Here is a 41420-nt window from a genome sequence, read left to right on the forward strand (position 1 = left end):
TTTTCTCAGAATATATCTACCTATGTTTAGGTGACATTTTCATAGAATATTGACAGGGGTTTTTATAAAAAAAAATTTTGTTAATTTATTTCACATCTACTCTGCCTTTAAAAATTAGCCCGCGCTGGCTGTCGACGGTTATCTCATCACCCGTTGTAATTCTTTCCGTTGCGCCTTCAGCACCTACAATAACAGGAATACCGAATTCCAAACCTACAATAGCTGCATGGGAGGTAAGCCCTCCTTCTTGGGTTATCACCGCACTTGCCCTTTTTATAATTGGCGTATAGTCCGCATCCGTTGAATCAGTCACAAGAATAGCCCCATCAGGCATTTCCATTGCTTTTTTGAGGGTATCAGCAACAAAAGCAATACCCGTAACAAATTTATTCCCTATTCCCGTTCCTTTTAAAATTACGTCTCCCACAATATGCACCCTTATCAAATTTGTTGTTCCGGTGACATTTACCGGTACACCGGCAGTTATTACCACAAGGTCGCCCTTTTTGATAATCCCGGAGCTTAAAGCTCCAGAAATAGCTTCTCTAAACATTTCATCGGTAGATAAGACCTCATTGATCTTAATGGGCCATACACCCCAAACAATTTGAAGGGTTTTTAAAACCTTTTCCTTAGGAGTAACGGCAATTATCGGCGCCTGAGGCCTAAACTTGGCAACCATCCTCGCCGTGTACCCCGATTTTGTGGAGGTGATAATTGCACTTGCACAAAGATCCCTTGCTATGGTGTAGGTTGCATGGCTTATAGCATCGGTTACCGTCTTTATTATCCGCTGCCTCCCAGCTGTTACTTCATCTACTTTTATGGATTCTTCCACTTTTTCAGCTATTCTTGCCATCATCCTTGCAGCTTCTACCGGAAAATCACCCGCCGCGGTCTCTCCCGAAAGCATAATGGCATCAGTGCCGTCCAAAATAGCATTGGCAACATCAGTAGTTTCTGCCCTTGTAGGCCTTGGATTTCTTATCATCGAATCAAGCATTTGAGTAGCAGTAATTACAGGTTTCCCCGCTTTATTGCATTTTTCAATAATTTTCTTTTGAACTATGGGAACTTCTTCTACAGGGATTTCTACACCCAAGTCGCCCCTTGCAACCATTACAGCATCTGCAACTTTTATAATTTCATCGATGTTATTTACACCTTCCTGGTTTTCAATTTTTGCAATAATTTGTATATCCTGTCCGCCGTTATCCTCAAGAATTTTCCTAATCGCAATAACATCCTGAGCTTTTCTTACAAAAGAAGCTGCGATAAAATCCACACCCATTTTTATTCCAAAAATTATATCTTCTTTATCTTTTTCTGTAACGGAAGGTAGAGGGACAATTTTACCGGGCAGGTTGACCCCTTTTTTACTGCTCAATTCCCCTTCATTATTTACAATGCAAATTATTTCATTTGGGGTTACCTCATCTACCAAAAGTTCTATTAATCCATCGGCTATTAATACCCTATCTCCCTTTGACAAAATCTCACTTAATGGTTTAAAATCCACGAAAACTCCAGTTTCATCACCATCGCACGGATAAGTCTTTAAAATAAATTTCTGTCCTTTTTTTAAATGGACCTTACCATTTTTGAATGTCCCAATTCTTATCTCGGGCCCTTTTGTATCAAGCATAATGGCAACATTTGTTTTTAATTCCCTTTCCACTTCTCTTATAGCAAGAATCCTTTTTTCATGTTCTTCATGGGTACCATGAGAAAAGTTCAGCCTTGCTACATTCATTCCAGCCAATATCAATTCTCTTAATACTTCTTTTCTTTCACTGGCAGGGCCGATTGTGCATATTATCTTTGTCTTTCTCATTTATATCCTCCCTTTCAGATCGAAAGAATATTAGCAAGCTCGTACAATTCCTTGTTAAAGGTCTTCTTTTTGTCTTTTATCTTTTCTAAATCTGTTACAACGATTTCTCCCTTTACATACCCCACCATTTTAGCCGACTCACCATTTTTTAGAAGTTCGACCGCCTTTGCTCCCATCAGGCTTGCCATTATCCTATCAAAAGCTGTAGGATTTCCGCCCCTTTGTACATGGCCTAACACTATTATCCGCGTTTCAAGGCCTGTTATTTCCTGTATCTTTTTTCCTACATCAAAACCGTGTCCTGCACCTTCAGCTAAAATAATTATGCTGTGCAGTTTGCCCCTTTTGTAACCGCTCATTATTTTTTTGCATACATCGTTTATATCGTAAGGAATTTCAGGTACTAAAATATTTTCAGCCCCACTTGCGACTCCGGCATAAAGTGCAATATTACCTGACTCTCTACCCATTACCTCTACTATAAAAGTCCTTTCATGGGATGTTGCAGTATCCCTTATTTTGTTTACCGCTTCTACAACCGTATTGACAGCAGTATCAAAACCAATTGTATATTCAGTATAAGGAATGTCGTTATCTATTGTACCGGGTACTCCTATTGCAGGAATGCCTCTTTTTGATAGTTCATAAGCTCCCCTAAAGGAGCCATCGCCTCCTATTACCACCAAACCTTCTATGCCGTATTCCTTTAAATTTTTTATTGCCTTTGACATTCCTTCTTCTGTTTTAAATTCTTCTGAACGCGCAGTCCTTAAAATGGTTCCCCCGCGATGAATAATATCCCCTACGGAGCCAAGGTCCATTTTTACAAAATCAGAGTTTATAAGTCCTTGATATCCCTTTTTTATACCATAAACTTCTATCCCATTAAAAATGGCATTCCGAACGACCGCCCTAATAGCTGCATTCATTCCCGGTGCATCTCCACCGCTTGTTAAAACCCCAATTCTTTTCATTTTTTCTCCCCTCTAAAGTAGAATTATAAATTTTTTTCCAGTATTATCTTGTGAGCCTCTTCTGCTTCAGCTTCTGGGACAAGGATTTCTATATAGCACCCCCTTTTTTTACTCTTTAAAGCCTCTTTCACTTTAACAAGAAAACCTTCATTCTTAAGAATATCTGCAACTTTATCAGCAGTTTCTTTATCAGTGGCCATATATACTACCGTCCACACGTTTTTACACCTCCTCTAAAAATTTTTCTAGAAAGAGGTATCCTTGAACACCCTTTATTTTCATCAATTCTTCCAATATTTTTTCATCACCATCGATGTAAAATTCTTTGCCCACATTAACAGCTTTTTTATATTCATTTATATAAATTGTAACAGGATTATCACCTGGATGCAAAAGGAAAAATTCTTTCAGCATGTTTATTAAATCTTTATCTGCACGATTAACGCATATTATAATATGTCTTTTTTTATTAGAATCAATCACAATCTCTAATGGGGTAATTTCCTCAGCAAGTATTTTAGGTGCTTCTTCTTCCTTTAAATTTAACCGTCCCTTTATTAAAATTTTATTATCTGGTTTTAAAAGGTCCTTGTATTTTTCCACTACTGCCGGAAATACTATCACTTCCATTGAACCAGTTAAATCTTCAAGTTTTAAAAAGGCCATTATTTTATTTTCTTTGGTAGATTTTAGTTTAATGTTAGAAATTATTCCTCCTACTATTACATTTATTCCATCGATTAAATTGTCATTTTCCACTAAGTCTTTTGCTTTTAAATTAGTTTCCTTTTTAAGATAATCTTCAAATTCCTTTAGCGGATGTCCGCTTAAGTATAGCCCCAACATTTCTTTTTCCATTGAAAGAAGTTGGCTTTCCTCATACTCGGGGATTTCTGGAAGTTCATCTTTTTCATTATCCTCTCTTTCTTTTTCAAAAAGATCTAAAAAAGACACCTGATTTTTATCTACATTCTTCTCATTTTTCTTTTTCTGAATTTTCTCTAAAACGTCTTCGTAAATGGCCATTAGCTGAGATCTTTTTGCTCCAAAAGAATCCATTGCCCCTGACATTATCAAGCTTTCAATAAACCTTTTATTCAATTCTCCTGAAGACAATTTTTCGCAAAAATCCGTTAATGATTTGAATTTTCCTTTTTCTTCCCTTGCTTTAATAATATTTTTTACAGCACTCTCACCTACATTTTTAACAGCAGAAAGTCCAAAACGGATTTTTCCATCAACAACCGTAAAGTTTTCATAGCTTTCGTTCACATCAGGTGGCAGAACATCTATCCCCATACGCCTGCATTCCGATATATACAAGGCTACTTTGTCCAAGTTTTGCATAACGCTGCTTAAAAGCGCTGCCATATATTCCACAGGAAAATGAGCTTTTAGGTATGCAGTTTGATAGGCAATAAGAGCGTAAGCAGCTGCATGGGATTTATTAAAACCGTAACCTGCAAAATATGAAATGTCTTCAAATATCCTTTCAGCAATTTCTTTTTCTATACCATTTTTCATACAACCTTCAATAAAGGCGTTTTTTTGAGCCTGCATCACATCCTGCTGCTTTTTGCCCATCGCTTTCCTTAAAATATCAGCCTGAGCGAGAGTAAAACCTGCTAATTCTTGAGCAATTTTCATTGCTTGCTCCTGATATAGGATAATACCATAGGTTTCTTCCAATATGGGTTTCAATTTTGGATGCAGATATTTTATGGGTTGCCTGCCATTTTTATTTTTAATAAATTCTAATGCTGCACCGCTCCCTAAAGGGCCTGGCCTATAAAGCCCGATCACAGCAATGATATCTTCAAATCTTTCAGGTTTTAGTTCTTTTAGCAAGTTTCGCATTCCATTGCTTTCTAACTGAAACACTCCTAAGGTTTCTCCGCTGCTCAAAAGCTCGTATACTTTTTTGTCATCTAATGGAATTGATTTAATATCAAGATTCATATCCCTGGTCTTTTTTATTAGATCCAAGGCATCCCTAATAACCGTTAATGTCCGTAAACCCAAGAAATCCATTTTTAAAAGCCCTATTTCTTCTAAATTGGTCATAGTGTACTGGGTTGAAATTGTATCTCCAACTTTATGCAGTGGTACAAGTTCCATCAAAGGTAATGCGGAAATTACAATCCCTGCCGCATGTGTAGAAGCATGTCGAGGAAACCCTTCAATAGCTTTAGCAATATCTATAAGCTTTTTTACCTTATCATCCTCCTCATACCTCTTTTTTAGCTCTGGGTTTAATTCGAGAGCTTTATCAACTGTCATCCCCAATTCCATAGGTATCATTTTTGCAATTACATCAACTTCGCCATAAGGATATCCCAAAACCCTTCCCACATCTCTTACTGCAGCCCTCGCTGCCATAGTACCAAAGGTACCTATCTGAGCAACCCTCTCTTCCCCATACTTATTAATTACATATTTTATTACCTCTTCCCTTCTTTCAAAGCAAAAATCCACGTCAATATCCGGCATCGTAACCCTTTCAGGATTTAAAAACCTTTCAAAAAGCAAATTGTATTTTAAAGGGTCTATATCTGTAATTCCTAAACAATAAGCAACCAAACTACCGGCAGCAGAGCCTCGTCCAGGTCCTACCATTATTTGATTTTTTTTAGCATAATTTACGTAATCCCAAACAATTAAAAAATACGCAGAATAACCCATTTTTTTTATTACGTCCAATTCATATTTTAAGCGTTCTTCCTTAATGGGCTCTATTGCCCCATAACGCTTTAAAAGCCCATCATAACATAACTTTTCAAGATAGGAATCATGAGTATATCCTTCTGGAACTTTAAAATCAGGAAGGTATATTTTATTAAATTCTATCTCTACATCACACATTTCAGATATTCTGACAGTATTTTCCAAAGCCTCAGGAATATCGTAAAATAGGCCTTTCATTTCAGCTTCGGTTTTTAAGTAAAATTCATCAGTGGGGAATTTTAACCTATCTTTATCTTTCAAGGTTTTACCGGTTTGTATGCATAAAAGGGCATCATGAAATTCAGCATCCTCTCTTGATATATAGTGAACATCATTGGTTGCAACTAAAGGTATACCTGTTTCCTTGCTCAATTTTACCAGTGTTTGGTTTACTTTTTTTTGTTCTAAAATTTTGTGGTCTTGAAGCTCTAAATAAAAATTCCCCCTACCGAAAATGTCCAAATAATCTAATGCTATTTTTTTTGCTTCATCATAATCTCCTTCAAGTATTTTTGCAGGGATTTCCCCGGCAAGGCAGGCACTTAGACCTATTAAACCTTTCGAATATTTTCTTAGTAAATCCTTATCAATCCTGGGCTTATAATAAAATCCGTCTATAAAACCTATTGAAGCCAGCTTCATTAAATTTTTATAACCTTCATTATCCTTTGCTAAAAGCACTAAATGGTACTGTTCATCATCTTTGCCCGGTTCTTTATCTTTTAAGCTGCGCTTTGCCATATACACTTCACAACCTATTATGGGTTTTAGTCCTTCTTTTTTCATTGCCTTGTAAAATTCAATTACTCCGTACATTACTCCATGATCTGTAATAGCAGCCGCACTCATTTCTCTTTTTTTAAGTTCCGTAACAAGCCTTTCTATACTGCATGCTCCATCAAGAAGGCTGTAATTTGTATGTAGATGAAGGTGTACAAACCCCAGAATTATCACCTACCTTATGAGTACTTTTACCGACATGACACCCTTTGCTATCATTCCGCTTTCATTTTCTACATTTATTTCAACTTTTCCTGCTTTTCTACCAATCTCCATGATCTCTGCTTTAATAACAATTTCTTCCCCTAATTGCACTGGTTTTGAAAAATACACTGTAAAAGTATCAGGAACCGTCTCTAATCTTTTCACTATCCGAAAAGCTTCAAGCCCTGCATTTGCCATAGCTGTCATTAAGGAACCAAAACTTGTAACCCCGTACTGATTAAGCATTGCTGAGCTAGCTAATCCTTTCAAAACAACACCTTCACCAAACTTTTCTATGGTAAAAGAATTTAAAACTAATTCATCAATCGTTTCTCCAATTTGAGGCTGCATCCTTAAACTTTTCAAAGCTTTCATGGTATCCTGCCGCGTAATAACACCCACCAATTTTTTGTTTTCCACCACAGGTATAAGCTCAATTCCTTCCCATACCATTAAGTGCACCGCATATGCAATCGGCGTATCAGGCGAAACACATATGGGCTTTTTTGTCATAACATCTTTTATAGACACATCATCAGGATACCCGATAACATCATTAGTTGTAGCTATTCCTACCACTTCTCCATCGTCATTTACTACTGGAAACTTGCTGTGCCTCGTTGCCCTCAACAATCTTCTCCAATCACCAACCTTTGAATTGATATCAAGAAAATACGGATTTTTTACCATAACATCTTTTGCTAAAATAACTTCCTTTTGTTTCAATTTTGAAGAAATGGCCCTATTTATAAGCATAGCAACGGTAAAAGTATCATAAGAAGAGGTAATAATAGGCCTTTCCACTTTATTTGCAAGTTCTATGACTTCATTATCCGGATAAAACCCACCTGTAACCAAAACAGCGGCTTTGCAGTTTAAAGCAAGAATTTGTGCTTCTTTTCTGTTCCCAACAATCAATAAATCACAAGGTTCTATGTATCTTGCCATATCCTCGACTTCCATTGCACCTATTAAAAATTTCTTTAAAGGTTTTTCCAATCCAGTATGACCACCTAAAACAGAACCTTCAACAATATTTACAACTTCCTGAAAAGTCAATTCTTCAATACCTTTTTTATTTTCCTTTTCTATCCTAATAGTCCCTATTCTGGGGACAGTAGTAATAAGCCCCTCTAACTGAGCATCCTTAATAGCCCTGTAAGCTGTTCCCTCACTTACACTTAATTCTTTTGCTAACTTTCGCACTGATATCTTACTGCCCACTTTAAGGTTTTTAATATATTCAATTATTCTATCGTGTTTGGTCATAATTGTCCCCCACAATATTAATAAAAGCTACCAATAAGGTAGCTTTTATTCTTCTCCAAATTTAGAATCGATGAGTGCTGCAAGAGCCTCAACAGCCTCTTTTTCATCTTCTCCAGAAGCAGAAATTTCAATTATTGTCCCCTGACTCACTGCAAGGGACATTACTCCCATAATACTCTTTGCATTTACTTTTTTGCCTTCTTTCTCAATAAAAATCTCTGATTTAAATTTACTTGCAGTTTGAACAAACATTGCAGCTGGTCTTGCATGAAGCCCAGTTTTGTTTTTTACCTCTACAGAGATTTTATACATTTAAGTTTCCCCCTTCATAATGTTTAAATTTTTCTGCAATATTTTTTAACCTATTCAATCTATGGCTAACGCCAGATTTGCTCAAAGGCGGATTCATCATCTGACCTAATTCCTTAAGGGAAAGTTCTGGAAATTTTAAACGCAATTCTGCAATTTCCTTTAAACCCGACGGAAGTTTTTCTAAAAAACCCTTTTCTTTTAAAAACACTATGTATTCAATCTGATTAAAAGCTGCATTTATAGTCTTATTCAAATTAGCCGTTTCACAGTTGACCAACCTGTTCACATTGTTTCTCATATCTTTTAAAACTCTCTCATTTTCAAACTTTAAAAGGGACTCATTTGCGCCAATTAACCCTAATAAATCCCTTATATCGTCTCCATTTTTTAAATAAACAATGAACCTACCTTTTCTATTTATAATTTTAGAATTTAAATTAAACTCCCCAATGAGTCTTGACAAATCTTCTGCAAGCTTTAAATTATTAGTAATAAATTCTAAATGATGTGCCCGCTTAGGGTCGTTTATCGACCCGCTTCCTAAAAACGCACCTCTAATGTAGGCTTTCTTACAGCATCTTTTTTTTAAAAACTTAAACTTAATACCTTCTTCAATTACAATTTTGCCGTTTTTTATACTAATAATACCGATTTTTGAAAGAAAATCCTCCATTTTTTTTTTCTTTACAGAATGCCCTCACAAGGTAAAGATTTTTATGCTTTAATTTTTCCTTTTCAACCGTTATTTCAAACTCTACTTTTTCATACTTTCTCATAAGCTGAATAAACCTTCGGGCAACAGCAGCATTTTCTGTATGTATAGTAATAACAACAGTATCACCTTTTGGAGACATGCCACCACTCATTTTTATTAAGGCCGAAAGTTCAGCCAAACCGCAACAATCCTTGTCAATTATTTTTGAGATTTCTTCCTTTAACTCAGATGAAAAGGACATTTTTTTCACCCTAACTTTTTTTATTCTACATAAAATTAATTTATTTGTAAATAAGATAAGCTATGAAAATAAATTCATTATTTCTCTTGCTAATTTTTCAGAATCGTGACGTATTACCTCATTAAAAGATAAAACCTCAGACTTAATTATCTTATAACCCACACTGATTATTTTTTCCTCATCTACTAAAACAGGAATTGATCCCTCATCTTTATATTTTTTTAACAATTTCTCAGGTATTTTTTCTACATTTACGAGCACATACTCAATAACTTTTTCACCTGCATGATCAATAATAGCTTTAATATGATCGTATGCTGTATAATTATCTGTCTCACCTGGTTGAGTCATTATATTTACTACAAAAATCTTTTTGGCTCCGGAATTTTCAATAGCTTCTTTAATTTCTTTTATAAGGAGATTAGGGATAATGCTTGTGTATAAACTCCCAGGACCTATAATAATAGCATCAGCTTTTTTAATGGCTTCAATGGCTTCGGTAAGAGGTCTTGCATCTTCAGGAATCAGTTTTACCCTTTTTATTTTCCTATTAATTCTGGGTATTAAAGATTCTCCAATAGCAACACTGCCATCTTCATACTCAGCCATAAGGGTTACATCATCAAGAGTAGACGGTATTACCTGTCCGCTGACAGCAAGAACTTTGCTGGACTCTTTTATTGCAAGCTCAAAATCCCCTAAAACCTCTGTTAAAGCAGCTAAAAAAAGATTGCCAAAGCTATGGCCTTTTAAAAAACCTGTATCAAATCTATACTGAAATAGCTTTTCCATTAAAGGTTCGGTATTTGCAAGGGCCAAAAGGCAGTTCCTTATATCTCCTGGAGGAGGCATTTTTAGCTCATCTCTTAAACGCCCGGAACTGCCACCATCATCGGCAACAGTAACTATGGCCGTAATATCCTTTGTATAGTATTTTAACCCCCTGAGCAAAGCCGGTAATCCCGTACCCCCACCTATTGCAACAACTTTTAACACGGGTTAATACCCCCTTGAATCTTTTTCATCCCTGTGTTCAACGTTAACAAAATAACCCTTATCTTTTAATAATTTAGCGAGTTCATTGGCAATAGCTATTGACCTGTGTCTGCCCCCTGTACAACCAATTGCAACCACAAGTTGAGCCTTTCCTTCTTTGATGTAATAAGGTATTAAAAACTCTATTAAATCAAATACCTTATTTATAAACTCTCTTGTTTCCTGAAAATTAAAAATGTAATCTCGAACTTTCTCATCATTTCCAGAAAGAGGCCTTAACTCATCTTTATAGAAAGGATTTGGCAAAAACCTCACATCAAATACCAAATCCGCATCAAGAGGTAAACCCTGTTTAAAACCAAAAGATACGATATTTATTAATAAACCTGACTCATTGATATCCTTTTTTAAAAACCTTTCTTCTATTTCTTCTTTTAACTGAGCAGGTGTTTTAAATGAGGTGTCAATAATAAAATCGGATTTTTCTTTTACAGGAGCTAATTTTTTCCTTTCTAAATTTATTCCTTCAATTATTCTTTTATCGGGTGCAAGGGGGTGTTTGCGCCTGCTTTCCTTATACCTCTTAATCAGCACCTCGTCCGAAGCATCCAAAAACAATATCCTATAGGAATACCCCATTTCTTCAAGGGATTTTAAACTTTCAAATAAGCTGTCAAAAAAATCCCCGCCCCTGATATCAATAACCAAAGCAACTTTATCCAATTTTTTCCTGCTTTGACTGCACAGTTCAGCAAATTTAAGAATTAATTGTGGAGGTAAATTATCTATACAAAAAAAACCATTATCTTCAAATACCCTTAACGCAAGAGTTCTTCCTGCTCCCGAAAGACCGGTAATAATAACAAAATCAATCTCCTGGCCCACATGCTCCCCTCCAAAATCATTTTTTTATAAAGCATTAATTATATCCTCTTTCGTCAAACCCGCTTTTTGTGCAAGTTTAATTGCCTGTTTTAAATCGCCTACCCTGTCCGGCTCGTGGGCATCGCTGCCAATCGCAAATTTTACACCCTGTTCTTTGGCAATTTTAATGTAATTCACCGTTGTATGATTGTGCCCTGCATTTATTTCAAGGGCTGTGCCCTTTTCAGCTGCCTTTTTTGCGAGAATCTTGGTATCAATAGGCATATGAAGTCCGGGATGGGTTATTATATCCACTTTATACCTTTCTATAGCATTTATTAAAGCCCTTGTATTTTGCTCCATAACCTTCGTTAATCTTGAGGGTAACTTTTTAGCAATATAATTTTCTATCAACAAATGATAAGTATCTTTTAAGCTTTTTCCCCAAATTTGTGGATGCAACCCAACCATCACGTAGTCCATCTCATTTAATAATTCTTCCGGTATGTCAAGGTCACCTTCAAGACTTATAACATTTGCTTCACAACCAAAAAGAATATCTATTCCTTTTATTTCCTTCTTTAGCTCTTCAATTTCCTTCTTTATTTTTTCAAAATCCCTTATATTGGTACCTACTCCAATGTTATTCGGCCCGTGTTCAGATATTCCTACTGCTTTTAAGCCTTTTTTTACTGCCGAGTAGACATTTTCTCTAACGGTACCTCGCCCATGGCTGTAAATGGTATGAGTATGAAAATCTGCAAACAATATCATCGACTTGCCCTCCCTGTAATAGTATAATATATTATGTGGTTAAAATCTATTTTTATTATTTCAAAATTTTTAATTTATTTATTGAAGGATTTTAGGGGGTAAATAAAATTGATAGACACACTCCTATTTGATTTAGATGGCACTTTGCTTCCTTTGGATACCGATGAATTCATCAATGCCTATTTAAAATTAATAGCAAAAAGGATGAGTAAATTTTTCGATCCTCAATACTTTATAGAGCATTTATTAAACTCCACAATGGCGATGGTAAACAATTTAGACCCTACAAAAACTAACAAAGAGGTTTTTTGGGAAAATTTTGTCAATATACCCATTGAAAGGGAAAAACTGTACTTTGAGGTAGAAGAATTTTATGAAAAAGACTTCCCAACCCTCAAAAGGGTGTTAAAGCCAAATCCTCTTTCCTACAAAGTAATTCAAACATCCTTTAACCTAGGTTTTGAAGTAGTTATTGCTACCAATCCTATTTTCCCCGAGTGCGCTGTAAAAGAAAGATTAAGATGGATAAATGCGGAAAATTTCCCCTATAAACTCATAACAACCTATGAAAATATGCATTATACCAAGCCCCACATTCAATATTACGAAGAAATTTTGACATTAATAAAAAAATCTCCCGAACAGTGCCTTATGATTGGAAATGATGCTGAAGAAGACCTAATTGCAAGGAGGTTAGGCATTAAAACCTTTTTGTTAAAAGATTTTATTATAAATCGAAAAAACAACAAAATTATTTCTGACTATATAGGTTCCTTTCATGAACTTTTGAATCTATTGCTAAAATTAAGAGGGGGGACGAATATTGAACATTTACGATAAAGCTCATGAGCTTGCTAAAGCACTTTCCGAATCAGATGAATATAAAGAATTTAAAAAAGCTAAAGAGGAAATAGAAAAGGATGAAAAAGCTAAAGAAATGTTAAAAGATTTAAGGGAAAAAGAATTAGAAGTTCAAGCCCTTGCGTTATCCGGAAAACCTTACTCGGAAGAAGAAAAGAAATTAAGAAATCTTTACGAGATTATCAGTTATCATTCAGGAATAAGAAAATACATAGAAGCAGAAAATAGGTTAATGGTATTAATTTCTGACATACAAAAAATCATTTTTAAAGCAATTGATATAAGTCTTGAAGATTGAAATGGAGGAAAACAATGGCAAAAGTTATTTTAAAAGGAAAAAAAAACGATAGAATAGAAAAAGGCCATCCCTGGGTTTATAGTACAGAAATTGAGACAATTAAAGGTAATTTTTCCCCAGGAGATATTGTGGAAGTTTATTCTGGAAACAATAAATTTCTCGGGAAGGGATATATAAACCCAAAATCTCAAATTACTGTAAGATTGCTGACAAGAAATAAGGACGAAGAAATTAACAGAGATTTTTTTAAAACCCGAATAGAAAGGGCTTTAAGCTTTAGAAAAAAGCTAAATTACGGTGATAGCTTTAGACTCATTTACGCAGAAGCGGATTTTTTACCGGCTCTAATAGTGGACAAATTCAGCGATGTGTTGGTTTTACAAACCTTAGCCTTAGGCATAGAAAAATATAAAAATATAATTGTAGAAATTTTAGCTGAACTTCTAAATCCGGTTTGCATATACGAAAGAAACGACGCTCCTGTTCGTGAATTGGAAGGATTGGAACTAAAAAAAGGTGTTCTTCATGGTAAACTGCCTGAAAAAATTATTATTGAAGAAAACGGAATAAAATATTATGTTGATGTGGAAAACGGGCAAAAAACCGGTTATTTTTTCGACCAAAGAGAAAATAGGAAAGCAATAGAACCCTTTGTGAAGGGAAAAGAAATTTTAGAATGCTTTTGCTATACAGGCTCGTTCGCTTTAAATGCTGCCTTATATGGAGCAAAAAGCGTAATAGCTTTCGATTACTCCGATGATGCTGTTTATCTTGCAAGAGAAAATGCAAAATTAAACGGATTTAATGATATATGTAGATTTGAAGTAGGCAATGCCTTTGATATTTTACGGAATTTTTATAATGAAAAAAGAAAATTTGATGTGGTAATTTTAGACCCCCCAGCATTTGCTAAAAATAAAAAAGCCCTAGAAGGGGCAGTAAGGGGTTATAAAGAAATAAACTTGAGGGGGATGAAACTTTTAAAACCTGGAGGATTTTTAATAACTTCTTCTTGTTCTCATCATGTAAACGAGGATTTATTTTTTGAAATATTAATGTCAGCAGCTTATGATGCTAAGGTTACTTTAAGGATTATCGAAAAAAGGTCTCAGGCTAAGGACCACCCGATCCTTGCTGCTTCCGAAGAAACAAGATACCTAAAATTCTACATTTTACAAATATGTTAAAGCCTCATAACTCCTTATTAAAAATTCCTTATATTTTAAACAAAAAAATTAAAAAATGGGGATTTTCCCCCATTTTTAGCTAAAATTAGTCATTTTTACTGATATTGTTGGGGTTGTGTCGCTTGACCGGACAGAACCTGTTGTTGAGCTTGCTGCTGAGCCTGCTGTTGGGCTTTTTGCTGATTTTGTAAAGCTTGGTTAAATTGTTGATTTAATTGAGAAAGCTGTTTATTAAATTGATCGAGAAGCTGATTCATTTGATAAAAAATCTGGTTAGCCTCTATGCTCTGCTGAGCCTGTGTTAAAGCATTTATTGCCTGCTGAATAGCCTGACTTACCTGATTGTCAGTTTGCTGCTGTTGAGTCTGTGCCTGTGCTTTTAGCTGGTTCAAAAGCTGTTGAAACTGCTGAGAAGCAACACCTTGCTGCATAGTCGTTTGAATAGCTGGCTTAAAGGGTGTTGCAAATTCCTGCGAAGTTTCAACTTCTTTCTTTTTTTCTTCTAAATAATCGGTTAAACTTTTCTTCTGTGTCATATTTTCTCCCCCTTCAAAATTTCTTTCTATTTTAATTTGCCCCTCTTTGAAGCGAATTATATTATAAAATTACTGTAAAACGAGGTTACATTAAGAAAGGGGAGAAAATACTTAGTGCATATAGTTTTCTAAGGTATTATTTATTTCGCTCAACAACTTATTTTGAGCAATATTGGCCTGAATCTGATTTAAGGTTTCTAAAGCCGTTTGTATGGATTGATGAACATTAAGAATAGGGTTTGAAGGATTACTCATAAAAACGGGGATATCCATCTGCCCTAGCCCTGTTTTTAATTTATTTTCAATATCTTTATAAGATATCATTTGATTCTTGAGATTATCCAACAAATATTGGGTTAAATTAGAGAAATCTTTATTCAGATTGTCTATTTTTTTCTCAACATCACTTAACTCATTTAAAATATCAATACGCCTTTTTGACACCTGTTCCTGCTGAAGTTTTTGGTTAGAACTTGCAAGAAGCTTAGCTATGGTACCGTTGTTCTGAGAAATCTCCAATTCTAATTGCTTTAGATCATTTTCAATATTTGATATTGTCCCCCTTAAATTATCATGTACCTCTTTTATAGTTTTGGAGATTTGGTTAAAATTTTCCTGCATTCCGTTAACAAAATTTTCTAAGTTGATGTTAATAGTTTCTAAATCCTGAGATAAATTATGAACATTGTACACTATCGCCACCTCCTTCACTAATAGTTTAGCCCGTTTTTCCTCCTTTGCTTCATCCTTATTTTGTAAATCATTTTTCTCCAAGAATTATTACTTCCGGTTCCAAAAAGATTTGAAATTTTTCATAAACTCTATTCTGTATATACTTAATAAGTTTCTCTACATCGTCAGCCGTAGCATTTCCCAAATTTACTATAAAACCCGCATGAAGTTCTGAAACTGCCGCATCTCCAATCCTCATACCTTTCAACCCTGCCTTTTCTATCAGCGTCCCTGCAAAATTGCCTTTAGGTCTTTTAAACGTGCTTCCTGCACTTGGTAAATTAAGCGGTTGCTTAGCCTTTCTTCTTGCTGAATATTCTTCCATTTTTGATTTAATTTCATCATAATTTCCTTTTTCTAACTTTATTAAAGCTTCTAAGATTATGTATTTTTCTTCTTGAAAAATACTCCAGCGATAGCCAAATTTTAATTCATCCTTCTTTAAATCCTTTATATTACCTTCATAATCCATCACCGTAACCCTTTCTATTACATTAGAAAATTCTCCATCATAAGCTCCTGCATTCATTACAATAGCACCGCCTAATGTGCCAGGAATACCTGAGGCAAATTCAAGACCTTTCAAAGAATTTTCTAAAGCTATTTTCGAAAGCAAAGTCACCAATATGCCCGTTTTTGCCTTTATGAAAGTATCTTCTACTTTTACATCATTGAAATTTTGCGCTATTTTTACTACCACACCTCTAATTCCTTTATCCCGTACCAAAAGATTTGACCCATTGCCTATTATATACAAGGGAATTTTGTTTTCTTTGCAAAATATAACAATATTTTGAATCTCCGAAATTTCCGTAGGCAAAATAAGTATGTCTGCAGGTCCACCAATGCGAAAGGAAGTATGCAACTTCATAGGTTCATATAATCGAATCTTTTCTTCAGGTATAATCTTTTTTATTTCACTAAAAATTGTTGAAACTTGCATAAAATCTTCCCTTTCATTTTATATATTTGCAATAATCAATCGTTATTATACAACTTTTAGCCTTCGTTTAAAATATTTGAAAGTATTGTGTTTAGATTTTTTACTTCTTTTGCAGACAAAAATAAATTTATTTTTTTCGGATCGCCATCCCATTCCAATTCATCGCATAAAATTATCATTAAAGGCTCAATATGAAAGGATAAAAAATTGAATTTTCCGTGAAATAAGAGTAATTTAATCTCATTTATAACAAATAATATCTTGCTAGAATTTTTTTTTATTAAAAGAATATAATCCTTTTTCTGCGATATTTCCAAGTAATTTCATCCTCCTATAAAATAAATTAAAAAGTATTAGGAAGGTGAATTTAATATTTTGTCGAATATTTTAACTCATGTAAAAAATTATTAGGCGGTGATTGTATTGCAAAAAAACTCTCTATTAACTATTATTCTTTCCCTAATATTATTCATTATTATATCAAATAACATTTTCACTAATGCTCAGACAAAGGACTATATTGACATAGGCGGCTATACTATCGTTCAAATTGATGGTCAAAAAATAATTTCTTCTTATACCCTTCCTTCTGGAACCATTGTTTACAAAGATAATTTTGTAATTATAGCAAATAATGTAGATAAATCTTCCTTTGAAAGTTACTATAAAGTCACTTTACCTTTAAATTCTACCTTTATTAATTCCTCCGGAAATTTCCCTAACCTTTTGCAGAAGGAAGACGGAAGTCTTTCAACCGGTCAATTTGTATTATACGATAACAACGGAACTTCTATAGATGAATCTTTAACTGCATCCCTTTCAAAATCCTTTTTAAGAATTGATCCTTTATCTGAAGGAACAAACATTTCCTCTTGGGAAGTCAGAAATTATACGGATGTAAGACTTTTTTGGAGCACCATAAACAAAAAATCATCGGGGAAGATAGTAGTAAGCCATATTACTTTTCCTTCTTATCCAAATTTTAACAAAAAATATTCTTTCGTCGCATTATATTTTGATAAAAATAACCCTCCCTATATTTTAAATATAGCTGCAGAAAATGAAATCTTGAAGGGAAATCCTTTTAATATAAGAGTATCTGCTTATGAGGAGGATAGTACCGATATTCTCAGCGTGTTTTTAAAGTACAAATACATCGATTCCGAAGAAGAATTTACACTTCCTTTAGAAAAAGGCGAAGATGAGTTTTATATTACCTTGTATCCTTATAAAAGTTTAATTTGGAAGATTTTGCTATTTGATGGTAAGGAAGAGGTTTTTTCCGAAGAGAAAACACTTAATGTCAAAGAAGAGCAGGAAAATGACCAAAAAGCTCCCGATGAAGAAAATGTTCAAAATCAAGTTGAGGAAAATACATACGATAATCAAAATTACGATGAAGAAAACAATCAAGAAAACAATAATTCTTTCCAAGAGAATGAAGGTCAAAGTGAAAGGCAAAATATTGATGAACATTCAGAGACGAGCAACGATAACCCAAATAATGACAGTTTAAACAACAATAATTTAAATAATAATAGCTTAAACAATAATTCTGAAAACACAAATAAAAATTATGAATATACAAAGCAAAAAAAGGAAAAGAAGGGCAATTCAATAAGGCTCACTCAGGAAGAAATACTTAATCTAAAAAAATACATCAGTGCAATTTTAAATGAAGATGGGAATTCATATAAAATAAATATTTATAAGTTTTTCTTCAATCATCTTTGGGAAATTTTTATATTGAATAATTAAATTGAACCTGAAATCATTAAAATGTTTTTCTCCATGTCCTGGAGGGCTTTTTCGGGAGCTTTTTTCCCTTTTATAACTAAAAGTATCTCTGTATTTATTACTTCTTCTATCTTGGGCCAATTTGCAATCTTTGGCAAATATTCCGCAGAATTCAATATTTCCTTGCATTTTTTTAAAAATTCGTTTTCCAATGCGGCTTTTTCCTGCAAATTTTTTATTGAAGGCAAAACACCGTATTTTATCAAATTTTCTTGTTCTTTTTCCGATGTAATAAATTTCAAAAATTCTGCGCATATTTTCTTTTTATTTTCATCCTGTTGTTTTAAAATAGCATATCCTGAAACCACTGCGATAGGATGGGCTTGACTTTCGCCCTTTGGATAAAATATCATTTCATAATCAAAACCTTTGTTATCAAGTTTTCTTTTCTCAAGCAGCGGAATGGCCCAATTACCTATTAAAGTCATGGCAACCTTTTTTTTCTCTGCAAAATTGCTCCATAATCTATTCTCATCCCTATCCCCCGCTTCTGGGGGAAAAATATTGTACTGTTTAAAGGCTTCGCTTATTTTCTTTAGAGCAGATAATCCTTCTTTTGTATTTAATACAAAATTACCCTTTTCATCAAAAAATTTTGCTCCATCCATTGTAAGCATTCCCCAGAAACCGTAATTACCGGGTTTTAGTATAAAATCAAACCCGTAATAATCAATTTTTTTATCCCTATTTTTATCCCATGTAAGTTTTACTGCTGTATTGATGAAATCCTGAAAGGTCCAGTTATTTTCTAAAGGCAAGTTTACTTTCCTTTCTTCAAAAAGGTCTTTATTAACAAAAATCCCATAGGTAGTTACAAACCACGGAAAACCGTAAAGCCGCCCGCTTACCCTTAAAGCTTCCAAAACCCTCTCGTCATATTTTGAAAGTTCCTCCCTGGTAAAAAATTCATCTACCGGTTCCACGTAACCTTTTAAAATAAGATCGTAATCACCATCAACAGGAGCAATATCAGGATTAATTCCTGCCTGACATGCCGCTCTTATTTCATACATTCCGTATTCCCATTTTAATTTTTTTAAATAAATGTAGACTCCAGGATGAGTTTTCTCAAATTCCTTTATTTTCTTTTCAATCCATCCGAATCTGCTTCCGTTTTCCGCTTCCCATCGAGGGAAATCCCAAAGGGTAATTATAACCTCTTCTTTTTTTTCATCATCGTTATCTGACCTGTCCTCCCTTTTAAAACCGCAACTTATTGAATTCATCGAAATTAAAGCAATTATTATACATAATAAAAGTTTTTTTATAATATTATGCTTATTAAAAAATAGGGCAAAAGGCCTTTTCATAAATATTCCTCCTAAAAGAAAGACCTTTCACCCTATTAATTATATTAATGCTCTATTTTTAATATGCTTAACTTTGTCATTTTTAGCAGTCTATAGTTTCGGTTAACCGTCTAAAATCTTCCATTATTTTCATGGTTATCTTTCCAGGTACTCCATCACCAATTATTTTCCCATCTATTTTTACAATAGGCATAACTTCCGTCATCGTTCCCGTAAGGAATACTTCATCAGCTTCAAAAAGTTTTTCCTTTGAGAAGGTTTCTTCGTATAATTCAAAATTATTGTTTTTAATAATTTCTAAAACTGCATAGCGGGTTATTCCGTGAAGAATTAGATTGTTAGCAGGGTGGGTAAATATCTTGCCATCTTTTACCATAAATACATTGCTGCTGGAAGCTTCTGTAATGATATCTCCCCTGTGGAAAATTGCTTCATAGGCACCTGCACGTTTTGCCTTTTCCTTAGCAATACAGTTAGCAAGCAATTGAACGGTTTTTATATTGCACCTTGTCCATCTTTCATCAGGAACAGTAATTGCCATTACTCCATTTTCGTAGTATTCCTGAGGCTGTGGTTTTACTTCTCTAACAATTACAAGCCATGTGCATTTAGTGTTGGAAGGAAAGGCGTGTTGCCTTGGTGCAGCACCGCGCGTTACCTGAACATACACCGAAGCATCTTTAAAACCACTTTCCTTTACTGCCTTTTTTATAGTTTCCACGAGGTTTTCAACCCCGAAGTCTAAATCAAGATATATTTGTTCGGCACCCTTTTTTAATCTTTCAATGTGCCTATTTAGGTAAAAAAACCTTCCGTTGTAGACTCTTATTACCTCATAAATACCATCTCCAAAAAGAAACCCCCTATCTTCTACTGATACTTTGGCATTTTCATAATCTACTTTTTCACCATTTAAATAAATCAAAGCATCCATATATTATACCTCCTTAAAATTATTATGTTTTGCCAGCTACCACAGGCTGTTGATTATATCGCCTATGATAGTGACTTATATTCCTTAAAATTCTTTAACAAAGGAAAAATCTCTGCCCTTTTCCTTTAAATAATCTATTAATTTCAAATAACTTACATTAAGTATGTTCTGCTCCTCTATACCTGATTCCTTTATTACCATTAATGCTTTATCAAAAAAACCTACATCAAAACATATATGAGCATCACTGCCTACAGCAATCTTTGCCCCTACTTCTTTTGCCTTTTTGGCTATTTGTAAGCAGTTTTCCTCACTTCCCCTTCTGCTCACCGTAAAGGAACTGTTGTTAATTTCAATTGCTACATCATACTCTGCAGCAGCTTCAACAAATTTGTCAATATCTATCAAAAATTCCGGATTTCCCGGATGAACAATTATATCTACATAAGGATTTTGCATGGCATTTATTAAGGCTTTAGTATTTTCTTCGACAGAACCACCTGGATAGCAGTAAGTATGAAATCCTGCCAATACGATATCCAAATCTTTTAAATACCTCTCGGGCAAATCCAATCTTCCATCATAGTCCAAAATATTTGCCTCAACTCCGCGCAGAATATAGACATTTTCAATAACTCGGGGTAAAACTTTCAGATTGCCGAAATGATAAAAATGAGGCCCACCAGGCAGCGAAGGCCCGTGATCGGTTATTGCAATAAGTTTCAAGCCTTTTTCCCTTGCAACTTTTGCATTTTCTACCACTGTGCTATAGGCATGTCCGCTTGCAATTGTATGGCAATGGGTATCTGCTTCCAATTTCAATGTTTTCACTCCCTTTAACCCATTCGCTGCTTTAATGTATTAATAAAATCTATTTCCATAGGGTCTTTTTCATTTAAGAGCGCAAGGTAGTAACTTACAAAATCCCCAAGCATTATATGATAAAACAACCTCTGAAGCGCATTTTCACCTTTTGGCCATATTTCCTCAAAATATGCTATTTTATCCCTGATTAAATCCTTTGTTATTTTTATTCTTTTGTCGATTCTTTCGTGCTCTTCAGGCATCCGAAGTACAATTACAACAAACTTTTTCAAAAGGTTCCCTTCACCCTCAAAACCCATTATTTCATTATGGTTGAGTTCCGGAAAAACATTGTAAAATGCAGGATGCTTAGAGTTTTCATTAAGCTGTCCCTTCCACCTTGCTGCAACCGCTTCGGTAAGCCCCTGAGTCCCGTAGATCAAAGGAAGTTTTCCGAAAATCTTTTCTGCTAAAGCTTTTGCTTTATTTTGCCCCCTCGGAACCTCCTTCGCAAAATCCTCCCTAACTTCTTTTAAAAAGTCAAATAAGGTTTCTATACTTTCTCCTTCAGTTACAAAAAATTTTTCAATGACCCTATATATTGGAATAAATGAATACCCAATCGCTGCCCGCGGAGGGAGGCCTGAAGGAATAGTAATTATAGGGATGTTGTCCTCCAAAGCCCTCTCTTTTAATTTACCACCTGTAGTTATGACAATAATATTTGCATTTCTTTTTTTGGCATCTTCATAAGAGCTGAGCGTTTCTTCAGTATTCCCTGAGTAGCTTGAAGCTATTACAAGGGTTTCTTTATCCACAAAGCCTGGGAGTTTATAGCCTCTATTTACAATCACAGGTATTTTTAAATTATTCTCTACAGCCGTTTTAACAAGATCTCCGCCTATTGCAGACCCACCCATACCAGAAATTACTATATTTTTCATGTTTTCCAATTTCAGCCGGTTAACAAACGATTCTGATATGTCAAATGCTTCTTTCAGCTGTTCAGGCAAGCCGTAAATAAGGTCATACATATTATTAGCATCGTATTTACTTATAATAGATTTATCATCCAGCACTGTCAACCCTCCCCTTTTTTATTATTTATTTCCTCACAAAGCTTTTTAGAAAAATTCAAAGCCGCATTGTAACCCATAATCTTTAAGCGGTGGTCCATTGCTGCAACTTCTATTATCGCTGCTAAATTTCTTCCTGGTCTTATGGGTACAATTTTTTTGGATATATAAGATTCTAAAATATTTATTTTTTCATCTTCAATTCCAAGCCTGTCTTTTTCGCTGTATTTTTCCCATTCAACAAGTTCTATTACTAAATCTATGCGGATATCCTCCCTTACAGCACCAGCCCCAAATATTGTTTTGACATCTATAATTCCAAGTCCCCTTACTTCAAGGTAGTATTTTAAAATTTCCGGAGCCATACCCACTAAAACGTTTTTTGCAACCTGCTTAATTTCCACCACATCATCGGCAATCAATCTATGCCCTCTTTTTAAAAGTTCAACAGCTGTTTCACTTTTCCCAATACCACTTTCACCAATAAGCAAAACACCCACACCGTATATATCCATCAAAACCCCGTGCATTGTGGTTCTCGGTGCAAGCTCACTTTCCAAATAGTCTGTCAGTTTACTGATTAAATTTGTTGTAGGGCTATAGGACCTCAGTATTAATCTTCCCTTTTCCTTTGAAATCTCTAATAATTCCGACGGAATACTGAGCCCCCTTGTAATTATGAAGCAAGGAACAGAATAAGATAAAAGTTTCTCCAACCTTTCTTTTCTCGTTTTCTTATCTAATCCGTTCAAAAAATTTATTTCTGTCATCCCCAATACCTGTATACGCTCAAAGGGAAAATAGTCAAAAAAACCTGCAAGTTCTACTCCCGGTCTATATAAATCAGACGTATTTATCATTATCCCATCATCGTTTCCCGAAATTATTTCCAATCCAAATTTCTCAATGATTTTTCTTAAATCTACTCCCTTTACTTTTCCCATATCAACCCACCTTTTAAAATGATTTCTACAAAAAAAAGCGAATTCCTTTAAATACAAAGTAATTTTTTTATTAAAATATGGGAAAAATATTAAAAAAATTAAGGAGGGTCCATCATGCCTGAACTAAGATGCAACGTTACCTCATGTAAATACAACAAGGATAATTTCTGCTGTGCAGAAAGTGTAATGGTAAATGCTATAAGGCCGGGATGCAGTTCTAAAGAAGGAACCTACTGCAATGCCTTTGAACATAAAAGCACATACAATGAAAAAGAAATAGATTCAAATTCAAAGTTTTTTTCTGTGTGGGATTAAAAGGAGAGAAATCTCCTTTATTTTTTTTATTTTTTCCCATAAACATTATTACAATTATATAAATATTGGTCTATAATTATTATGCCAGATTTTTTAGCAGGATTATGTCTCTAATTTTCCAAACGAGGTGATTTAATGCAATATAAAAAAATTAATAAAAGACTTTCACTAATAATTTTATTCTTATTTTTATCGCTTTTATTAACTTCCTGTTTTTTTGAAAATACAGGGAGCTTAGAGGATGAATCTTCAAATATAGTTTTTTCCAATGATAATCTTTACGTCACTTTTTTGGACGTAGGGCAAGCGGACTGCATCTTCGTAAGATTCCCTGACGGCAAAACCGCCCTAATTGATGCAGGAAATAACGATGACGAAGCAAAAATAGTAAGTTTTTTAAAACGCTATAAAATCTATAAGATAGACTATCTATTCGGTACTCATCCCCATGAAGACCATATAGGTTCCTTAGATAGTATTATTTATAATTTTGAAATCGGTAAAATATTCATGCCAAAAGTAACGACGACCACAAAAACCTTCAAAGACGTCCTTGAAGCTGTGAGCAAAAAAAATCTAAAAATATCTGCTGCAAAAGCCGGAATGGAAATTTCTCCTGCAACAGACGTAAGGATGGAGATTTTAGCTCCAAACAGTCAAAGTTATGAAGACCTAAACAACTACAGCATAGTATTAAAAATAACTTATAAAAACACATCCTTCCTACTCACAGGTGATGCAGAAAGTTTATCCGAAAGGGAAATGTTAAGTAAAAAATATAACCTTAAAGCTGATGTCTTAAAAGTTGCCCATCACGGCTCAAGTTCGAGCACTTCCTTAGAATTTTTAAAAGCAGTATCTCCAAAATACGCCGTAATAAGCTACGGCAAAGGAAACGATTACGGTCATCCCCATAAAGAAACTATAAGTAAACTTATAAAAATGAAAATAAAAATTTTAACTACTGCCGAATACGGAGATATTATTTTTAAAAGCGATGGAGAATTTATCGAATTAATTGAACCTAAATCAAATTAAAATTCAAAAAGAGGTTTGATAAAATGACAAAAAAAGGTGTTATAGACCGTTTTGAAGGCAATTTTGCAGTTATTGAAATGGACGACGGAAGAATATTAAATATATGCAGGACACTACTCCCCTCAGATGCCAAGGAAGGAGATGTAATTGATATAGAAAATTATAAAATAGATAAAAATGAAACAGAAAAAAGAAGGAATGAAGTAAAAAAAATTGCTGAAAACCTTTTTGAAGAATAAAATTTAAAAAATTAAGCCTTCCTTTTGGAAGGCTTAATATACTTTTTCTCCCAATTTTGCATTCCTCTCGGTTGACAAAAGCACCACATTGCCCTCTTCGTCATTTACCCCGAGAACCAATACTTCCGAGGTAAAATCCGCTATTTTCTTGGGTGGAAAATTGACCACCGCAATTACCTGTCTTCCTATCAAATCCTCTTTTTTATAAAGCTTTGTTATCTGTGCACTGGATCTTTTTATCCCAATTTCAGGCCCAAAATCTATGGTGAGTTTATAAGCCGGTTTTTTGGCTTTTGGAAAATCCTCTACATCTATAATCTTGCCAACCCTCATATCTACTTTTTCAAAATCATGATAAGAAATCAGGTCGGACATCTCTATCACCATTACTTTAAATTTTCAGGATTCAATCCCTTTAATTCATCAAGCACGAATAAACCATCTTTTCTCACCAAAACATCGTCAAAATAAATTTCTCCTCCCCCGTATTCAGGTCTTTGTATTAAAACGAGGTCCCAATGAATGGCCGATTTATTTCCATTTCCACAATCTTCATAGGAATTACCCGGTGTAAAATGGATGCTGCCAGCTATTTTTTCATCAAACAGTGTATCCTTCATGGGTTTTAAAATATACGGATTTACACCAATTGCAAACTCTCCGATGTACCTTGCTCCCTCATCGGTATCCAGAATCTTATTTATTCTTTCCGTATCGTTTGAGGTAGCATTAATTATTTTCCCGTCTTTGAATTCAAATCTAATATTTTCAAAGGTAAATCCCTGATATAAAGAAGGAGTATTGTAAGTAATATACCCATTTACCGAATCAATTACAGGTGCGGTAAAAATTTCGCCATCGGGTATATTCTTTTTACCATCACATTTTTCAATTCCAATACCCTTAATGGAAAAAGAAAGATCTGTCCCCGGCCCTACTATCCTTACCCTATCAGTCCTTTTCATAAGTTCTACAAGAGGGTCCATTGCTTTTGACATTCTTTCGTAGTCAAGACAGCAGACATCAAAGTAAAAATCTTCAAAGGCTTCGGTGCTCATGTCTGCAAGCTGAGCCATCGATGGACTGGGATATCTTAGCACTACCCATTTTGTTTTAGGCACCCTAATATCCATATGGACGGGTTTTGAATAAAGTTTCATGTATAGGGTCTTTTTTTCTTGAGGGACATCCGAAAGTTCGGCTACATTGTCTCCTCCTCTAATACCTATGTAAGCCTGCATTTCTTTCATTTTTTCAGAATCGTGTTTTGCCATTATTTTTAAGGTATCTTCATCAATATTCATTAAAATTTCCCTCATAACATCTTGGGCATGAATTTCAACAAAGGGTCGGGCACCCTTTTTGTAAGCCAATTTTACCAATTCTTTAACCAGAGCCGTTTCTCCAGGCCCCGCTTCAATTAAGATGTTCTCCCCTTTTTTTAATTCTACCGAATAATCGACCAATAATCTTGCAAGTTTCTCAACCCTTGGATCCTTCATATAATTAATACCTCCTTGTAAGATATATTTATATTCCTTCAAAATCAAAGTCCGGAACAAATTCGTCCGAATTTGCTCCTTCACCCTGTATAAAACCGTTTTCAAGGCCAACTTCAAAAAAGTAATCAACGGCTTCATCGTATTCATTTTGGGTCAAAGGCCTGTTAATCTCCGGATAATCCTCAGTCCTATAATAGGGCATGTACTGGCTCATTAAGCTGACATAAACGCCTTTGGGAAGATTTAGGCTAATCCACTTGAGGATTTTCTTCGTATCCTTGACATACCCAGGCAATACTAAATGCCTTATTATCACACCTTTTTTAATTATTCCCTTTTCATCAAACTGGGGTTCACCCACTTGTCTTACCATTTCTAAAATAGCTTTGGAAGCGTATTCAAAATAATTTTTTGCCTTAGAATATTTTACTGCAATTTCATCATCATAGTACTTTAAATCGGGGAGGTAGACATCTACCAAACCTTCCAACTTGTTTAATATCTCAACATTTTCATAGGCATTAGAGTTCCAAACAACAGGTATGTTCAAACCCATTTCTTTTGCTATTGTCAAGGCTTCAGCAATCTGCGGAGTATATATAGTAGGAGTTACAAGGTTTATGTTGTGGACCCCTTTAGCCTGAAGCCTTAAGAAAATATCTGCAAGGCCTTCAATATCCTTAGGTTTGCCAAGCATCTCCTGACTAATTTCGTAATTCTGGCAAAAAACACACTTTAGATTACACCCTGAAAAAAATACAGTCCCCGAACCTTTAGTGCCGCTTATACATGGCTCTTCCCACGGGTGCGGAAAAGCCTTTGAAACAATGCTTTCAAAACCAGCCCTGCAAAAACCAAGTTCTCCATGCATCCTATTTACCTTACACCTCATAGGGCAGACTTCGCAGGATTTTAAGAGTTCTAAAAAATTCAAGGCATTTCCCTCTCCTTTACTTTTTTTAAAGCCTTTTAGACTATCTCATAACTTAATATTCCTTTAAATTTTAACTTTTATTTGGACTTCTCCTTCTTCATAGCCTTTTAAATTTGAAAGCATTGCTTTTATAACCGAATAAAATAAATCTTCCACAAAGGGCACAAGCGGTATATCTTTGTTATTTATTACAATTTTTATCTTTCCCTCTTGATTTTGTTTGCAAGAGCTTCTCTTTGCTTCTTCTTTTATTATCTTTTCAGCCATCTTATTGCAATCTTCCCCGCACCTGCCGCAGCCCTTTCTAAAAAGGTTGGGGAGTTTTTCAAATACCTTTTCTAAAATTAAATCGGTTATATTGTCAATTTCCCGCGGACTAAAAAAGGGCAAGTTTATGTTAATTGAAGAATTTTTTGAGACAGCTGCAATAGTCTTAGAAGAAATCTTATCCTTTTTAAATTCGCCTCCAAAGTAAATTATCTGCGGGAAAGCCCCTTCTACATCCTCAAGTATTAGATAATCGCTATTGCAATAACCAATCACTGTTTCAACATCTACCCCTCTAAATAAAAGGTCGGCTTTGTTATCTACAAAGACCCCACTAACTTTAAAGTTTTCCCATTCATCTTTTAAATCCTTCTCTTTTCTTAATAAACTCACCGTAAATCCTCTTTTTATTAGTTCATTACCTATCAATTTTATAAATTCCTCTTTCTCTTTTTTATTTATCACATCATAAAACCTTATAGAAAATACCTTCATCGCTTTCCCCTACTTTCTCAAAGTAGCAATTAATCTCTTCGGGTTTAATAAAAGCATTAGGGCATCCTCAGGTGAAAAAACAACAATATCCGCATTTAAAACAGCATCCTTAAAAGCCCCTTCCCTTCCAATTACAGCAATGCTTAATTTTGAAATTCTTAGCATCTTAACATCATTTTTTCCATTTCCTATACAAGCCACATACTCTGCACCCAACTTTTCAACGAAATTCTTTTTATCTTCCCCACCATCCAAAGGATTAACTTTGAAAAAATTTACAGGAATACTTTTTAGTTCTTCATACGCAGTACCGTATGTATCTGCGGTAAGGACAAAAACCTCTAATTTTCCTGAAATTTTTTTGATTAATTCCTTTACATTTTCACCGCATTTCCCGTCTTCAGCCAATGTGCCGTTGTAGTCGAGAACCAAATATTTCAGATTTAAAATGCCTTCTCCCGGAACTTCTACTTCTAACATAATTTACCCTCCTACACAATTGACATTAAGTAATTCTCCATAAAATGTAAAATTCCTCTAAATTTTAATATCTTTATATGAAGGAATACCGCAGAGGCTTTCCGCTTTTAGCACTGCATTCACCACAGCTTTTTCCACCGCTCTTGCAGATAATTCACCAATTAAACTTAAATCTTCTGTTACTTCACCTAAGGATAATACAAAAATGGTATCTCCATCATACATTGTATGAACAGGCCTTACCGCCCTTGCCAGACCATCATGGGCCATTTGTGCCACCTTTTTTGCTTCAACTTTTGTTAACTTTGCGTTGGTAAACACAACCCCAATTGTCGTATTTTGCCCGGGAAATATTTTATTTTTTGCTGAGTTTATATATTCTTCATACCCTGCTAAACCTGTTTTTTGTTCATTGAGTGCCCCTGCCACAATTCTATTGCTTTCGGAATCATAAACATCTCCAAGAGAATTTACAACCATCATTGCTCCTATGTACAAATCCCTTAATTTAATATCAAAAAAACCTACCCCTCCCTTCATGGCCCTTTGAATACCCATATATTTTCCTACAGTAGCCCCGGTACCCGCCCCTACGCTTCCTTCAGTCACCTCATCAGTAGCTTTTAAGCAGGCTTCATACCCCATTTTAAAATCCGGCCGAATTTTTGAGCTGCCAACATTTAAATCATATATTACAGCAGCAGGTACGATAGGAACCACCGCATCACCCGTATTAAAGCCAATGTTTTTTTCTTCTAAGTATTTCATAACACCACAGGCTGCATCAAGTCCAAAGGCACTTCCACCGCTTAGTAAAACCGCATGAACTTTCTCTACCAGGTTTATTGGTTCTAAAAGGTCCGTTTCCCTTGTTCCCGGAGCAGAACCCCTTACCTCTACCCCGCATACCGCACCTTCTTCTATAATTATCACACTGCATCCGGTTGCAGATTCTTTATCCTCTGCATGCCCAATCTTTATGCCCTTTAATCCTATCCGTGCCATTTTTGAACCTCCCCTAAATTATCATTTTATTACTATTCTTAATTATAATAGCGATACCTTCAAGTGAATCTCTTCAGATATAAAAAAATAAAAAAATTTTGCAGAAAAAATAAACACTATAAAAAAGTTTTTAAGGAACATTAAAAGTGGTTCCTCAAAAGTTAGGAACCACTTTTTTAAATTTATACATTATTTTCCCAATTCCAAGCCTCTTCTAAATGCCTTTTCATTTATTTCAAACATTGATTTTCTGTGTTCAGGTAGGAAGTAGTCAATAGACTTTAATATAGTTTCAGGTTTCACAATATTAGTCTTTCCTACTACTACTCCTAAGGCCACCATATTTGCTACCTTTATATTTCCAATTTCATCAGCAATTTTTATTGCATTCACCTTTACCTTTTCAATATCTTCCCTCTCTAATACCTTATCAATTAAATCCATATTTAATACCGTAAGACCGCCTTTTTTAACAGTTGGCATAAACTTTTCCATGGAAGGCTTATTCATTGCAACCAAAACATCCGGAGAGGATATTATTGGAGAAGGTATCCTTTTATCGGATATTACTACCATGCAGTTCGCAGTGCCCCCCCTCATTTCCGGACCGTAAGAGGGGATCCAGGACACCTCTTTTCCTTCCAGCATGGCGCTATGGGCAAGTATTTCTCCCATCAACATTATGCCCTGTCCTCCGAATCCTGCCATTATCACTTCAAGTTTCATTAATTATCCTCCTTCCAATCTTTAAATATCCCTGGAGGAAATACTTTTGTCATCTCATTTTTGACCCATTCTACTGCATTAGAAGGTGTCATACCCCAATTTGTAGGACAGGGTGAGAGGATTTCAACAAGAGAGAAACCTTTTTCTTTTAATTGAGTTTCAAAAGCCTTTTTAATATAACTTTTCGCTTTTAAAATATTCTTAACATCCGTAACTTGAGCCCTTGCTAAATAAGCAGAGCCGTCAAGTACGGAAAGCATTTCACATACTTTTACCGGATAACCTGCCACTTTGGGATCGCGCCCGTAAGGTGATGTTTCCGTTTTTTGGCCTATTAAAGTTGTAGGCGCCATCTGTCCGCCCGTCATACCGTAAATGGCATTATTTACAAATATAACCGTTATATTTTCTCCCCTTGCTGCCGCATGGACAATCTCAGCAGTCCCTATTGCTGCAAGGTCGCCATCCCCTTGATAGGTAAACACCACATTTTCAGGAAGCACTCTTTTTATACCTGTCGCAACAGCCGGTGCTCTACCGTGTGCAGCTTGCTGCATATCGCAATTAAAGTAGTTGTAAGCTAATACAGAACATCCTACAGGTGCTACACCTATGGTTTTTTCTCTTATATCAAGCTCATCCATAACTTCTGCTACCAATCTATGAATAACCCCGTGCCCGCAACCAGGGCAGTAATGGGTCTTCGTTTCTTGAAGCGATTTCGGCCTTTCAAATACCACTTTCATTAAGCCTGCCCCCTCATCTTCTCAATTTCCCTTAATATTTCTTCTGCAGTAAACACCATGCCTCCGGGCCTTCCGTAAAAATATACCGGTGCTCTACCATTTACCGAAAGCTTGACATCATCTACCATTTGCCCGAGAGAAAGTTCCACGGTTAAAAAGGCTTTTGCCCTCGGCATAACTTCTTCAAATGCTTTAACAGGATAAGGCCAAAGGGTTATAGGTCTTATTAAACCAACTTTTATACCTTTTTCCCTTGCCATTTCTATAGCAGAAAGAGCGATTCTTGCCGCTATGCCGTAGGCTACAACAAAATACTCTGCATCCTCACAATTTACCATTTCGTATCTTGCTTCTTTTTCTTCTATTTCTTTGTATTTTCTGTACAACTTCCAATTGTGTTCTTCTAACTTAACCGGGTCAAGATATAAGGAATTTATAATATTTTGTTTCCTTCCTTTCATTCCTGTAGTAGCCCAGTCTTTTGGTGGAAGTTCTCTTTTTGGCCTCTCCTTGAAAACAACAGGTTCCATCATTTGACCCAAAATGCCGTCCCCTAAAATCATCACCGGGTTTCTGTAAAGGTCCGCCAAGTCAAAAGCATCATAAACAAGATCTACGAGTTCCTGAACCGAGGAAGGCGCAAGGACTATAGTCCTGTAATCGCCGTGTCCACCGCCCCTCGTGGCTTGATAATAGTCGGACTGGGCAGGCTGAATATCTCCAAGCCCGGGACCGCCTCTCATTATATTCACAATTACACATGGAAGTTCGGCACCGCATAGGTAAGAGATACCTTCTTGTTTTAAACTAATTCCAGGGCTTGAAGAAGAAGTCATAACCCTTGCACCGGCCCCTGCAGCGCCGTAAACCATGTTAATTGCCGCAACCTCGCTCTCAGCCTGTAAAAACACCCCTCCCCTTTTGGGCATTTCCCTTGCAAGATAAGCCGGCAACTCGCTTTGAGGTGTAATAGGGTATCCAAAAAAGCACTGGCACCCTGCCCTTATCGCCGCCTCCGCTAATGCCTCATTGCCTTTCATCAGAACCTTTTCCAACTTATTCTCCCTCCTTTACATCTTTATAGATAGAAAATACTATATCAGGGCAAACCGTCGCACAAAAGCCGCACGCAATACATCCTTCTTTTGCCGCCACAGGATGGTATCCCAGTACATTTACCTCTTCAGGGTGTAAATACAGGATTTTTTTTGGACACACATTCACGCAAAGTCCACAACCCTTACATCTGTCTTTATCAATTATGAGCTTATTCAACTTCCTTTTGCCTCCTTTTTCCAAACTTTAAAAGTATTCTTTAGCTGCTTCTTCCCCTCTTAATACCCTTAATGCACCCTCTGCTAAAGCCTTAAGTTCATCTTCGCCGGGGAAGATTTCGACAGGAGCAATAAAGGAAATCCTTTCCTTTATCCAGTTTACCAACTTACTGTCATAAGCAAGACCTCCGGTTAAAATTACTGCATCCACTTTACCTGAAAGAACAGCCGCACAAGCCCCTATTTCCTTTGCTATATTGTATGCCATAGCCTCATAAACCAATTTTGCTTCATCATTGCCTTCATCTATCCTTTTACCTATTTCACGAGCATCATTGGTACCAAAATATGCAACAAGTCCTCCCTTGCCTGCTATCATCTTTTTTATTTCTTCCAGGTTCATATTTTTACTTAAAATCAATTTTGCAAAATCCAATGCAGGAAGCTGCCCCGACCTTTCCGGTGAAAACGGACCTTCTCCATCAAGTCCATTATTAACATCAACTACTCTTCCTTTTTTATGAGCACCTACCGTTATTCCGCCACCCATATGGGCAACTATGAGATTTAACTCCTCATATCTTTTTCCTATACTTTTAGCATATCTCTTTGCTACAGCCTTTTGATTCAATGCATGAAAAATACTCTTCCTTTTTATCTCAGGAACTCCTGTAATTTTTGCTATTGGCTCCATTTCATCAACAACCACAGGGTCTACTATAAAAGAAGGTATCCCTGTTTCTGAAGCTATTTCATATGCTAGCACTCCACCTAAATTTGAAGCGTGTTCTCCAAGCACACCTTTTTTTAAATCTTCAAGCATTTTTTCGTTTACTTTATAGGTTCCTCCTTCAACAGGTTTTATAAGTCCCCCACGCCCAACCACTGCACTTAAATTTTTGATATTGTAGTTTCTTTTATGAAGCACATCCAATATAATCCTTTTTCGAAAAGGGTATTGGTCAAAAATGGTTTTAAAATCTCTTAACTCCTCAGTAGAATGGGATATTTTCTCTTCAAACATTAGTTCTTCATCTTTAAAGACTGCTATTTTTGTTGAAGTAGAACCGGGATTGATTGCAAGTATCTCAAAAGTCATAAAATCCCCCCGAACAATTAACCTTTTTTCTTAAATTTGCTTTCGGCAATTATATCCGCAGCTTTAGCTGTAGTTATACCCTTTTCCTTTGCCATAGTAAATACTTCCCTTAATCTTTTTGGAATTATTTGAAGTTTTTGTTCTACAACCTCCATACTATATGGAATTCCCGATACTTCTATGGATACATTTATAACTCCACCGCCATTTATTACATAATCAGGTGCATATAAAATATCCTTTTCTGCTAACCTTTCTGCAAAACTTTCATCCTTTAGCTGATTGTTTGCCGCACCTGCTACAATTTTGCAATTTAATCGGTCTACAGTATTTTCATTTATTACCGCACCTAAGGCGCATGGTGAAAAAACATCGCATTTTACATCGTAAATTTCATCAGGATTTACCACTTTAGCATTAAATTCTCTTTCGGCTTCTCTTATTCTATCTTCATAAATATCAGTAACAATGAGTTCAGCACCAGCTTCATAAAGAAGTTTAGCAAGAGACATACCGACATGGCCAAGGCCTTGAATGGCTACTACCATCCCTTTAAGATCGGTTTGCCCAAAAACCCAATCTGTACAGGCTTTTATCCCCAAAAATACCCCTTTTGCTGTTATAGGTGAGGGGTCTCCGCTTTTGCCATCAAGCCCTGCCACATAAGATGTTTCCTGAGCTACATATTTCATATCTTCAGGGCTTGTTCCCACATCTTCAGCGGTAATGTATTTCCCTCCCAATGAATTTACGAACTTCCCAAAAGCCCTAAAAAGCTTTTCACTTTTTTCCTTCCTTGGATCCCCAATAATTACAGATTTTCCTCCACCCAAGGGCAATTCCATCATGGCATTCTTGTAGGTCATTCCTCTTGAAAGCCTTAAAGCATCGCGTATAGCATCTTCTTCTGTTGCATATTTCCACATGCGGCAGCCACCCAGTGCAGGGCCTAAATTGGTATTGTGAATAGCAATTATAGCTTTCAACCCTGCTTCTTTATCATTACAAAAAACCACCTCTTCATGTTCCATCTGATCTAATACTTTAAAAAGTTCCATTTTTAAAACCCCCTTAAAATTTTAAATTTTATTTGCCCAATAGAGCAGCAAGTGAAATAGAATAAGCCTTAGACTCATCGGTATCAGCCCTCGAAGTTAGCACCAATGGCACCTCTGCCCCTACAACTACACCTGCTACCTTTGCCTTTGCAAAATATACCAAAGATTTATACAAAATATTTCCGCTTACAAGTTCGGGTACCAATAATATATCCGCGTCTCCGCCTACCACAGAAGTTATTCCTTTATGTTCACATGCCTCTTTTGAAATAGCATTATCCAGAGCAAGAGGACCATCAACTAAAGCCTTCAGTTTTTCCCTTTCCGCCATTTTTGATATTACTGCAGCATCAATGGTAGAAGGAATAGAAGGATTAACATTTTCAACAGCTGAAAGCAAAGCCACCTTTGGCATTTCTATTCCTAAAATTTTTGTTACCTGTAAGGCATTCTTCATAATTTGGTATTTTTGCCCTAAGTCAGGATTAATGTTCATTGCAGCATCTGTAACGATAATTAATTTTGGGTAACTGGTTACCTCAAAAACTGCTACATGGCTTAAAAGCCTTCCTCCCGTTAATGCTTTATCACCTGAAAGAACCCCTTTTAAGAAATCTTTGGTTTGAATTAGGCCTTTCATTAAAACCTGTACCTTTTTCTCCTTTGCAAGCTCTACACCGGTCAAAGAGGCTTTTATAGGATCCTCCTCATCTATTATTTCTCCTTTAAAATCAAATTCGATTTCCTCTAATAAAGATTTAATTTTTTCAGTATTACCTATTAAAACAGCGTCAACAATCCCATCTTCGCAAGTGTTCTTGACTGCTTTAAGAACATCCTCATCTTCTGCCTTAATAACAGCCATCAATCTTTTGGAAGAATTTTTTGCTTTAATTCTTATTTCCTCAAGCTTGTTCAAAAAAATCACCTCCACCAGGTACATTATTTATGCAAACTTTGTACCGTATTCAAAAAAAATAAAAAGGCTCAAAAACTTGAGCCTTCTAAAGATAGTTTAAAAAAATAAATGCAATTACTTTCAATAATAATGCAAAATATTGCATGATATTTTTTGCATCTAAAGCCCATACTTTTTTATTTTATAAAATAGATTCCTAACGGATATCCCGAGCAATTTTGCTGCTTCATGTTTATTCCCGCCTGCTAATTTTAATGAATTTATTATAGCTTCTTTTTCCGTTTCCTCAAGTAAAGATTTTAAGGGTAAGTTTAAATTTTTATAAGGTAAAAACCTTATTTTTTCTTCAAAATATCCCCCTACAAACACAGGAAGATGCCTTTTTTCGATAATGGATTCACCTATTTTCATATTTATTATTGCACGGCTTATGACGTTTTCCAACTCCCTGATATTTCCCGGCCAATCGTAATCCATCAAAGAATTCAAAGCGCTTTTTTCAATAGATTCTACAGCTCTGCCGTATTCCTGATTGTATTTTTTTATAAAATGTTCGACAAGTAAGGGGATATCTTCCTTTCTTTCCCTTAGAGGAGGAATGTAAATAGGAAAAACATTAATCCTAAAATATAAATCCTTTCGAAATTTTCCTTCCTCAACAGCCTCCTCTAAATCTACATTTGTCGCAGCTATCACCCTTACATTTATAGGAATGGGTTTGCTTTCCCCTACCCTTAATATTTCCTTTTCATTTAAAACCCTTAAAAGCATTGCCTGATGATTCAATCCTATTTCACTTATTTCATCAAGAAAAATTGTTCCTCCATCAGCTTCTTCAAAAAGGCCTTTTTTACCACCCTTTTTTGCCCCTGTAAAAGCCCCTTCAGCATAGCCAAAAAGCTCGCTCCCCAATAAGCTGTCCGTCAATGCAGCGCAATTGACCCTGACAAATTGATTATGCCTTCTTTGGCTGCTGTTATGAATAGCATGGGCAAAAAGCTCCTTACCCGTACCGCTTTCTCCCCTTAAAAGTATTGTCGCATTCGTAAGTGCGACGCTTTTAGCTGCTTCCTTTGCTTCTTTTATAAGTGGGCTTTCGCCAATAATATCTTCAAAAGTGTATTTTGCTTCAAGGTGCCTTAATTTTCTTTTTGCAATATCTAATTCTTCTGTCAATCTTTTTATTTCTGAAACATCGTGAATAACGGCTACACTGCCTTTTAGCTGTTCGTTCACTATTATTGGTGCAGCATGAACAATTACTTCTTTTTTATTTGGCCCCACCTTCATAGGTACGCCTTTAATAGGCATTCTCGTTTTCAAAACCCTGTAATGCACGCTTTCTCCTTCCGCAATATCCACCGTTGCGGGTTTGCCTATAATGTCTTCCTTAGTAAGCCCAACTAAATTGGTATAAGCTTTGTTTATCAAAATACCCTTACCTTCAGCATCTACAACAGAAATGGCGTCTTGAGTTGAGTTTATAATAGCTTCTAACAAAGTTCGAATCTCTTTTAGGTTTGTTATTTCTTCAGCCAAATGCTTTACTTCGCTTATGTCTCTAAAAATCGCTACAGCACCTTGTAGATTTCCTTCTTCATCAAAAATGGGCAAACGGCTTGTTATTATTGTAGTATCTTTTAGTTCCTGAATTTGATTTAACTCAGGGGTTTTTGTCTTTAATACTACAGGAAGCCTCGTATTTGGTAAAACATCAATAATGTTTTTGCCTTCTGCCTCTTTTTTTTCTACACCTATTATTTTTGCCGCAGCATTATTCAGCATAATAACTTTTTCATTATTATCAATTACCAAAATGCCCTCATTAATAGCGTCAAAAATAGCCCTAAAAACGTCCAAAGAAACCATCTTATTACACCTTCTACCTAATAAATTATTAAAAATTCAGTAGATAAATATTTTTATGCTATAATTTTAAATAGAATTTATTTTAATCCCTAATAAAATCCCTCTCCCAACCTTAATTTTAGCTTTTTCTTTAATGAAAACATTACTAATTCCTCGAGATGTTCCAAATAACAGCGATTCACCTCTTAATGGATAATATAAACCTTCGGTGTATATTTCTTCTGCATCTCCCTTTAAAGGTATTAGTGAAAGTACTTCCCCTTTTTCTCCTTTTATTTCTTTTTCACCTCTTATAACAAATATTTCAAAATCTCTATCTGCTATCACTAAATCTATTCCTTTTTCTAAATACCTCACAAGCAAAAAAATATTGGCTAAGCTGTGGTCAGGTCTTGTTCCTACCCCTGCTAAAATAACCGCACTTTTAACGCCTAATTTTAAGGCATATTCCAAAGCAAGTTCGGTATCTGTAAAATCCTTTTCTTTTGGATAACAGATAATTTCAGTATTTAATTTTTTTACCCTTTCCATAACATCTTCAGAAATAGAGTCCATGTCTCCAATTAAATAATCAGGTTTTAATCCGGCATTCAACGCATGTAAAGCTCCGCTGTCTGCACAGATAATGATATCGTAAAAACCCTCGTATTTTTCTATAAAATCATAATCGGTTATATTTCCTCCAGCAAATATAAGAGCATTCATACTGTTTCCTCCCATTTCACATCTTATTTTAAATTTATCATATTTTTTATAAATTTATTAAGATTTAACCTTATAATGTTTATTATACTCTTTTAAAATTATAAAACCTTTATTTTGGCAATTTTTATTTATCAAAAAATTGTCCTTTAATAACTATGAAAGTAATTTCAGTTTCATGATATTATCTATAATAAAATTTACCAATTATGGTATAATTTATTTTGGAGGTGAACAAATTGCACAAATTCAATCCCAATATTTTTAGGCAATACGATATAAGAGGAATTGTAGGTGAAGAATTGACTGAAGAAGTGGCATATTTTCTCGGTAAAGCTTTCGGTAGTTTTTCTATAAGAAATGGTGAAAAGAGAGTAGTTGTAGGGTGCGACAATCGACTATCATCTCCTGTTTTAAAAAATGCTGTAATAGATGGATTATTATCTACGGGATGTGATGTAATTGACTTGGGCACGGTTGTTACTCCTGTATTTTATTTTTCAAGGGTTTATTACAAAATAAACCCCGGTATTATGGTAACTGCAAGCCATAATCCTCCCCAATTTAACGGTTTTAAAATAGCATTCGGGCATGCTACCCTTTACGGCGATGATATACAGTATATCAGAAAATTGATGGAAGAAGGAAATTTTGAAAAGGGAAACGGTGCTCTAAGTTTTATTGATCCCACAGAAGACTATATTAACGAAATAACCGACAGAATTAAACTTTCAAGGCCGCTGAAGGTCGCCATCGACTGCGGAAACGGTACTGCTTCTTTTATCGCAGAAAAACTCTTTACACGACTCGGTGCCCAGGTATATCCTTTATACTGCGACTCTAATCCGCACTTCCCAAATCATTTTCCTGATCCCGTTAAACCAGAAAATATGAAGGATTTAAGGCAACTGGTATTAAAAGGCAATTTAGATCTCGGGATAGGTTTTGACGGTGATGGAGATAGAATCGGTGTAGTAGATGATAAGGGGCAAATAATTTGGGGAGATATGTTGATGATACTTTTTTGGAGGGAAATCCTGCCAAAACATCCCAATGCCACCGCAATTGTAGAAGTAAAATGCTCGCAAGCCCTTGTGGATGAAATAAAAAAATTGGGCGGTAATCCAATATTTTATAAAACAGGGCATTCCCTTATTAAAGCAAAGATGAAAGAAATAGGGGCAGTTTTTACCGGCGAAATGTCCGGACATATGTTTTTCGCCGATGAATATTACGGTTTTGACGATGCTTTATATGCTGCAGCAAGGTTGTTAAGGATCCTCTCAAATACTGACAAAAAACTTTCCGAGCTATTAAGCGACGTCCCGAAATATTACTCAACCCCGGAAATAAGGGTACACTGTTCAGACCAAGAAAAATTCAACAAAGTTGAAGAAGTAAAAAATTATTTCAAAGAAAAATACGAAATAATAGATATCGACGGCGCACGGGTTATTTTCCCCGACGGATGGGGACTGGTAAGAGCATCAAATACGGGACCGGAAATTATAGTAAGGTGTGAATCCAAAACCCAGGAAGGCTTAGAAAAAATAAAGGAAGAAATAAAAAGGGCACTTTTCCCCTTAAAGGTTTTTTAAACATTTTAAATGCCGCTTTTAAAGCGGCATTTATTTTGTAATATTAATACCTGAAATTCAGGTAATTCCATGTAAGGGGGTCTGGTATGGGAAGCTGTATGTAAAAGTAGTTATTTGCCAACTTCATTATTTTATCAGTCGCGGGTCCATTAGTGAAATCCAAGATATTCCCGTCAAACCTAAAATAGTACATAAATTGCCCACTCCTAATTTATTTCATTAATAGAGTGGGCATTTAATATTCATTTTATGCGATTTTCTTCGAGGTAGTTTAAATTTAAGGGGATTAATTTTCTATATTCAAATTTATATCCTCAATTTCTCTTCCAAATAATCCTTTACTCTGCTGATTTCTATTCTGTCCTGAAGCATTGTATCCCTATCTCTTACTGTAACTTTATTGTCGTTTAAACTCTCATAATCTACAGTGATGCAGTAAGGTGTGCCAATTTCATCCTGCCTTCTATACCTTTTGCCGATGCTCCCTGAATTGTCATACTCTACCGTATAATACTTCTTTAAGTCACGGTAAATCCTTCTTGCCAATTCTTCCAAGGGTTCCTTCTTTAAGAGTGGTAATACAGCACATTTCACAGGTGCCATTACCGGATGAAGCCCTAATACAACCCTTGTCTCTCCTTCAACAATTTCTTCCCGATAGGCATCACAAAGGATAGCAAGCATTGCCCTGTCTACACCCAAGGAAGGTTCTATAACATACGGAACAATGTGTTTTTGTTCTTCCTGGTCAAAATATGTTAGAGATTTACCCGAATACTCAATATGTCTTGATAAGTCAAAATCTGTTCTATTAGCTACTCCCCAGAGCTCTCCCCAACCAAAGGGGAAATTGTATTCCAAGTCGGTGGTTGCTTTAGAATAATGGGATAATTCTTCAGGTGAGTGGTCCCGAAGTCTCAAATTTTCTTTTTTAACACCTATGGATGTAAAAAACTCTATAGTAAAATTTCTCCAGTAGTCAAACCATTCCATGTCTTCTCCGGGCTTTACAAAAAATTCTAATTCCATTTGTTCAAATTCCCTTGTCCTAAATATGAAATTACCCGGGGTAATCTCATTTCTAAAAGCCTTGCCGATTTGAGCAATACCGAAAGGAAGTTTTACCCTGCACGTATCTACAACATTCTTAAAATTTACAAATATTCCCTGAGCTGTTTCGGGCCTTAAATATACAATAGAACTTGAATCTTCAGTAACACCCTGATGGGTTTTAAACATCAGGTTAAATACCCTTGCATCAGTCCAATCGACAGCACCGCAAACAGGACATTTTATCTTGTTTTCATGCACAATTTCCGATAATTCCTTTACACTTTTTCCTTCTACATGAAGTCCTAAGGTCTCTTCTATTAGATGATCAGCTCTAAAACGAGATTTACAATTTTTACAGTCAATAAGAGCATCGTTGAACCCCGCAACATGCCCTGATGCTTCCCATACCTTCGGGTGCATAAGAATAGCACTGTCAAGACCAACCACATCGTCCCTCTCATGCACTACCTTTTTCCACCAATACCTTTTAATGTTTTGCTTAAGCTCTACTCCGTAAGGTCCGTAATCCCAGGTATTTGCAAGCCCTCCGTAAATTTCCGAGCCCTGATAAACAAACCCCCTCCTCTTGCATAAAGATACAATTTTATTCATTAGTTTTTCTCCTGTTTCAGCCATATTAAACCCCTTTCTACAAAGATTTTTTTAATAAAAATTAAAACCCCAAGACCTGTAGAAGGCCTAGGGGTCCTTTTCGGACGGTTCCACCCTAGTTGCAGGAATATCTCCTGCCACTTTTAAGAGTAGAGATGTTATAAAAATAATAGTCAATGCATCTTCGGCTGCCACATGCCTTTTGTGCCGCGAAGCTTCCACCATCCTTCGCTCGCTTTAGGCAGGGAAAAGGCACTTTACCGAAGAAAGTAAAGTTTAGTATATTATAGCACGAAGTCTTAAACTTCGCAATCTTTAGCTAATAATTGATCGCGTCAAGTATTTTTAGGTTTTTTTAAAACTCACCATCTCACCACAAG

The 41420-nt window shown here is 35.5% G+C and carries 46 protein-coding genes; 8 read left to right on the top strand and 38 right to left on the bottom strand.

Features of this window, described 5'->3' with window-relative positions; translation table 11 throughout:
• Nucleotides 1–85 precede the first annotated feature (85 nt).
• The 11 genes from pyk to ACPLVF_RS08635 are packed head-to-tail and all read right to left on the bottom strand — an operon-like array spanning nt 86 to nt 11687.
• Complete coding sequence (gene pyk, locus ACPLVF_RS08585) at nt 86–1834, bottom strand: pyruvate kinase (RefSeq protein ID WP_424907418.1); 1749 nt, start codon at nt 1832–1834, stop codon at nt 86–88.
• Between the two features lie 14 nt (nt 1835–1848).
• Nucleotides 1849–2808, bottom strand: coding sequence for a 6-phosphofructokinase (gene pfkA / locus ACPLVF_RS08590; RefSeq protein WP_424907419.1), 960 nt, complete (start codon nt 2806–2808; stop codon nt 1849–1851).
• A 23-nt stretch (nt 2809–2831) separates the two neighbouring features.
• Nucleotides 2832–3026, bottom strand: a complete 195-nt coding sequence (locus tag ACPLVF_RS08595; protein WP_424907420.1) for a hypothetical protein — start codon at nt 3024–3026, stop codon at nt 2832–2834.
• Nucleotides 3027–3030: 4 nt separating this feature from the next.
• On the bottom strand, nt 3031–6480 hold the full coding sequence (locus ACPLVF_RS08600; protein ID WP_424907462.1) for a DNA polymerase III subunit alpha: 3450 nt from the start codon (nt 6478–6480) through the stop codon (nt 3031–3033).
• A 6-nt stretch (nt 6481–6486) separates the two neighbouring features.
• A complete protein-coding gene (locus ACPLVF_RS08605; RefSeq protein WP_424907421.1) occupies nt 6487–7785 on the bottom strand; it encodes a DRTGG domain-containing protein in 1299 nt (432 codons plus the stop codon).
• Between the two features lie 45 nt (nt 7786–7830).
• Nucleotides 7831–8097 (bottom strand): HPr family phosphocarrier protein, encoded by a 267-nt coding sequence (locus ACPLVF_RS08610; protein WP_424907422.1) that lies wholly within the window; start codon nt 8095–8097, stop codon nt 7831–7833.
• Nucleotides 8090–8770 carry a DNA-binding protein WhiA gene (whiA, locus tag ACPLVF_RS08615; RefSeq protein WP_424907423.1) on the bottom strand — a complete coding sequence of 227 codons (681 nt, stop codon included), beginning with the start codon at nt 8768–8770 and terminating at the stop codon, nt 8090–8092. The genes ACPLVF_RS08610 and whiA (ACPLVF_RS08615) overlap by 8 nt, the downstream gene beginning before the upstream one ends.
• Nucleotides 8736–9053: a DNA-binding protein WhiA gene (gene whiA / locus ACPLVF_RS08620; protein ID WP_424907424.1), complete on the bottom strand. Its 318-nt coding sequence runs from the start codon at nt 9051–9053 to the stop codon at nt 8736–8738. The genes whiA (ACPLVF_RS08615) and whiA (ACPLVF_RS08620) overlap by 35 nt, the downstream gene beginning before the upstream one ends.
• A gap of 60 nt (nt 9054–9113) precedes the next feature.
• Nucleotides 9114–10049: a gluconeogenesis factor YvcK family protein gene (locus ACPLVF_RS08625; RefSeq protein WP_424907425.1), complete on the bottom strand. Its 936-nt coding sequence runs from the start codon at nt 10047–10049 to the stop codon at nt 9114–9116.
• A gap of 3 nt (nt 10050–10052) precedes the next feature.
• Complete coding sequence (rapZ, locus tag ACPLVF_RS08630) at nt 10053–10922, bottom strand: RNase adapter RapZ (protein ID WP_424907463.1); 870 nt, start codon at nt 10920–10922, stop codon at nt 10053–10055.
• A gap of 36 nt (nt 10923–10958) precedes the next feature.
• Nucleotides 10959–11687, bottom strand: coding sequence for a PHP domain-containing protein (locus ACPLVF_RS08635; protein ID WP_424907426.1), 729 nt, complete (start codon nt 11685–11687; stop codon nt 10959–10961).
• Between the two features lie 108 nt (nt 11688–11795).
• Between ACPLVF_RS08635 and ACPLVF_RS08640 the strand changes: the two genes are divergently transcribed.
• Genes ACPLVF_RS08640 through ACPLVF_RS08650 form a run of 3 tightly spaced genes read left to right on the top strand, consistent with a single transcriptional unit; the run spans nt 11796 to nt 14033 of the window.
• Nucleotides 11796–12527 (top strand): HAD family hydrolase, encoded by a 732-nt coding sequence (locus tag ACPLVF_RS08640; protein WP_424907427.1) that lies wholly within the window; start codon nt 11796–11798, stop codon nt 12525–12527.
• Nucleotides 12511–12846, top strand: coding sequence for a YlbF family regulator (locus ACPLVF_RS08645; RefSeq protein WP_424907428.1), 336 nt, complete (start codon nt 12511–12513; stop codon nt 12844–12846). The genes ACPLVF_RS08640 and ACPLVF_RS08645 overlap by 17 nt, the downstream gene beginning before the upstream one ends.
• A 14-nt stretch (nt 12847–12860) precedes the next feature.
• On the top strand, nt 12861–14033 hold the full coding sequence (locus tag ACPLVF_RS08650) for a class I SAM-dependent rRNA methyltransferase (protein WP_424907429.1): 1173 nt from the start codon (nt 12861–12863) through the stop codon (nt 14031–14033).
• Nucleotides 14034–14128: 95 nt separating this feature from the next.
• Here ACPLVF_RS08650 and ACPLVF_RS08655 read toward each other — a convergent pair whose 3' ends face one another.
• From ACPLVF_RS08655 to ACPLVF_RS08670, 4 genes are all read right to left on the bottom strand, one after another.
• The gene (locus ACPLVF_RS08655; protein ID WP_424907430.1) at nt 14129–14569 is read right to left on the bottom strand and encodes a hypothetical protein; all 441 of its coding nucleotides are present in this window, start codon (nt 14567–14569) and stop codon (nt 14129–14131) included.
• A gap of 111 nt (nt 14570–14680) precedes the next feature.
• Nucleotides 14681–15343 (bottom strand): hypothetical protein, encoded by a 663-nt coding sequence (locus ACPLVF_RS08660; protein ID WP_424907431.1) that lies wholly within the window; start codon nt 15341–15343, stop codon nt 14681–14683.
• Nucleotides 15330–16244 (bottom strand): UDP-N-acetylmuramate dehydrogenase, encoded by a 915-nt coding sequence (gene murB / locus ACPLVF_RS08665; RefSeq protein WP_424907432.1) that lies wholly within the window; start codon nt 16242–16244, stop codon nt 15330–15332. The genes ACPLVF_RS08660 and murB overlap by 14 nt, the downstream gene beginning before the upstream one ends.
• Before the next feature lie 56 nt (nt 16245–16300).
• Nucleotides 16301–16561, bottom strand: a complete 261-nt coding sequence (locus tag ACPLVF_RS08670; protein ID WP_424907433.1) for a hypothetical protein — start codon at nt 16559–16561, stop codon at nt 16301–16303.
• A 106-nt stretch (nt 16562–16667) separates the two neighbouring features.
• On the opposite strand from ACPLVF_RS08670, the gene ACPLVF_RS08675 reads away from it, so the two are divergent.
• On the top strand, nt 16668–18002 hold the full coding sequence (locus tag ACPLVF_RS08675) for a hypothetical protein (protein ID WP_424907434.1): 1335 nt from the start codon (nt 16668–16670) through the stop codon (nt 18000–18002).
• Here the strand turns inward: ACPLVF_RS08675 and ACPLVF_RS08680 are convergent.
• The 5 genes from ACPLVF_RS08680 to hprK all read right to left on the bottom strand — a co-directional run bounded on the left by ACPLVF_RS08680 (nt 17999) and on the right by hprK (nt 23109).
• On the bottom strand, nt 17999–19351 hold the full coding sequence (locus ACPLVF_RS08680) for an ABC transporter substrate-binding protein (protein WP_424907435.1): 1353 nt from the start codon (nt 19349–19351) through the stop codon (nt 17999–18001). The two genes, ACPLVF_RS08675 and ACPLVF_RS08680, sit on opposite strands and share 4 nt — an antisense overlap.
• 82 nt (nt 19352–19433) lie before the next feature.
• Entirely contained in the window at nt 19434–20285 is an 852-nt protein-coding gene (gene dat / locus ACPLVF_RS08685; protein WP_424907436.1) for a D-amino-acid transaminase, read from the bottom strand.
• 84 nt (nt 20286–20369) lie between these two features.
• The gene (locus ACPLVF_RS08690) at nt 20370–21107 is read right to left on the bottom strand and encodes a phosphatase (RefSeq protein WP_424907437.1); all 738 of its coding nucleotides are present in this window, start codon (nt 21105–21107) and stop codon (nt 20370–20372) included.
• 14 nt (nt 21108–21121) lie between these two features.
• Nucleotides 21122–22168, bottom strand: coding sequence for a bifunctional phosphoglucose/phosphomannose isomerase (locus ACPLVF_RS08695; RefSeq protein ID WP_424907438.1), 1047 nt, complete (start codon nt 22166–22168; stop codon nt 21122–21124).
• 2 nt (nt 22169–22170) lie between these two features.
• Nucleotides 22171–23109 (bottom strand): HPr(Ser) kinase/phosphatase, encoded by a 939-nt coding sequence (gene hprK / locus ACPLVF_RS08700; protein ID WP_424907439.1) that lies wholly within the window; start codon nt 23107–23109, stop codon nt 22171–22173.
• Nucleotides 23110–23223: 114 nt separating this feature from the next.
• Between hprK and ACPLVF_RS08705 the strand changes: the two genes are divergently transcribed.
• From ACPLVF_RS08705 to ACPLVF_RS08715, 3 genes are all read left to right on the top strand, one after another.
• A complete protein-coding gene (locus ACPLVF_RS08705) occupies nt 23224–23424 on the top strand; it encodes a DUF1540 domain-containing protein (RefSeq protein WP_424907440.1) in 201 nt (66 codons plus the stop codon).
• A gap of 135 nt (nt 23425–23559) precedes the next feature.
• Nucleotides 23560–24462, top strand: a complete 903-nt coding sequence (locus tag ACPLVF_RS08710; RefSeq protein WP_424907441.1) for a ComEC/Rec2 family competence protein — start codon at nt 23560–23562, stop codon at nt 24460–24462.
• 23 nt (nt 24463–24485) lie between these two features.
• The gene (locus ACPLVF_RS08715) at nt 24486–24701 is read left to right on the top strand and encodes a DUF3006 domain-containing protein (RefSeq protein ID WP_424907442.1); all 216 of its coding nucleotides are present in this window, start codon (nt 24486–24488) and stop codon (nt 24699–24701) included.
• A gap of 33 nt (nt 24702–24734) precedes the next feature.
• On the opposite strand, the gene ACPLVF_RS08720 is transcribed toward ACPLVF_RS08715, so the two are convergent.
• From ACPLVF_RS08720 to ACPLVF_RS08790, 15 genes are all read right to left on the bottom strand, one after another.
• A complete protein-coding gene (locus ACPLVF_RS08720; protein ID WP_424907444.1) occupies nt 24735–25076 on the bottom strand; it encodes a tRNA-binding protein in 342 nt (113 codons plus the stop codon).
• 11 nt (nt 25077–25087) lie between these two features.
• A complete protein-coding gene (locus ACPLVF_RS08725) occupies nt 25088–26203 on the bottom strand; it encodes an aminopeptidase (protein ID WP_424907445.1) in 1116 nt (371 codons plus the stop codon).
• 28 nt (nt 26204–26231) lie between these two features.
• Nucleotides 26232–27095 (bottom strand): radical SAM protein, encoded by an 864-nt coding sequence (locus ACPLVF_RS08730; protein ID WP_424907464.1) that lies wholly within the window; start codon nt 27093–27095, stop codon nt 26232–26234.
• A 105-nt stretch (nt 27096–27200) separates the two neighbouring features.
• Entirely contained in the window at nt 27201–27899 is a 699-nt protein-coding gene (locus ACPLVF_RS08735) for a hypothetical protein (RefSeq protein WP_424907446.1), read from the bottom strand.
• Nucleotides 27900–27908: 9 nt separating this feature from the next.
• On the bottom strand, nt 27909–28379 hold the full coding sequence (locus ACPLVF_RS08740; RefSeq protein ID WP_424907447.1) for an HAD family hydrolase: 471 nt from the start codon (nt 28377–28379) through the stop codon (nt 27909–27911).
• A 57-nt stretch (nt 28380–28436) separates the two neighbouring features.
• Nucleotides 28437–29384, bottom strand: a complete 948-nt coding sequence (locus ACPLVF_RS08745) for a P1 family peptidase (protein WP_424907448.1) — start codon at nt 29382–29384, stop codon at nt 28437–28439.
• A gap of 189 nt (nt 29385–29573) precedes the next feature.
• Nucleotides 29574–30110 carry a 2-oxoacid:acceptor oxidoreductase family protein gene (locus ACPLVF_RS08750; protein WP_424907449.1) on the bottom strand — a complete coding sequence of 179 codons (537 nt, stop codon included), beginning with the start codon at nt 30108–30110 and terminating at the stop codon, nt 29574–29576.
• Nucleotides 30110–30856 carry a thiamine pyrophosphate-dependent enzyme gene (locus tag ACPLVF_RS08755; RefSeq protein WP_424907450.1) on the bottom strand — a complete coding sequence of 249 codons (747 nt, stop codon included), beginning with the start codon at nt 30854–30856 and terminating at the stop codon, nt 30110–30112. The genes ACPLVF_RS08750 and ACPLVF_RS08755 overlap by 1 nt, the downstream gene beginning before the upstream one ends.
• Nucleotides 30856–31911 (bottom strand): 3-methyl-2-oxobutanoate dehydrogenase subunit VorB, encoded by a 1056-nt coding sequence (locus ACPLVF_RS08760; RefSeq protein WP_424907451.1) that lies wholly within the window; start codon nt 31909–31911, stop codon nt 30856–30858. Before ACPLVF_RS08760 ends, ACPLVF_RS08755 begins: the two co-directional genes overlap by 1 nt.
• 1 nt (nt 31912) lies before the next feature.
• Nucleotides 31913–32131 (bottom strand): 4Fe-4S binding protein, encoded by a 219-nt coding sequence (locus ACPLVF_RS08765; protein ID WP_424907452.1) that lies wholly within the window; start codon nt 32129–32131, stop codon nt 31913–31915.
• A gap of 27 nt (nt 32132–32158) precedes the next feature.
• Nucleotides 32159–33229: a butyrate kinase gene (gene buk / locus ACPLVF_RS08770; protein ID WP_424907453.1), complete on the bottom strand. Its 1071-nt coding sequence runs from the start codon at nt 33227–33229 to the stop codon at nt 32159–32161.
• Between the two features lie 17 nt (nt 33230–33246).
• The gene (locus tag ACPLVF_RS08775; protein ID WP_424907454.1) at nt 33247–34287 is read right to left on the bottom strand and encodes a Glu/Leu/Phe/Val family dehydrogenase; all 1041 of its coding nucleotides are present in this window, start codon (nt 34285–34287) and stop codon (nt 33247–33249) included.
• A gap of 28 nt (nt 34288–34315) precedes the next feature.
• Entirely contained in the window at nt 34316–35215 is a 900-nt protein-coding gene (locus ACPLVF_RS08780) for a bifunctional enoyl-CoA hydratase/phosphate acetyltransferase (RefSeq protein WP_424907455.1), read from the bottom strand.
• 150 nt (nt 35216–35365) lie between these two features.
• Nucleotides 35366–37075 (bottom strand): sigma 54-interacting transcriptional regulator, encoded by a 1710-nt coding sequence (locus ACPLVF_RS08785; RefSeq protein WP_424907456.1) that lies wholly within the window; start codon nt 37073–37075, stop codon nt 35366–35368.
• A gap of 66 nt (nt 37076–37141) precedes the next feature.
• Nucleotides 37142–37780 carry a thiamine diphosphokinase gene (locus ACPLVF_RS08790; protein ID WP_424907457.1) on the bottom strand — a complete coding sequence of 213 codons (639 nt, stop codon included), beginning with the start codon at nt 37778–37780 and terminating at the stop codon, nt 37142–37144.
• Nucleotides 37781–38016: 236 nt separating this feature from the next.
• Between ACPLVF_RS08790 and ACPLVF_RS08795 the strand changes: the two genes are divergently transcribed.
• Nucleotides 38017–39375 (top strand): phosphomannomutase/phosphoglucomutase, encoded by a 1359-nt coding sequence (locus ACPLVF_RS08795; protein ID WP_424907458.1) that lies wholly within the window; start codon nt 38017–38019, stop codon nt 39373–39375.
• Nucleotides 39376–39418: 43 nt separating this feature from the next.
• Here ACPLVF_RS08795 and ACPLVF_RS08800 read toward each other — a convergent pair whose 3' ends face one another.
• From ACPLVF_RS08800 to ACPLVF_RS08810, 3 genes are all read right to left on the bottom strand, one after another.
• The gene (locus tag ACPLVF_RS08800) at nt 39419–39568 is read right to left on the bottom strand and encodes a hypothetical protein (RefSeq protein ID WP_424907459.1); all 150 of its coding nucleotides are present in this window, start codon (nt 39566–39568) and stop codon (nt 39419–39421) included.
• 113 nt (nt 39569–39681) lie between these two features.
• Complete coding sequence (locus ACPLVF_RS08805; protein ID WP_424907460.1) at nt 39682–41064, bottom strand: glycine--tRNA ligase; 1383 nt, start codon at nt 41062–41064, stop codon at nt 39682–39684.
• Nucleotides 41065–41127: 63 nt separating this feature from the next.
• The gene (locus tag ACPLVF_RS08810; protein ID WP_424907461.1) at nt 41128–41265 is read right to left on the bottom strand and encodes a hypothetical protein; all 138 of its coding nucleotides are present in this window, start codon (nt 41263–41265) and stop codon (nt 41128–41130) included.
• Nucleotides 41266–41420: the final 155 nt, after the last annotated feature.

Source organism: Thermovenabulum sp., from assembly GCF_049701175.1.
In the GTDB taxonomy this organism is placed as follows: domain Bacteria; phylum Bacillota; class Thermosediminibacteria; order Thermosediminibacterales; family Thermosediminibacteraceae; genus Thermovenabulum.

Excerpts from the sequence above, each read along its gene's own strand:
- ACPLVF_RS08745 (WP_424907448.1), bottom strand. The coding sequence starts at position 29,384 with ATGGCACGGATAGGATTAAAGGGCATAAAGATTGGGCATGCAGAGGAT.
- whiA (WP_424907423.1), bottom strand. The coding sequence starts at position 8,770 with ATGGAGGATTTTCTTTCAAAAATCGGTATTATTAGTATAAAAAACGGC.
- ACPLVF_RS08705 (WP_424907440.1), top strand. The coding sequence starts at position 23,224 with ATGCCTGAACTAAGATGCAACGTTACCTCATGTAAATACAACAAGGAT.
- ACPLVF_RS08790 (WP_424907457.1), bottom strand. The coding sequence starts at position 37,780 with ATGAATGCTCTTATATTTGCTGGAGGAAATATAACCGATTATGATTTT.
- ACPLVF_RS08735 (WP_424907446.1), bottom strand. The coding sequence starts at position 27,899 with ATGAAGGTATTTTCTATAAGGTTTTATGATGTGATAAATAAAAAAGAG.
- ACPLVF_RS08650 (WP_424907429.1), top strand. The coding sequence starts at position 12,861 with ATGGCAAAAGTTATTTTAAAAGGAAAAAAAAACGATAGAATAGAAAAA.
- ACPLVF_RS08725 (WP_424907445.1), bottom strand. The coding sequence starts at position 26,203 with ATGAAGGATCCAAGGGTTGAGAAACTTGCAAGATTATTGGTCGATTAT.
- pyk (WP_424907418.1), bottom strand. The coding sequence starts at position 1,834 with ATGAGAAAGACAAAGATAATATGCACAATCGGCCCTGCCAGTGAAAGA.
- buk (WP_424907453.1), bottom strand. The coding sequence starts at position 33,229 with ATGACTTTTGAGATACTTGCAATCAATCCCGGTTCTACTTCAACAAAA.
- dat (WP_424907436.1), bottom strand. The coding sequence starts at position 20,285 with ATGGATGCTTTGATTTATTTAAATGGTGAAAAAGTAGATTATGAAAAT.
- pfkA (WP_424907419.1), bottom strand. The coding sequence starts at position 2,808 with ATGAAAAGAATTGGGGTTTTAACAAGCGGTGGAGATGCACCGGGAATG.
- ACPLVF_RS08755 (WP_424907450.1), bottom strand. The coding sequence starts at position 30,856 with ATGAAAGTGGTATTTGAAAGGCCGAAATCGCTTCAAGAAACGAAGACC.
- ACPLVF_RS08750 (WP_424907449.1), bottom strand. The coding sequence starts at position 30,110 with ATGAAACTTGAAGTGATAATGGCAGGATTCGGAGGACAGGGCATAATG.
- hprK (WP_424907439.1), bottom strand. The coding sequence starts at position 23,109 with ATGGGAAAAGTAAAGGGAGTAGATTTAAGAAAAATCATTGAGAAATTT.
- ACPLVF_RS08785 (WP_424907456.1), bottom strand. The coding sequence starts at position 37,075 with ATGGTTTCTTTGGACGTTTTTAGGGCTATTTTTGACGCTATTAATGAG.
- ACPLVF_RS08810 (WP_424907461.1), bottom strand. The coding sequence starts at position 41,265 with ATGGTGGAAGCTTCGCGGCACAAAAGGCATGTGGCAGCCGAAGATGCA.
- ACPLVF_RS08720 (WP_424907444.1), bottom strand. The coding sequence starts at position 25,076 with ATGTCCGACCTGATTTCTTATCATGATTTTGAAAAAGTAGATATGAGG.
- ACPLVF_RS08800 (WP_424907459.1), bottom strand. The coding sequence starts at position 39,568 with ATGTACTATTTTAGGTTTGACGGGAATATCTTGGATTTCACTAATGGA.
- ACPLVF_RS08635 (WP_424907426.1), bottom strand. The coding sequence starts at position 11,687 with ATGATATTGTTTGCAGATTTTCATACTCATACCATTTACAGCCATGGG.
- ACPLVF_RS08805 (WP_424907460.1), bottom strand. The coding sequence starts at position 41,064 with ATGGCTGAAACAGGAGAAAAACTAATGAATAAAATTGTATCTTTATGC.
- ACPLVF_RS08775 (WP_424907454.1), bottom strand. The coding sequence starts at position 34,287 with ATGGAACTTTTTAAAGTATTAGATCAGATGGAACATGAAGAGGTGGTT.
- ACPLVF_RS08730 (WP_424907464.1), bottom strand. The coding sequence starts at position 27,095 with ATGAGGTGTAAGGTAAATAGGATGCATGGAGAACTTGGTTTTTGCAGG.
- murB (WP_424907432.1), bottom strand. The coding sequence starts at position 16,244 with ATGCAAGTTTCAACAATTTTTAGTGAAATAAAAAAGATTATACCTGAA.
- ACPLVF_RS08740 (WP_424907447.1), bottom strand. The coding sequence starts at position 28,379 with ATGTTAGAAGTAGAAGTTCCGGGAGAAGGCATTTTAAATCTGAAATAT.
- ACPLVF_RS08680 (WP_424907435.1), bottom strand. The coding sequence starts at position 19,351 with ATGAAAAGGCCTTTTGCCCTATTTTTTAATAAGCATAATATTATAAAA.
- ACPLVF_RS08610 (WP_424907422.1), bottom strand. The coding sequence starts at position 8,097 with ATGTATAAAATCTCTGTAGAGGTAAAAAACAAAACTGGGCTTCATGCA.
- ACPLVF_RS08655 (WP_424907430.1), bottom strand. The coding sequence starts at position 14,569 with ATGACACAGAAGAAAAGTTTAACCGATTATTTAGAAGAAAAAAAGAAA.
- ACPLVF_RS08710 (WP_424907441.1), top strand. The coding sequence starts at position 23,560 with ATGCAATATAAAAAAATTAATAAAAGACTTTCACTAATAATTTTATTC.
- ACPLVF_RS08715 (WP_424907442.1), top strand. The coding sequence starts at position 24,486 with ATGACAAAAAAAGGTGTTATAGACCGTTTTGAAGGCAATTTTGCAGTT.
- whiA (WP_424907424.1), bottom strand. The coding sequence starts at position 9,053 with ATGTCCTTTTCATCTGAGTTAAAGGAAGAAATCTCAAAAATAATTGAC.
- ACPLVF_RS08605 (WP_424907421.1), bottom strand. The coding sequence starts at position 7,785 with ATGACCAAACACGATAGAATAATTGAATATATTAAAAACCTTAAAGTG.